Below are 56,865 nucleotides of genomic sequence, written 5' to 3'. Positions count from 1 at the left end.
GAATCAGCGGCTCATCGAGTTGATCGTGGCGGCCGAACAGGGCGACCAGCGTCGGTGGACCGGCGCCGAGCTGTTCGCGCAACTGCGGGCGGCGATCGCACAGGCCAACGGCTGAAGGGTCGCTGAATGCGGCCGGTAGGAGGAGTTCACCCAGTTCGGGGTCCGGTAGCATCTGAACTATCAGGTGTGATGGGACGTGTCTTCGGCATGTCCGTCGCCGGTGCGGAAACGGTCGCACAACACAGTCTTTGGAGGTAGATCATGGGCAGTCTGAGCATCTGGCACTGGCTGATCATCGCGGCGGTCTTCGTACTGTTCTTCGGTGCGAAGCGGATGCCCGACGCGGCCCGCAGCCTGGGTAAGTCGTTGCGGATCTTCAAGAGCGAGGTCACCCAGATGCAGTCGGAGAGCACCGCTCCGGCCGCCGCGGCGCCCACTCAGCAACCGCAGCAGGAGCTGCCCGTCGCGCAGCCCGAGCAGCCGACGCTGACCAAGCCGCAGAGTGAGCCGAAGACGGTCTGACCGCACATAGTTTCACCCCGGGGCGAGCCATTCGCTTCGGACAATGCGTCGGCGCGGCTCACTGAAGCAGGGGCAACCACACCATCATGCGAATCCCGTTCGATCCCCGGCGCAGCAAGCGCAGGTTGAATCCCGACGGCACCATGTCGTTGGTCGAGCACCTGCAGGAGCTGCGCTATCGGCTGCTGGTCTCGATCGCGGCGATCGTGGTCACCACGATCGTCGGCTTTCTCTGGTACAAGTACTCGATCTTCGGCCTGGAGAGTCTGGGAGATATCCTGACCGGACCCTACTGCGCGCTGCCCTCGTCCTCGCGTGCACAGCTGAGTCCGGATCCCAACGCCTGTCAGCTGTTGGCGACCGCGCCGTTCGAGCAGTTCAGCCTGCGTCTCAAGGTCGGCATGACGGCGGGCATCGTCCTTGCCGCACCGATCTGGCTTTATCAGCTGTGGGCGTTCATCACACCCGGCCTGTACGCCAAGGAGCGCAAGTACGCCGTCGGCTTCGTGTCCTCGGGCACGGTGCTCTTCGTCACCGGCGCGGTGCTGGCCTACGTCGTTGTGGCGCACGCGTTGTCGTTCCTGCTGACGATCGGCAACAATGTCCAGATCACCGCGCTGAGCGGCTCGCAGTACTTCAGCTTCATCATCAAACTGCTCGTCATCTTCGGCGTGAGCTTCGAGACTCCGCTGCTGATCGTCGGTTTGAATCTGATCGGCGTGCTCAGCTACGAGAAGCTGAAGAAGTGGCGGCGGGGAATCACGTTCGGGCTCTTCGTATTCGCCGCCATCGTGACACCGCAGGACCCGTTCTCCATGCTGGCGCTGGCCTTCGCGCTGACGGTGCTGTTCGAGGTCGCCATCCAGTTCTCCCGGATCAACGACAGGCGCCGGGCTCGGCGGCAGCAGGCCGAGGACTGGGCGGCGCTGTCCGATGACCAGGCCTCCGAGATCGCCGCGCCGGAACCGATCCGGCCCGCCGAATCGATCATGGATCCCACGGAGAAATCCGCACGACCGGTGTCGGACTACTCCGATACCCTCTGACGGTGACAGATCAACGGTCGCAGCTCGCCGCCTTCTCCGCTGAGCTGAGGTTCACCCTCGACCCCTTCCAGCACACCGCCTGCAAGGCGTTGGAAGGCGGGCACAGCGTGCTCGTCTGCGCGCCGACCGGTGCGGGTAAGACGGTCGTCGGCGAATTCGCGGTGCATCTAGCGCTGGCCGCGGGCGGAAAATGCTTCTACACCACGCCGATCAAGGCGCTGTCCAACCAGAAATTCGCCGACCTCACCGAGCGGCACGGCCGCGACAGCGTCGGCCTGCTCACCGGCGACCAGTCGATCAACCCGGACGCGCCGGTGGTCGTGATGACCACCGAGGTGCTGCGCAATATGCTCTACGCGTCCTCGGACGCGTTGCGCGGGCTGTCGTATGTGGTGATGGACGAGGTGCACTACCTGGCCGACCGGTTCCGCGGCGCGGTGTGGGAGGAGGTCATCCTGCATCTGCCGCCGGACGTGCGGCTGGTCAGCCTGTCCGCGACGGTCAGCAATGCCGAAGAGTTCGGCGCCTGGATGGAAACCGTGCGCGGCGACACCGCGGTGGTGGTCGACGAGACCAGGCCGGTGCCGCTGTGGCAGCACGTGATGGTCGGCAGACGCATGTTCGACCTGTTCGATTCGAAATCCTCCGAACAGAAGGTGCTGGTCGACGAGGATCTGGTGCGGTTCATCCGGCACCGCGAACAGGCCGACCGGGCGAACGGCTGGGGTGGTCCGCGCCGCGGCGGCGGCCCGCGCCGGGATTTCCGGCCGCTGCCGCGCCCCGAGGTGTTGGCCAAGCTGGACGAGGAGGGGCTGCTGCCCGCCATCACCTTCATCTTCAGCCGGGCGGGCTGCGACGGCGCCCTGGCCCAGTGCCTGCGTTCGCGGCTGGACCTGAGCAGGCCCGATGAGGCCGACGCGATCGACGCCATCATCGAGAAACACACCGGTGATCTGCCGAAGGCGGATCTGGAGGTGCTCGGCTACTGGGAGTGGCGCGAGGCGCTGCACCGCGGGCTCGCCGCACATCACGCGGGTATGCTGCCCGCCTTCCGGCACACCGTCGAGGAACTGTTCGTCAACGGGCTGGTGCGGGCCGTATTCGCCACGGAGACATTGGCTTTGGGCATCAACATGCCGGCCCGCACGGTGGTGCTGGAACGGCTGGTGAAATTCAACGGCGAAACGCACGCGGAGCTGACCCCGGGCGAATACACACAGCTCACCGGGCGGGCGGGGCGCCGCGGCATCGATGTCGAGGGTCATGCGGTGGTGCTCTGGCAGCCCGAGGTCGACACCAGCGCGGTCGCCGGTCTGGCCTCCACCCGCACCTACCCGCTGCGCAGTTCGTTCCGGCCGGGCTACAACATGTCGATCAACCTGATCGATCGGATGGGCGCCGACGAATCGCGGGCCCTGCTGGAACGGTCCTTCGCCCAGTTCCAGGCGGACCGTTCGGTGGTCGGGCTGGTGCGCGGCATCGAGCGCAACGAGGGTCAGCTGCGTAAGCTGCGCGATCAGCTCGGCGGTTCGGAAAGCGGCTTCCTGGAATATATTTCGTTGCGCGAACGGATCAAGCAGCGGGAACGTCAACTGGCGCAGCAGAGCCGGACGGATCGGCGCGGCGCCGCCGTGGACGCGCTCACCGCGCTGCGCCGCGGCGATGTGGTCGCCATCCCGTCCGGGCGGCGGGCCGGGCTCGCGGTGATCCTGGAACCCGATGCGACACCGGGTGATCCACGTCCACTGGTGCTCACCGAGGACAAGTGGGCGGGCCGGGTGTCGGTGGCCGATTTCCCGACGCCCGCGCAGCCGCTCGGCCATATGCGGCTGCCGCGCCGGGTCGATCACCGCACCGCGCGGACCCGCAGCGATCTGGCTTCGGCGCTGCGCAGCACCGGAATATCCGCGCCGGGCAGGCAGCGGCGCGGTAAGCGCTCCGTCGCCGCCGACGATCGGGAACTGGCGACGCTGCGGCGCAGCCTGCGCTCGCATCCGGCGCACACCAGGCCGGACCGGGAGCAGATGAGCCGCGTCGGCGAGCGGTACAACCGGCTGCTGCGGGAGACCGAAACCATGCGGCAAAAGGTTGCGGCGACGACGAATTCGCTGGCCCGCACCTTCGACCGGATTCTCGCGCTGCTCGACGAGCGCGGCTTCGTGCACGAGGGCGAGGTCACCGCCGACGGCCGCAGGCTCGCCAGGATCTACGCGGAAAGCGATCTGGTGATCGCCGAATGCCTGCGCCAGGGACTGTGGCGCGGGCTCGGCCCGGCCGAATTGGCCGGTGTCGCGTCGATCCTGGTTTACGAATCCCGCCAGGAGAGCGGCTATTTGGGCGCCAGCGGGCCGACGCCGCCGATCCGGCGCGCGGTCGGCGCGACCATCGGGGTGTGGAGCGAACTGCGCACCGATGAGGCCAGACACAAGCTGCCGCCGACGCGGGAACCCGACCTCGGTTTCGTCGCAGGCGTCTACAAGTGGGCGCGTGGTGACGGACTCGCGGATTCGCTGCTGGCCAGCGGCGATCAGGGCGCGCCGCTGTCCGCGGGCGATTTCGTGCGCTGGTGCCGTCAGGTGATCGATCTGCTCGACCAGATCCACAACACCGCCGACGATCCGGAGATCGCGGGCACTGCGGCGAAGGCGGTTCGCGCGATCCGGCGGGGCGTCGTCGCGGTGGACGCGGCATGAGCTCGGGGGTTGGGCGACCACGCGGGGCCGCCAATGCGAACACAACGTATTCGATTGTGATTTGATTTCTTTCGCGTACCGACCGTGGTGTAGGAGTCGCTGAGCGAGCGAGGCGAGTGAATCATCAACACAGCGCGGCTCGCGCATGTTTCGGCGAAGGCATGTGCGACGAGTCGCACGCGGGGGGCTACCGTATGTGTAACTATGCGAGTGGAGGCGAGCAGGTGAGCGACTCATGAGCGGCCCGTTTGGACCGAACAACCCGGAGGGGCGCGACGATCCCACCCAACACTGGGGTCAGCAGGCGCCGGGCCAGGCCGGGCCCACCCAGCACTGGGGTGGTCAGCAGCCGCAGAATCCGTCCGCGGCGCAGCCCACTCAGCAATGGAACGATCCGAACGCGCAGCAGGCGCAGTGGGGCCAGCAGCCGCAGCAGCAGTGGGGTCAGCAGCAGCCGAGCCAGCAGCAGCCGCAGTGGGGGCAGTCGCAACCGCAGTGGCAGCAGGCGCAGCCGCAGGACTGGAACGCGCAGCAGCCGCCGCAACAGCAGTGGGGCCAGCAGCAGCCGCAGTGGGGGCAGCCACCCCTGACGGTGCAGAAGAAGCGCGGCAAGGGATTGTTCATCGCGCTCGCCGCCATCGGGGTGCTGGTCATCGGCGGTGTCGTCGCGCTGGTCCTGATCCTGACCTCCAAGGACAAGCTGGACCAGTCCGCCGTCCAGGACGGTGTGAAGAAGGTGCTGTCCGATTCGTACGGCATCCAGGACGTCAGCGATGTCTCCTGCCCGTCCGGCCAGGAGGTCAAGGTGGACCAGACCTTCACCTGCGACCTCAAGGTCAGCGGTGAGCAGAAGAAGGTGACCATCAAGATCACCAAGTCCGATGGGACGTACGAGGTCGGTCGGCCGAGCTAGTTCGTTCGGCGATCCGGTTGAGGCGATTCGGCGGTCGTAGTGGCGCGACCGCTGGCATGGCAGATCACTCGGCATCGGCGTAATTCGGTTGCACCGAATGAGATATGAGCGTCAAGCTCCTGGCGTGGGCGTGTTGGACAGTGTGGCGGCCCGGGTCGCATCGGGAGAGACGGTGCGATTCCGTCCGACAGGGTCATCGATGGTGCCGCTGATCCGCAGTCGGCAATTGGTGACGGTCGCGCCGGTCGATCCCGCGCGCGTCGAGGTCGGCGATATCCTGCTCGCCAAGGTTGCCGGGACGGTTTACCTGCACTTGGCGACGGCCATCGACGGAAAGCGGATCCAGATCGGAAACAATCGCGGCCGCATCAACGGATGGACCGGCCACGAACGGGTTTTCGGCCTGTGCGTCGCCGTGGACGGGGTGCCGCGCGGCAATATCGACGGCAAACTCCGGTCCGTCGACTCCTCATCGAGCTGAATCTCGTTCCCCCGGAACAGATTCCTAACGCGGTGTGGTGAGGGCCGCGGTGAGCCGGGTGATGGGGCTGTCGGCGTTATAGCGGACGGCCAGCTCGTGGAGGCGAGCCGGGTCGGCCGGTCCGGCGGGGAGGGTGTCGGGGCGCGAGAGGGCGACCTCGGCATCGCGAACGACCCGGACCACCGGGGCGGCCGCCTTCAAATAGCCTTCTGCCGCACGGAGTTTCGCGCGGACGCCCTGGGCGAGGTCGGCGTCCGGATCGTCGACGGCGGCGCGCAGCGCGTCCAGTGAACCGAAACGGGTAATCAGGGTGGCGGCGGATTTGTCGCCGATGCCGGGCACGCCGGGCAGACCGTCCGACGCGTCGCCGCGCAGGGTGGCCATATCCGCGTAGGCAGGGCCCGCGTTCTCTTGCGGCACACCGTATTTCGCGGAAACCTCGGCGGGGCCGAAGAGTTCCGCCTTGGCCAGGCCGCGGCCCGCGTACAGCACCCGCACCGGCGGCCCCGGTTCGTCGCGGACCAACTGCAGCAGGTCGCGGTCGCCGCTCACCACGATCACCGGATCGGTGCGTTCGCGGGTGGCGAGGGTGCCGAGCACATCGTCGGCCTCGAGGCCCGCCGCGCCGCCGGTGGCGATACCGGCCGCGTCCAGGACCTCCAGGATCATGTCGACCTGCGGGGTGAGGGTGTCCGGCACCTCCTCGGCGCCGGGTGCGGCATCGGCGGCGGTGTCCAGGCGGTGCGCCTTGTACGACGGCACCAGCTCCACCCGGTAGGCGGGCCGCCAATCCAGGTCGAGGGCGACCACCAGCCTGCTCGGCCGGTGCTTGACGATCAGCGCGGCGACCATATCGGTGAAGCCGCGCAGTGCGTTCACCGGACGACCATCGGGTGCGGTGATCTTCTCCGGGATGGCGTGAAAGGCGCGGAACCACAGGCTCGCACCGTCCAACAGCAGCAGGGGTCCGGCGGACGCAGTCACGAACCAAGAGGCTACCCGTACGATCCGACAACCGGTCGGATCGGCGCTTGCGTACCGGGTAACGTCGGCAGGTATGAGTTCGCACACGGAGTCGAGGTTCGCGGCGGAGGTCTACGGCGAGCGGCTGGAGCGGGCGGTGCAGCAGATGCGCACCGCACACCTGGACGCGCTGTTGATCACGCCGGGACCGGATCTGCGGTACCTGATCGGATCCGCCGCGGAAACTTTCGAACGGCTGACCTGCCTGGTGATCCCGGCTGATGGGTCGACGCCGTCGGTGGTGGTCCCGAAGATGGAGTTGGCGGCGCTGGAGAGTTCGGCGGCCGGGGAGCTGGGTTTGCAGGTGCTCGACTGGGTGGACGGTGTCGACCCCTACCAACTGGTGAAGTCGGCGTTGCATGTCGGTTCCCGGGTGGCGGTCACCGAGGTGATGCCCGCGCTGCACCTGCTGCCGCTGGCGGAATCCTTTACCGGACTTCCGGTTTCGGCCACCCCGGTACTGCGCGCGCTGCGCATGAAGAAGGATGCCGCCGAGGTCGACGCGCTGCGCCGGGCCGGTGCGGCCATCGACCGGGTGCACGCCAGGATGGGTGAATTCCTGCGGGCGGGGCGCACCGAGGCCGAGATCGGCGCGGATATCGCCGACGCCATCGTCGCGGAGGGGCATACCGCTGCGGCGTTCGTCATCGTCGGCAGCGGCCCGCACGGCGCGGATCCGCATCACGGGGTGTCGGAGCGGCGGGTCGAGCAGGGGGATGTCGTGGTCATCGATATCGGCGGCCCGGTCGAACCCGGCTACTACTCGGACTCCACCCGCACCTATGCCATCGGCGAGCCGGATGCCGAGGTCGCCGCGAAGTTCGCCGCGCTGGAGCGCGCGCAGGCCGCGGCGGTGGCCGCGGCACGGCCGGGCGTCACCGCCGAGTCGGTGGACGCCGCGGCGCGGAATGTGCTGGCGGAGGCCGGATTCGGTGAGGCGTTCGTGCATCGCACCGGTCACGGCATCGGCCTGTCGGTGCACGAGGAGCCGTACATCGTGGCGGGCAACGATCTGGTGCTGGAGCCGGGCATGGCGTTCAGCATCGAACCCGGCATCTATTTCCGCGGCGAGTGGGGCGCCCGCATCGAAGACATCGTCGTCGTCACCGCGGACGGCTGCGAGTCGATGAATCAGCGCCCGCACGGTCTGACCGTGCTGTAGCGGTTGTCGCGTGGTGGCGGGCGGGTCCCGTCACCACGCGCCGCTCACGACATTCCGTTGAGGGTGCTGCTGGACAGGATCCGCCGCACCTCGATCGCGATCACCACCCGGGTCGGATTCTCCCGAGGCGTCCGGTAACGGGCCGCGTATCGTGCCACGGCGTCGGCGACCTCGGCCGGATCGTCCAGCACCCGCGCCGGTCCCTCCAAGGTGAGCCAGCGCGCCCCGTCCACCTGGCTCACGGCCGCATATCCCGAGCGCCGCACATTGCGCACCTTCACCGAACCGTCGTTCGTGATGATCCTGGCGATCCCGGCCTCCGCATCCCAGGTGAACCCCACCGCCACCACATGCGGAGTCCCGTTGGCGCGCAACGTGGACAGCGTCGCGAGATGACGTTCGGTGACGAACTCGAGTGCGGTCGGCGATAGCGCGGTGCTGGTGGTCGGCATACTCCGACGTTAGCGACGCGATACGGGGGTGACGCCGTCAGGGCAGTCGAATCGGCTCAGCGTGTCGTGAACCGATGGGAAACCGGAGTTGCCCGGCGGTCGGGGTGGTGATGGCAGGTGACAGACTTGGCGGCATGGGAGTGCGTGGGATCGCGGATGGGCCGGTGCTGCTGCTCGGTGGGCGCAGCGAGATGGGTCTCGAGGTGGCGCAGCGATTGGCGGCGGGGCGGGTGGTGATATTGGCCGCGCGGCGCAGTGCCGAGTTGACGCAGGAGAGTGCGCGGCTGGTGGCGGCCGGTGCGACGGCGGTGCACACCGTCGAATTCGACGCCGACGATACGGCGAGTCATCAGGCGCTGCTGGAGAAGATCGCGGCCGAGCACGGGCGGCTCGGGGTGACGGTGCTGGCGTTCGGCATTCTCGGCGATCAGGAGCGGGCGGAACGCGATCCGGCGCACGCGATCTCGGTGGTACATACCGACTACGTCGCGCAGCTGAGCATTCTGACGGTCCTCGCGAATCTGCTTCGCGCACAGGGTGATGGGCAGATCGTGGTGTTCGGTTCGGTGGCGGGGGTGCGGGTGCGGCGCGCCAACTACGTATACGGATCGGCCAAGGCGGGTCTGGACGGATTCGTCTCCGGTCTCACGGATGCCTTGCACGGCAGCGGAATTCATCTGCTGCTGGTGCGTCCGGGTTTCGTCATCGGCCGGATGACCGAGGGGATGAGCCCGGCTCCGTTCTCCAGCACTCCCGGCCAAGTGGCCGATGCCGTCGTCCGCGGCCTGCGTAAGCGCGCTCGCGCGATTTGGGTGCCCGGCATTCTCGGGCCCGTATTCTTCGCCATGCGCTTTGTGCCACAAGCGATCTGGCGGCGGTTGCCGCGGTGAGCGCGCTTCCGGCGGATCGGCGGTGGGCCGCGGCGGCGCATTCCGGTGGGTCGGCGATCGGCCCGGGTGCCGCCGGTATCGCTGCGGCGCAGCGGAGTCGGCAGTGGGCCGTGCCAGCGCATTCCGGTGAGTCGGTGATCGACCCGGGAGCCGCCGGTATCGGTGCGGCGCAGCGGAGTTTGGCCGTCGACCCTGCTGCGGGCGATCCCGTCGATCGCGCCACGGACGATGCCACCGCGCGGCGGGAATTTTCGGCAGCGCCCGAGTTGTCCCGGGACGCGCTTGCCGGTGCCGGGAATCTCGGAGGCGAGGCGCACGTAGCTGGATCCGGTGTGGACGCCGGAGGCGGTCCGTCGGCGCCGGGCCGCACCGAATGGCACGGCCCGCGAATCGCGGTGGTCGGCATCGGCGCGGACGGCTGGGATGGTCTGAGTCGCGCGGCGCGGGAGGCGGTCGCGAAGTGCGCGGTGCTGTTCGGATCCCGGCGGCAGCTGGCGCTCGTGCCGGACGGATCGGCGGAGCGGGTGGTCTGGCCGTCACCGCTGCTGCCCGCACTGCCCGAATTGTTCACACCGCACGCCGGACGACCCATCGCGGTGCTGGCCAGCGGTGACCCGATGTTCTACGGTATCGGGGTGACGCTGGCCCGGCTGCTGGGTTCCGGTGCGCTGCAAGTATTTCCGCAACCATCATCGGCATCGCTCGCGTGTGCGCGGCTGGGTTGGGGAGTGGGGGAGACGCCGGTGGTGAGTGTGGTCGGGCGGCGAGTGGAAACGCTGCTGCCCGAATTGACGGACGGGCGGCGGATTCTGGTACTCGCCGCGGACCAGCACTCCCCGGCGAAAATCGCGGAATTGTTGCGACACAATGGATTCGGCCGTTCCGAGCTGACCGTGCTGGAGCAACTGGGCGGACCGCTGGAGCGGATAACCAGCGGATGTGCCGACACCTGGGACCTGCCGCCCGGCGATCCGTTGAACGTCATCGCGATCGAGGCGGCGGCCGATCCGAAACGCCTGCGGGCGACCCGATTACCCGGACTGCCCGACGAATTCTTCGGCGGCGACGGACAACTCACCAAGGCCGAGATGCGCGCGCTGACGCTGGCGGCGCTCGCGCCCGCGCCGGGCGAACTGCTGTGGGATATCGGCGGTGGCTCCGGCAGCATCGCCATCGAATGGTGCCGCACCCATCCCGCCTGCCGGGCCGTCACCTTCGAACGAATGGCGAAGCGCCGCACGCAGATCGCGGAAAACGCGGCCGCACTCGGCGTTCCGCATATCGTGGTGCGCGGCGAGGCCGGTGCCGAACTGAGCGAACCGCCCCTCGACATCCCCGACGCGGTATTCCTCGGCGGCGGGCTCACCCAGGATGGCCTGTTCGAGACCTGCTGGACACATTTGCGCCACGGCGGCCGGCTGGTCGCCAACGCGGTCACCGCGGAATCCGAAGCGCTGCTGCTGCGTTGGGCCGCCGCGCACGGCGGCGAACTGCGAAAGTTCCAAATCTATCGCGCCGAACCGCTCGGCGGATTCACCGCGTGGCGTCCGCAGCTGCCGGTCACCCAGTGGTCCGTGCGCAAAGCGGCCAGGTGAACTCGCATTCGGCCAGGTATCGCCACCCGGTAGGGTCGGCCCGGAGTTCCGGTCGAAGGCCGGAAATCCGTTCTTGATTGGGAGATAGATGAAGTACAAGAAGTTCGCCGCGACGGCGCTGCTGGCCGTCGCCGCCACCACCGTCGCCGCGGGTACCTCCGTCGCCGAACCCGCGCCCGCCCCGGTCACGCAGGATCAGCCCGCCGCCGCGCCCACCGTCAAGGGTGCGGACAAGGGGGTCGACTATGTGCTGCAGCTGGCGGACGCGGGTAAGTCGGTGGTCACCACGGTCACCGGCGGCGCGTTCGGACTCACCGCCGACAAGAAGTCGGTGCAGTTGAAGAACGCCGCGGGCGAGGTGGTCACCGAGATTCCGCTGTCGGCCACCGCACAGGGCAAACCGGTCGAGATCGCCGCCGCCATCGACGGCGACGCCACCCGGTTGACGCTCACCCCGCAAATCACCCCGACCGCGTCGGCGCCCGCGACCGCCGAGGTGATCTCCGCGCAGGAGTGGTTCTTCGCCGAACTGCAGCGTTCCTCGCTCGGCGCGCTGGTCGGCGGCGTGCTCGGCGCGGCGATCGGCTTCCTGTTCTTCATCGGCGGCGCGATTCCGGGCGCGGTGATCGGCGCGCTCATCGGCCTCGCGGTGGCCGGCGGCCCGTCGCTGCTCAACGCGGGCATCGCCTACTTCAGCGGGCAGCCCTGAAAATCCTGATCCTGGGCGGGACCCGGGAGGCCCGTGAACTCGCCCGAATCGCTTCCGGCGAGCGTGGATTCGACGTCGTCTCCGCGCTCGCCGGACGCGTCCGCGATCCGCAGCTTCCGGTCGGGCAGGTGCGGGTCGGCGGCTTCGGCGGCCCGGAGGGGCTGCGGGAATGGTTGGCGGCCAACGCGATCGGAGCCGTTGTCGACGCCACCCATCCGTTCGCGGGCACGATCAGCGCCAATGCCGCGGCGGCCACCGCTGCCACCGGCGTTCCGCTGCTGCACCTGCGGCGGCCCGGCTGGTCGGAAAGCCTGGGCGACAAGTGGATTCGCGTGCCCGATCGCGAGTCGGCGGCCGCGGCCCTGAAGACGTTGGGGGAGCGGGTTTTTCTTACCATCGGCAGGCAGGGCGTATCCGCCTTCGCCGGGCTCGCCGAGCACTGGTTCCTGATCCGCGCCATCGATCCGCCCGCTGGCGCGCTGCCGCCGCGGCACGAATTATTGCTGGCCCGTGGGCCTTTCGCCGTCGAGGCAGAATCCGCGCTGCTCGCCGGGCATCGGATCGACGTCCTGGTCACCAAGGACAGCGGCGGCTCGCTCACCGATGCCAAACTGACCGCGGCCCGTGCGGCCGGGATACCTGTGGTCATGATCGATCGTCCGGCGCCGCCGGAGGGCGCGACCATCGTCGACACTGTGCCCGATGCCTGGAAGTGGTTGCGCGTCTTGGCTTTCCGTGGATAGGACCTGTCCTCGAGGTCTTCGGCAAAGGGTCTAAATGCTGAGCGTGGCGCGTAGTCGCGCATCGAGCGAATCCGCCTCCACATCGGTGAGTTCGCCGGACTGTTCGGTGAGCCACTCCCGGTATACGCGATGCAACTCCAGTGCGTCGGCCCAACCGTGGCTGGTCTCGACGGCGAGCACATGGCCGGGATCGGCGTCGACCAGCGGCACCGCGTGCAACCACCGATAGGGCGAGGTGATCACCGCCGGATCGGATACCAGCACGACGATGCTCTGCCGCGGTGAGGGGGTGCCGTCGGGCAGTGCGGGGGAGTAGTGCCACACCTGTCCGCGTTTCATACCGATACCCCGCGGGCCGTGGCGCCGGTTCGGCTCATGCGGCGCCGCGCGGGTGTCGGCGGTCGTCCTCCTCCGCGGCGGCCATCGCGCGCAGCTCGGCGTAGGCGGCGGCGCGCTCGGCATCCTCATCGATCACCAGCCGGGCCAGGCTGTCCTGTACCAGCGCGGTCCGGACGGCGGCGTTCACCAGCGCGGACAGGCTGCGGTTCTGCCGCTGCGCCGCCTGCCGCGCCCATTCGGCGACCTGGGGATCGAGCGTCACCGTCACGCGCGCCGCCTTACTCATACGGAAATGGATACCACGACACCACGCCTTACGGGAGGTGTGCGGCGATTCGGTCAGTTCCGCCGCGACCGCGGCCGGTTCAATGTCTCGGGCAGCCGGTCGAACCAGTCGAGTACGGTGCGTTCGTAGCCGATGCCGAACTCGAGGGTGGCGCGCTGGTGCGCGGACATCGCGGCGGCGTCCTCGGACAGGTAGCGGTCGAGGCGGCGCTGGTGGATATCGCGATTGGCGGCGATGATCTGGTCCAGATGTGCCGGGGCGAGATGTTCGCCGAAATGCAGGGTCAAAAGCAGTGGCACCCGGATGGTTTCGCCGCCTGGATCGCGGGCGATCCACTCGCGGAACGCCTCCCGGCCCGCTTCGGTGATCCGGTACGGGGTGCGTTCGCGCGCCCCGGTCTCACCCTTCTCGACCAGGCCCGCCGCGTCCATGGCCGCGAGTTCCCGATACACCTGGCTCTGGGTGATGGTCCAGAAATCGCCGATCCGGTCCTGCGCTTGGGCGACGAGGTCCCAGCCGGACATCGGGCCGTCGTGCAGAAATCCGAGCAGCGATGCCGCCGTGGAGTTCAGCTGCTTGGGTTTGGTTCCGTTCCTGGTCAACCGACAGCTCCCTTCGCGCTCGACAGTCCATCCAATATCCCACAATGGAACGTTGATCGGACATGCGGGTCGCTAGGTGTCGCCGACCAGCCGATCCGCGATGCCGACCTCGGATAGTGTCGCGGCCACGATCCCCTCCGTTCATCGGTGCGTCACGCGATCTTACGCGTCATGACGGGTCCAGTCGCCATGGCGCGCTACGGCGTTAGGGGTGCCGCGCCGGTGCGCCGCGATGGCGGCGAGCGGTGAACACCCTGGTGCCGTGGGGTGTTTCGAATGCGGTGGTGGACGACGCGCCGATGATCAGCAGCGTGCGCATGTCGACCTCGGCCGGGTCCAGCGCGGCCAGCGTGGTGACCCGCACCGATTCGGCCGGTCCGCCGACGTCGCGGCCGAGCACCACCGGGGTGTCCGGCGCGCGGTGCTCCAGCAGCAGCTCGCGCATCGCGCCGACCTGCCAGGTGCGCTGCGTGGACGCCGGATTGTAGATCGCGATCGCCATATCGGCCGCGGCGACGGCCGAAAGACGTTGCGCCACAACCTCCCACGGCTTGAGCCGATCCGAGAGCGAGATGGTCGCGTAATCGTGGCCGAGCGGCGCGCCCACCCGGCCAGCGACGGCATTGGCCGCGGTCATCCCGGGCAGCACCCGGACCGGGACGCCGGACCACTGCGGGTCGGCCGATTCCTCCAGCACCGCCGCCGCCATGGCGAAGACGCCGGGATCGCCCGAGGAGACCACCGCGACCTTCGCGCCGTGCTTGGCGAGATCCAGTGCCATGGCGGCGCGTTCGGACTCCACCCGGTTGTCGCTGGCGTGCCTGCGCTGTCCGGGCCGGACGGGGACGCGGTCGATATAGGTGGTGTACCCGACGAGATCCGTTGCCTCGCAGAGGGCTCGGCGGACCTCGGGGGTGGTCCACTCCGGCGCGCCCGGTCCGAGGCCGACGACAACCACCTCTCCGACGGAAGTGACCGTGCCCGTTGCGGATTCGGTCGATACCGCCGAACCATCCAGCGGCAGTGGGGTATTCGGTGTCGGACCCGGCACCAGGGTGATCGAGAAGTACGGCACCTGCGCCTCGTCCACATCGGCCGCGCGCAGCACCCGCTGCCGATCGGTGCTCGCACGCTCGACGTAGTAGGCGTCGGCCAGCCGCCCGGAATCCGAAAGTGCCCGGCGCACACCCGGATACGTGCGGCCCAGCTTCATGATCGCGGCGGCCTCGGTCTCGCGCAGCCGGGCGGTGAGCTCCTCGGCGGGCATCGTTCCCGGCAGCACGGTGAGCACCTGGTCGCCCTCCACCAGCGGGGTGCCCAGGGCCGCCGCGGCGGCGCTCACCGAGGTGATTCCGGGCACGATCTCCGTCTCGAACTGGTCCGCGAGGCGACGGTGCATATGCATGTAGGAGCTGTAGAACAGCGGATCGCCTGCGGCGAGTAGCGCGACCGAGCGGCCCGCGGACAGGTGCGCCGCGAGTCGTTTCGCCGCCTGCTCGTAGAACTCGTCGATGGCGCCCTGATAGCCGCCGGGGTGGTCGGTGGTTTCGGTGGTCACCGGGTAGACGAGATGTTCCTCCAACTGGCCGGGCCGCATATACGGCGCGGCGATGCCGCGGGAGATGCTGCGGCCGTGCCGGGCGCTGTGGAAGGCGATCACCTCGACCTCGCCGATGATCCTGGCCGCCTTCACCGTCACCAGTTCCGGATCGCCCGGCCCGAGTCCGATACCCCAGAGCTTGCCGGTCATTCCTGTTCGCTCGCAATCGCATTCAGCGCCGACGCGGTGATCGCGCTGCCGCCGCGCCTGCCGCGCACGGTCAGATATTCGACGCCGCCGTATCCGATCAGCGCCTCCTTGGATTCGGCGGCGCCGACGAATCCGACCGGGATGCCGAGGATCGCGGCGGGGCGCGGCGCGCCGGCGTCGAGCAGATCGAGCAGGTGGAACAGCGCGGTCGGGGCATTGCCGATGGCGACGACGGCGCCGCCGAGCCGGTCGCGCCACAGCTGCAGCGCCGCGGCCGAGCGTGTATTGCCAAGGGATGCGGCCAATTCCGGCACCCGCGGATCGGCGAGCGCGCAGATCACCTCGTTGTCCGCGGGCAGCCGTTTGCGGGTGACGCCCGCGGCGACCATGGTCGCATCGCACAGGATCGGCGCACCGGCGCGCAGCGCGGCGCGGGCCGCGGCCACCACGCCGGGTGAAAACGCAACGTCCCCAGCGAGATCCACCTGTCCGCTACCGTGGATCATCCGCACCACCACCTGCGCGACATCCGGTGGGAAACCGCTCAGATCGGCCTCGGCGCGGATCATCGCGAACGAGCGCCGATAGATCTCGGCGCCGTCGGTGAGGTAGCTGGTGCGCACGTCGGACATGCCGTTCACCCTAGAAGGTGGGCGCGGCAGCGGTTCGGGTCGGGTGACGCACCGGGTTCTAGGTGCGTGGCCGTTCGAGCAGCCGCGACATGACGATCGAGCTGCGGGTGCGGCCGACCCGCGCGTTCTCCCTGATCCGTTCGACGGTGGATTCGATCTCGGCCATATCGGTGGCCATCACGTGCACCAGTGCGTCCGCCTCGCCCGCGATCGTCCACACGCCGACCACCTGTGGGATCGGTTCCAATCCGCGCCGCAGTTCGGCGGGTGAGATGTTGTCACGGTAGTAGACCTCGACATATGCCTCGGTGCGCCAGCCGAGCGCGGCGGGGTTGACCTGTGCGGTGAATCCGGTGATCTGGCCGCTGGCCACCATCTTGTCGACCCGGCGCTTCACCGCGGGCGCGGAGAGCCCGACCGCGCTGCCGATCTCCTGGAAGGAGGCGCGCGCCTCGCGCAGCAGATGGGCCAGGATGCGCCGGTCGATGTCGTCCATGCCACAATTCTGCCGTCTCGCGCAATGAATCGATGTTTTTTAGGGGATTTGCGCAACGAATCCATATTTCTGACGCAATAGTGCGCGAATTACCTTCGTGTCAGTCGCTAGCTCGCGCCTACACCCGGGAGATCCCCTTGACCTCTGTAGCCACCCGCCCCGAACCCGCCGCCGTACGCCGATCCGTGCCGCGGCGGTTCGTCATGTGCCGTCCGGACCACTTCGACGTCTTCTACTCGATCAACCCGTGGATGGATCCGAATCTGGCGGTCGACCGCGAACTCGCGCTGTCCCAGTGGGAGACGCTGCGCGCGACATTCGAGCAGTACGGCCACCACATCGATGTCGTCCCCGGCGAACCCGGGCTGCCCGATATGGTTTTCGCCGCGAACAGCGGCCTGATCGTCGGCGACCGGGTGATGTCGGCCCGATTCACGCACGCCGAGCGCGCGGCGGAGGGGCCCGCGTACCACCGGTGGTTCGCCGAGCGCGGATATTCGGAAGTCGTTGCCGCCGAGGAGATCAACGAGGGCGAGGGCGATTTCGTGCTGATCGGCGACCGCTTCCTGGCGGCCACCGGATTCCGCAGTTCCCTTGCGGCGCACAAGGAGGTGGAGCGGTACTTCGGCATTCCGGTGGTATCGCTGGAGCTGGTCGATCCGCGCTTCTACCACCTCGACACCGTGCTGATGGTGCTCGGCGAGGACGAAATCGCCTACTACCCGGCGGCTTTCAGCGCCGACAGCCAGGACGTGCTCGCCGGGCTGTTCCCCGACGCGGTGCTGGCCACCGACGCCGATGCCGAGGTGCTCGGACTCAACGGCGTCTCCGACGGGTACAACGTCTTCCTCAGCCGTCGGGCGACGGATCTGGCCGCGGCGCTGAGCGCCAGGGGCTTCAACCCGATCGGAATGGATCTCTCGGAACTGCTGAAGGCGGGCGGCGGCGTCAAATGCTGCACGCTGGAGGTGCACTGAACTGTCGATCGGCGGGCCTCGCACCGGATTCGTCCGGTGCGAGGCCCGTTGTCAGAGCGGCAATTTCACCCGCCACGCGCTGACCTCCGGACGGGCCAGCGGATGCGATTCGGCGAGAAATTTGAACAGCAGCAGCGCACCGCCGATCTGCAGCAGCGCGAGCGGGAGTTCCGCGCCGAACGCGATGGCCAGCGATACCCAGACATCGCGGGAGTCGGCGGTCGTGATGTCGAACCAGGCGTCGACGAGCAGCAGCATGCCGGTGCCGAAGGCGGGGAGCAGTACGAGTGGTCGGCGCTGCCAGCCGAGGAAAGCCGTCGTCGCCATCATGATGACGAGCAGGATGTCGAAGCCCACCCAGGTTAGGGTCCAGTTCCGGGCGGTGTAGTCGTCGGGCAGGGTGAATCCGAGGTAGGTGATCCACGGGATCAGCGCGATCGTGCCGCCCGTCATCAGGGTGAGCCGGATGCGGCGGTGCAGCCGGATGACCGAGGGCCGCGGCAGCACCTGCGGTGTTTGCAGGCGCCGGATCAGCTCCCGGCGCTCCTCGGGTGACATCGCCGCGATCTCGTCATCGCCGAGTCCGATCATCATGCGTCACACCCCTTCTCGTGCGGATCCTCCGTCTACCCGATAGCCGGACTCGGTGGCGACCACATCGGTCACCGTGCCGCGCGGGCGCCCGCACCGGCGATCGCAGCCCGACCAGTGCTGGCGCCCGGCCACTTCCACCTCATCGGCCGTGAATACACCAGCCGCCGTGCGCTTTTCACTCAGCGGCAGCACCCGGCCGGATTCGACGGCCGCGGCGGCGTCGGCGCGCACATCGGTCCGCGATTTCGCGCAACCCGGTTGTCCGGCGCAGGCACTCACCAGCAGCCAGGGCGAATTCGCGTCGAAGATCAGTCCCATCGGGGCGAGCACCCGAACGACCTGCTCGGCGGGCGACTCCTCGAGATCGGCGAGAACCAGGCTGCGCCAAGGGGTTACGAAAAGCGGGCGTTCCACGGCGGCGAGGAATTCGGCGACCCGGGCCGGCAGCGAACCGAGCCGGACCCCCGCGCCCAGTGCGACCAAGCCGTTGTCCTGTTCCAGCCAGCCGATCGGAATATCGTGCGCGGCGCCGAATTCCAGCCGCTGCGGCACCGGCGCCAGCCCCAGCCGGTCCACGATCCGGTCCGCGCCGCCGTCGACCTCGTGCAGCCGCCACTGCCCGGAGCTCACGTCGAGGAAGCCGTCCGCGGCCGCGAGCATGACCTCGACCGCGTCGGCCGCCGAGACCCGGATACCGGAATCCCGGCCGGCCAGCAGTATCGCGAATTCGTCCGAACCCGTGGCGTGTACGCCGATATCCCCGCCGAGCCCGCTGATATCTCCGCGCCCGTCGTCCAAGGTGAACAGCACCCGCCCCGGCAATTCCGCGAGCCGCGGCCGCGCGCGCAGCCCGGCGTCGAGCGAGCTCGCCAGCCCGTGCACGTCGGTCCATCCGCCGACCCGGCCCGAGAGCGGCGACGCGACGATATTGCGCACCCGCTCGTGCGTCCGGCTCGGCAGCAGTCCGGCCGCCTCCAGTCGCGTCGTCAGCTCACCCGCGTCCCGCACCCGGCGCAGCTGGATATTGCCGCGCGAGGTCAGCTCGATGGCGTCGTCCGCGAGATCCCGCGCGGCCTCGGCCAGCGCCTGTAGCTGTGCGGGCGCCAACCGGCCACCGGGCAGCCGGATCCGCGCCAGCGGCCCGTCGGCGGCGTCGTGCAGCCGCAGCACGCCGGGACACGAATCGGAGGAGGTACGAGTCATAACGAAACCAGACTAATCGCGCTGTCGGCGTGGCCGTCCGCAGCCTGCGTACGGCCGGAGTACAGGCGGAGGTATGCCAAATGGGCGCTGTCGGCGCAGCCCGCACGGCCGGAGGTACGCCTGATTGCGCGGTCGGCACGCTGGCCGCGGCGGCGCGATGCCCGGAAAACTCGGTCGCCGACCGGCGAATCCGCTCGCTAATGTCACCGGAATGAGTGAGATCTCTGATGTCGCGGACCGGCTCGCGATCATCGAAACGATTACCAAGATGTTCGTGTACTGCGATCAGAAGCGCTGGGACGACCTGCTCGGCGTATTCACCGAGAAGGTGGATTTCGACGGGGGATTCGGCGGGGCGGCGGCGGTGCGCGATGCCACCGATATCGTCGGCGACTGGCGGATCGGCCTCGGCGATCTGGACGCGCTCCAGCATCAGTCCGGAAACCATCTGATCGAGTTGCAAGGTGATACCGCGAAGGTGCACGCGGATTCCATTGCGGTGCATGTGAAGAACGACGCGGTGCACGGTAAGACCCGCACCTTCGTCGGCAGCTACGACCTGGCCGTCGAGCGGGCAGGCGATGGTTGGCGGGTGAGCAAATTCCACTATCTGCTGAAGGTGATCGAGGGTAACGCGGACCTCACGTAGCACCGGATACCGGTGTCGGACGCGGCGGCGGGTAGGCTGCCCATGCTCGGCGGCTGACGAGGAAACCGGTGCAATTCCGGTGCGGTCGCGCCACTGTGTACAGCCAGACCCTCTCCGGCGAGCAGCACACCCCCGATGGGCGCGTCACCCGAGGAAGGCCGTCACCGTGATCCTGCTGCTGTCCACGTCCGACACCGATCTGCTCAGCGCGCGCGCCAGCGGCGCGGATTACCGCTGGGGCAATCCGGCCCGGCTGCTGCTCGACGATCTGCCCGCGCTGCTGGACGGCGCCGATCTGGTCGTGCTGCGCGTCCTGGGTGGTAAGCGGGCCTGGGAGGAGGGCCTGGAAGCGTTGCGGGCCAGCGGAGTTCCGCTGGTCGCCCTGGGCGGCGAGATCGCGCCCGACGCGGAGCTGATGGAATGTTCGACGGTGCCGGGCGGTGTCGCGGCCGACGCGCACAACTATCTGGCCGCGGGCGGTCCGGCGAATCTGCGTGAGCTGCACAACTTCCTGTCCGATACGGTGCTGCTCACCGGGCACGGCTTCGAACCGCCGGTGCAGCTGCCGAGCTGGGGTGAATTGCCGCGCACCGCGGCGGAATCCGATCCGGACGCGCCGACCGTCGCCGTGATCTATTACCGCGCGCAGCATCTCGCGGGAAACACCGCCTATGTCGACGCGCTGTGCACGGCGATCGAGGCTGCGGGCGCCCGCGCGCTGCCGCTTTACTGCGCCTCGCTGCGCACCGCGGAACCGGAGCTGCTCGCCGCGCTGCGCCAGGCCGACGCCCTGGTGGTGACGGTGCTGGCCGCCGGCGGTACGAAACCGGCCGCGGCATCGGCGGGCGGCGAGGACGAGGCCTGGGATGTCGGCGCGCTCGCCGACCTGGATGTGCCCATCCTGCAAGGACTTTGCCTGACCACCGGCCGGGACCAGTGGGCGGCGAACGACGACGGCCTCTCGCCGCTGGATGTGGCCACCCAGGTGGCGGTGCCGGAATTCGACGGCCGCATCATCACGGTCCCGTTCTCGTTCAAGGAGTTCGACGCCGACGGCCTGTCGACCTACGTGCCGGACGCCGAGCGCGCCGCCCGGGTGGCGGGCATCGCCGTCCGGCACGCCCGGCTGCGCCGGATTCCCAACGCGCGCAAGCGGATCGCGATCATGCTCTCGGCCTATCCGACCAAGCACGCCAGGATCGGCAATGCGGTGGGCCTGGACACCCCGGCCAGTGCCATCCGGTTGCTCACCGAGATGCGGTCGGCCGGTTACGATCTCGGCGCGCCGGGTGAGGTGCCCGGCCTGGACGAGCGGGACGGCGACGCGCTGATCCACGCGCTGATCGCGGCGGGCGGCCAGGATCCGGACTGGCTCACCGCGGAACAGTTGGAGGGCAACCCGATTCGCATCGGCGCCGATACCTACGCCGCGTGGTTCGCCACCCTCCCCGAAGAGCTGCGGGCGGCCGTCGTCGAGGCGTGGGGTCCGCCGCCGGGTGAGCTTTACGTCGACCGGTCCGCCGATCCGAAGGGTGAAATCGTCATCGCCGCATTGCGTTTCGGCAATGTGGTGCTGATGGTGCAGCCGCCGCGCGGTTTCGGCGAGAATCCGGTGGCCATCTACCACGATCCGGATCTGCCGCCGAGCCATCACTATCTGGCCGCCTACCGCTGGCTGTCCGCGCCGGAGGGTTTCGCCGCCGCCGCCATGGTGCATCTCGGCAAGCACGGCAACCTGGAATGGCTGCCGGGCAAAACCCTCGGCATGTCCGCCGCCTGCGGCACCGATGCCGCGCTCGGCGAGCTGCCGCTGATCTATCCGTTCCTGGTCAACGATCCCGGCGAGGGCACCCAGGCCAAGCGGCGCGCGCACGCCACCCTGGTGGACCACCTCATCCCGCCGATGGCGCGCGCCGAAAGTTACGGCGACATCTCGCGTTTGGAGCAGTTGCTGGACGAGCACGCGAATATCTCCACCCTCGACCCGGCCAAACTGCCCGCGATCCGCCAGCAGATCTGGACGCTGATGCGGGCCGCGAAGATGGACCACGATCTGGGGCTGGCCGAGCGCCCGGACGAGGAATCCTTCGACGATATGCTGCTGCACGTCGACGGCTGGCTGTGTGAGATCAAGGATGTGCAGATCCGCGACGGCCTGCACGTGCTCGGCCAGGCGCCCGCCGGTGACGGCGAACTCGACCTGGTGCTCGCCATGTTGCGGGCCCGCCAGCTCTGGGGCGGCGAGCGCAACGTGCCCGGTCTGCGAGAGGCGTTGGGGCTGGACGAATCCGGTGCGGAATCCCGGGAGCGGGTGGACGCGGCCGAGGCGCGGGCACGCGAGCTGGTGGGCGCGCTGCAGGCGGCGGACTGGTCGGTCGACGCGGTGGCCGGGCTCACCGAATCCGAGCCGGTGCGCGCCGTACTGCGTTTCGCCGCAACGGAAGTGGTGCCGCGCCTGCGGCAGACCGGCGTCGAGATCGAGCGGGTGCTGCACGCGCTGAACGGCGGTTTCATCCCGGCCGGCCCGAGCGGTTCGCCGCTGCGCGGCCTGATCAACGTGCTGCCGACCGGACGCAACTTCTACTCCGTCGATCCGAAGGCGGTGCCATCGCGCCTGGCCTGGGAAACCGGGCAGGCCATGGCGGATTCGCTGGTCGAGCGCTATCTGACCGATCACGGCGAATACCCGCGCTCGGTCGGGCTCTCGGTGTGGGGCACCTCGGCCATGCGCACCTCCGGCGACGATATCGCCGAGGTGCTCGCCCTGCTCGGTGTGCGCCCGGTGTGGGACGAGGCAAGCCGCCGGGTGACCACGCTCGAGGTGATCCCGCAGGCCGAACTCGGCCGCCCGCGCATCGATGTCACGGTGCGCATCAGCGGATTCTTCCGCGACGCCTTCCCGCATGTGCTCGCCCTGCTCGACGACGCGGTCCGGCTGGTCGCCGCGCTCGACGAGCCGGACGAGCTGAATTACGTTCGCGCCCATACCCGCTCGGATCTGGCCGAACACGGCGACGAGCGCCGCGCCACCACCCGCATCTTCGGTTCCAAGCCGGGCACCTACGGCGCGGGGCTGCTACAGCTGATCGATTCGAAGAGCTGGCGCACCGATGACGATTTGGCGCAGGTGTACACCACCTGGGGCGGCTACGCCTACGGTCGCGATCTGGACGGTGCGCCCGCCGCGGCCGATATGCGCTCGGCGTATCGCCGAATCACGGTGGCGGCCAAGAACACCGACACCCGCGAGCACGATATCGCCGATTCCGACGACTACTTCCAGTTCCACGGCGGCATGGTGGCGACGGTGCGCGCCCTGACGGGGCGAAATCCGCAGGCCTATATCGGCGACAGCACCCGGCCGGACGCGGTGCGCACCCGCACCCTCTCCGAGGAGACGTCCCGGGTATTCCGTGCCCGGGTGGTGAATCCGCGCTGGCTGGAGGCCATGCGCAGGCATGGGTACAAGGGCGCGTTCGAGATGGCGGCCACGGTGGACTACCTGTTCGGCTACGACGCCACCACGAATGTGGTCGCCGACTGGATGTACGAAAAACTCGCGGAGAGCTACGTTTTCGACGAGGTGAACCGCAAGTTCATGGATCGGTCGAATCCGTGGGCGCTGCACGGTATCGCCGAACGGTTGCTGGAGGCAGCCGAGCGCCGATTGTGGGAGCGGCCGGAGCCGCAGACCCTGGATCGGCTGCGACAGGTGTATCTGGAGACCGAGGGCGAACTCGAGTAGAACGGCGTTGCGGCCTGCCAGATTCATCCGTCGAAAATCTATGCCCAACAGGCCCTCGTGGCGGAGCGCGTAGCGGGCGGAAAATCAATCCCCGATTTCTTCGGTGCGACCTGTATTACATGATCTTGCAGGATAATTCGGGTTGGGGATTCTATCGACAACGTATGTCGTTGGGGCGCATGATGAACTATGTCCCATCGCCGTATCTTTCGGGGATCGTCATTGAAATCGGCTGGATGATTGGAAAATGCAATGAAGATAAGAAAATTGGTGGCTACCGCCATTTTGACCATTGCGGCCACTGGCATCACCGCCGCGACCGCGTACGGTCAGGCCGAGGTCGCGGGGCCCACCACGATAAACGGGGTGGACGGCCAGGTCGGCTACACGACCACGGTGGCGCAGGACCGCTCCAGCGCGACTGTCAAGCTGACCTCGGGGAAGTTCACGCTGGTACCGGGCGCGGTAGCGGTGGCGGCGTCGGACGGCTCGGTGGTCGGCTCCATTCCCACCGAGCTCCGGACCGCGGCCGGACAGATTTTCGATGTCACTCCCGCGTTGGACGCCACGGCCACCACCTTGACGCTGACCCCGGTCGGCGGGCCGGTTCCCGGAGTGGCCAACTCGCCGGAAGCTGTTGCGTTGCAACAGATCGGTAACGCGGGTACCACCATCGCCGGCGTCGCCATCGGCTGTGCGGTCGGCATCGTCATCGGCATCTTCTTCTTCTTTGTCGGTGCGATCATCGGGTGTGTCGTCGGCGCGGTCATCGGCGGAATCATCGGTGCGAATCAGCCGTAGCGCAATCGCGCAGCGACACCTGTTGCGCGACAATCAGAGTCGTCGCCTGCGGTGATACCCGCAGGCGGCGCCTATATGAAATATCCGCAATTTAATTCAGTATTGTGAGTCCGCCGCTTTTCGGAATCGTTCGGCGATCACGCGCAGCTGCGCGGCGAGTTCCGTTGCGTCCGAGAGCTCGAAATCCGCGTCCAGCAGGGCGAGATAGTGGGCGAGCATGATCGGTGAATCCGAGCCCACCCGAATCACACAGTGATCAGGTCCGTCCTCGGTCACCGGAATCGTGCCGGGCAGCCGGGTCCGGATGGTCTCGGCGGGCGCGTGCACCCGGACGGTGGCTCGGTAGCGCCATGTCGCGGTCCCGATGCGGCGTTGTACGTACCGGGCCGGGTCGGCGTCCGGGACGGTCCGCGGCGTGAAACGCGGGCCGTTCGGGGTTTTGGGGACCATCCGGTCCACCCGGAAGGTGCGCCAATCCACGCGCCCGACATCCCAGGCCACCAGATACCAGATGCCCGACCAGTGCACCAGCCGGTGCGGTTCCGTGTCGCGGTACGACGGTGCGCCGGAATGGGATTCGTAGTCGAAGCGCAGTCGTTCGCCATCCCGGATCGCGGTCGCGATCGCGGTGAGCACCGCTGCGTTCACGGTCGGGTGGCCCGCGCGCGGCACATGCACCATGGCCGCGGTGAGCGCCCGCACCCGGTGCTGCAGCCGCGACGGCAATACCTGCAGCAGTTTCGCCAGCGCGCGCACCGAGGTCTCCTCGATGCCCGCGACGGCGCCGCTCGCGGCGGTGGCCAGACCTACCGCGACGGCCACCGCCTCGTCGTCGTCCAAAAGCAGTGGGGGCAGCGCGGATCCGGCGCCGAGCCGGTATCCACCCGCGACGCCCGGCGTCGCGTGCACCGGGTAGCCGAGGACGCGCAGGCGTTCGATATCGGTGCGGATGGTGCGGGTGCTCACCCCGAGCCGTTCGGCGAGCGCGGGGCCGGTCCAATCCCGGTGCAGCTGCAGCAGTGACAGCAGCCGGAGCAATCGTGCGGAGGTTTCCAACATCGGTGCGAGCTTTCCGGCAATCGCGGAAGCAAGTCTTCCGCAATAGGTTCGAGAGTAGCTCCCATGACCAACACCGCGGATATCCGCCCCTTCCGTATCGACATCCCGCAGGCCGAGCTGGACGACCTGCACCGCAGGCTGGCCGCGACCCGCGTCCCGAATCCGGTGCCGGGCACCGAATCGGATTGGCGGCGCGGTATCGCGCCGGACCTCCTCGCCGAACTGGCCGAATATTGGCGCACCGGTTTCGATTGGCGGGCGCAGGAGGCGCGGTTGAACGCCTTCGATCAGTTCGTCACCGAAATCGACGGCCAGACCATACATTTCCTGCACGTCCGTTCGCCGGAACCGGATGCGGTGCCGCTGCTGATGACGCACGGCTATCCGAGTTCGGTGGTCGAATTCCTCGAGGTGATAGGCCCGCTGACCGATCCGCGGGCGCACGGCGGCTCGCCCGCCGATGCCTTCCACCTGGTGATCCCGTCGCTGCCCGGCTTCGGATTCTCCACCCCGCTGGCCGCGACCGGATGGGAATTGGCCCGTACCACAGCGGCTTTCGCCGAACTCATGACGCGGCTGGGCTATCGGCGGTTCGCGGCGCAGGGCGGCGATATCGGCGCCGGCGTCACCGGCAGGCTGGCCGCGCTGTATCCGGGTCGGGTGATCGCGACCCACGTCAACAGCGATCAGGGCTCGCTGGGGCTGGCCGGGGAGCAATTCCCGATCCCGGATGGTCTCTCATCCGATGAGATGTCGGTAATCCATGCGGCGCAGGAACGTTGGGCGCAGCAGAAGGGCTACCTGGTGTTGCAGACCACGCAGCCGAACGCGCTGGCCGCGGCGTTGACCGATTCGCCGATCGCTCAATTGGCCTGGATCGCCGAGAAGTTCGTGGTGTGGGGTGGTACGCGGCGCACCGCGGTCGACCGGGATCTGCTGCTGGCGAATATCAGCATCTACTGGTTCACCCGCAGCGGTGCCTCCGCTGCGCAATTCCTTTGGGAAACAGCGCATTCCGGGCTCGACTGGATGGCGCCATCGCTTGTCCCGCAGGGCTGGGCGGTATTCGACGCGAATCCGGTGCTGCGCCGGATCATGGATCCGGACAAGCAGATCGAGCACTACAGCGAGTACGCCGACGGCGGCCATTTCGCGGCGCTGCAGACGCCGGACCTGCTGGTCGACGACATCCGGAGGTTCTTCGGTAAGCATCGCGGATAAGTCGGCGCGGCGTGGGTGGACGCGGAATCAACCCACCCACATACGCCGCTGGTCGTAGCCGAAATGAGCCCGGGGTCCGATGCCGGGCCCGCGACGCGGCCATAGCGTGGCGGATATGAGTTGGCATGACCTCGCCGCGAGCAGGTACGCGCGGCTGACGACTTATAAGCGGGACGGCACCCCGGTTTCCACGGCGGTCTGGGTGGCCGCGGATGGTGAACGGATCGTCGTCTGGACCGGCCCGCGGACCGGGAAGGTGAAGCGGCTGCGCCGCAATCCGAAAGTGCTGCTACAGATTTCGGATAATCGCGGCCGCCCGAAAGAGGACTGCGTCTATCTCGGTCGCGCGGAGATCCTGGACGCGGAGGGCACCGAGCGGGTGCGCGCGCTGGTCGCCCGCAAGTACGGTGCGATCGGCTGGCTCGGTATCCGCGGGCATCGACTGTTGAAGGGCCCGGACGCGTCGGTCGGGCTCGCCATCACCCAGCAGGGCTGAAATTCGAACTCGCTCAGGCAGATTGACTCTCTCGTCCCAGGAGAGATTCGATTCGCCGAACAGCGGATACCGCCGTCGCCCAGGTGGTATCCGCTGTTCGGCATGCCCGAGATGACGCGCAAATGCCTCGGGAATCCTTTAGCCACAGTCTATTACACTGATAACACAAATACTCCGCCGCGCGATGCCGGAATCCGCCGACCTGCGGATTCGGTGCGCGGGTCCGGCTGGTGGACCGCTCGGTCCGTTCTGTGGAACGACACGCACCACCTCCGTCGATGCGGATGCAGGATGGGTTCGTCGAGCCGAGGTCGCGGGGGCGCCTCGGTCAAATCATCCAGCCGAAACATCGGAGGTACGCCCGTGGCCGGGTTGGTCGATACCGTCTTACTCCGCCTGGCGACAGCATCGGGCGTGCACGACCTCGTATTCCCGGCGAACGATACGGGTCATACGCGAATCCGCACCCTGTTCACCTCGGTCTACCAGCTGCCCTTCGCGGTAATCCACGACGTGACCGCAGTCGACGTGGCGGGCATCGTCTGCGCCCGGCCGCTCTATCCCGTGGTCCGCCGCACCGGAAACTGGACGCAGACCATGCCGGGCCATATCCGCACCGATGTCGATATCGTCGGCAGCGATGGCGTGGCGCCGCAGTGGGTCGACGTCGTCGCGGATCTCGCCGTCACCGTCGTGCTGGAGATCGATCCCGGCGAACTGGATTCGCTGCGCATCGGTGATCTCGGCGATTTCACCACGCTCGATCAATTCCGCGCCAAATTCCGCTATTTCGACTTCGACGCGTTCATGCGCGAGCACCGGTTGGCCACGGTGGATGATCTGAAGCGCGCCTTCCGCTACCTGCTCGCCGAGGTGAAGCTGAAGCCGGCGCCCGCATTCGACCCCGGGGCCGCGACGAATTCGCGCAGGCTGCCGCTGCGGGTCGGGATCCTGATCCGGGACAACGCCGATATCACCGCGGCCTTGCGCGATGTGCGCCAGATGATGGCCGGGTACGGCCCCGTCGTAGACGAGCACACCGACCGGGATTTCGCCGAAATAGCCGCACCCATCGCACCTTTGGTGATCTTCCCGGCGCAGAGCGTGCCCGACGGGCCGACACAGGTCCAGATCGCGACCTTCTTCGCGAGCCAGAACGTCCTCGCCGTCTTCGCCTGAGCCGAAGGCGCACAGCAAAAGGAGAAACCTTGCCGGACAACGAGATCGAGCCCGAACCGGAGCAGACCGCTCCCGACCCGACACCACCGCGAATCACCTTGTCGCGCGAGGAGATCGAGGCATTGCGCGCCAAGCTGCGCGCCAAGTTCCACGAACCGTGACGGCGCGAATCCGCCGCCATCCCTTACCGACTCCCAGCTAGGAGAAGATCAGCATGCCACTTCACTACGTGCGGGTGAGCGCGCAACTCGACGCTTTCTCGCCGCTCATCCGGCCGACCGGAAATATGGTCGTGATCGGTGACGCGTCGGCGGGTGCCGCCGCGAACACCGCCTTCGAAATAACCTCACTTGCCGACGCCAGGTCCTTCAGCGCGGACCCGAACGCGTTGTCGCCCTTGTCCAAAGCGCTGATCGCCGCGACGCGGCAGACCCCGGGCCCGAGCCGGATCTGGGGCATCAGGACCGGCACCACCGCAACGGCCGTCGCGGACGCGCTCACCGTCGCCGAGGGCCTCAACGTGCAGTTCGTCGTGGTCGCGGGCGCGTCGCTGACGGCCGACGCCACCAAGCAGGCCCCGATCACCGCCCTGGTCAACCACGTCACCACCGTCTCCACCAGGGGTGACGGCAACGAGCGGATGGGTGTCGCGATGCTGGCGAAGGGCGCGACCGATACCACGGTGGCGGGCGGTACCTTCAGCAACGACCGCATGGTCTACGTCGCGCACCAGAGTGACGACGATGTCGCCGCCGCGGTGGCGGGCACCATCGCCGGATATCCGCCGCACATCTCGATGATCCTCAAACAGGTCGCGATCACCAACACCCCTTTCACCGCGGCGCAGATCGACACGATCAACGGCCTGGAGCCCGACACCTCGTCCAAGATCGGCGGGGCCGGGGTCATCTGGCTGGCCTCGCCGACGCTGATCCCGGGCACCGCCACCTACCTGGGTGAGGGTTACAACGGAAACCCCGGTGGCCAAGTGAGATTCATCGACGTGCAGCGCACGCTCGACGACATCACCTTCAAGATCAAGGCCCGATTGATCGGGACCATCGGCAACCTGCGGATCAGCCGGTCGGGGCTGCGTTCGCTCACCCTCGCGTTGGAGGGTGTGCTGAATCCCCTTGTGAGCGACGGTGTTCTGGAACGCTTCGCCATCGACATCCCGATCCTGCGGCTGCTCGACGCCGATCCGGCCACCCTCACCGACGACCAGCTGAGCAAGATCCACGACGCGGAGAACGGTCGCGTCGCTCAGGTGCTCGTCAGCGTCGAGTACGCGGGTGCGATCCACCGCATCAACGTCAACCTGAAATTCAACTAGCGCCCGAACCACGAATCCGAGGACACAGCGATGCCTAACTGGAACACCAGACTCGAAGTCCGACTGGGCAATACGGTGATCAGCCCGATCTCCCAGTTCACCCCCACGTTCAATGTGCCGCACACGGTGGTGCACAGCATCGAGGACGAGAACCTCGGCTACGTGCGCCAGCCGCAGACCTTCACCTTCACCATGACGGTGCAGGCATTCGCCACGGTGGTGGCCGACCTGACCCAACTGGCCGTGACGGGCAAGGAATTCGATATCGCCGTCGCCGAGAAGACCGGCACCGATTGGTCTTTCAAATCGCTCAAGTTCGGCCGGTGCGTCGTCACCTCCGCCAACCCGAGCAGTGTGGTGATCGACGGGGTGCCGCAGGCCACGTTCACCTGCATGTGCCTGCAGCCCGGAATCGAGTGAGCCGTGACCCCCGAGTGGCCATTTGCGGGTGATGACGCCTGGCCCGTAACGGAATCCGCGTCTGCCGACCCGAAAGACCAACTCACCTACCACTTTCCGGTGGAGGTCGAGGTCATCGGTGAGCTCGGCGAGGACCATCTGCGCCAGGTGGCCGCATACGTCTTCGACCAGCTGCACACCACGCTGCGCGGCCGCGGCTGAACGAAACCCGACAACTGTCCAGGTCCACGAGGAAAGGAGAACCGTCATGCCATCCGGAACACCCGCATCCGACGCTCGGCCGAAGCGCGGACTGCCGACAACCGCGCAGGTCGACATCAAGGTGCGGATCGTCGGGTCGCCCACCGCCGCGGACCTGGACAAGTTGACGACCGCGATCGCGAAGCGGGTGCGCAGGCAGCTCGACGCGGCGCATCGAGGGCTGCCCACCGGCGCGAAGGCGGCGAGCCGTGCGATTCCCGCACCGGAGTCCGTTGCCTCCGGAGTGCCGCACAGCGACTATGCCGATGCGAAGCGCGCGGATCTGGCGGCTGTCGCCCGGTCTACCCGTCAGGGTGACTACGCGGATGCCAAGCGGGCGGATCTCGAACTGCTGCAGCGGCAGCGCGAAGCCGGGCAGGCGGCCGCCCGGAAGGCGGAGGATAGGCGCGCGGCCAAGCGGCGTGAGATCGAAAACCTCATGGGCACTTCGTATCCCGCGCTCGTGCTGGCGTTGGGTTTGGGGCCGTCGGAGATCGATCCCTTCGAGTTGGAGCGTGTTCTCGCCGCGGCGGGGGTGTTGCGGCTCGGCCGCGATATCTCGACCGACGACCCGCACGTTGTCGGCCGGAAGACGGTGCTGGACGAGGTGCTCGAACCCGATCCGTACTCGGCGGAGCGGCTGTACACGACCGGGCGGGTCGGCACCGCGGCCGAGGTCGCCGCGGCGCAGGAGCACGGCCGGGCGGAGGCGCTCGGGATCATCAAGCGGGGTTTGTACGCGGCGGGACAGGCGCGGCCGGGTAGTGCGTCGGAAGGTCTGGTGTCGCCGCGATCCGGTACCAGGTATTACGGGAAAACGCCGACTTACGAGGTCCGGCCGGGGCCGATCAAGGATGACATTCCGCCGTACGCCGGATTGCTGCCGCCACCGCCGCTGCCGCCCGGAGAAGTGAATCAGAACCGTGGCTTCCAAAGAGAAATCGCGGTCGCACGGCTATGGGGTGGAACTCTCGCCTGGAGCCGGATTCGCAAGGACCTGAGATTGGAGGATTTGCCGGTTCGTTTCACCCGCCCGAATGGCCAGTCCGACGTCGTGCATGTCGATGTGATCGGACCGAATGGCGAACTGGCACTGGTGGGAGGCGCGGGGAAGGCGATCAATGTCGCCGACACGATCAAGGTGGTGGCGAAGCTGAAACTCGCCGCGGCAGAGCGTGGCGTCGCCGGTGTCGCCTTCTTCGCGCGCGACACGCCACAGGAGGTGCTGGACAAGGCGATCAAGCATCTGGGGCCGGACAACGTTCGGCTGTACGACGACCCCGAGTATCAGGAGCCGCCGCGATGAGCCCCAATTCGGCGAATCCGCAATCGGTTTCGATCACCTTCACCGGTTCGCAGGCCGCGGAGAATCTGCGCGGCCTGCAGGGGGCGATCCGGCGCGGAATCCAGCTGGCCGTAGCGGATTTCGAGCGCAGCCGACGCAAACACGTTGTCGTACAGGACCTGGGCAGGATCTACAGCGGACGGCTCCCGGTGACGCCGGTGCTCGCCCTCGGCCGGAGCCTGCCGTACTGGATCAAGGCCGGTGGCTATCTCCAGGTGGAGACCGACAACGCGGTGGCCGCGGTGACTTGGGGCCGGTTCCTGTTCGGCGAGCGGGGCTTCGTCGTATTCGCCAAACCGCACGAGCCGGGTCGTTTCATCGTCCGGGCGCTCATCGCGCCGTTGCACAAGAAGGATTTCGGTGATCCGTTTCCGGCCGTGAGCCACGAGCCCGGCCACGCCGGAACGGCGACAACGACCTACGGAGCCATCTTCGTCGCCGATTCCGATGCCATCCTGGTTTCGACCGCCGACGACTTCCGGTACTACCGCGATCATTTCGCGAGCGGGCCGACCGATTTGGCGGAGGAGAACATCGAACGCCTGCTCACCGATCCCGCCGCTTTCGGGGCGCCCACCGAGGCCGAGATGGGTGAGATCCTCAGTGCACAGACCGGCGAGCATGCCACGGATCTCGATATCGCGCATATCGTTGTGGCACTGGATCGTTCGGTGTTCGCGACGATCCCGATCGACGATCGCCGCCGCTATCTGCGCGCGCTGACCAAGGTCGCGGGCAAGGCGCTGAGCGGTGTCGACAGCGAGCAGCTGGCGGCGGCGCTGGTCGAGCTGATCGCATCCTGCGCGTCGAAGGTCGAGATGGAGGCGCTGCTGGCGCCGCTCGTCGCGGAAGGTCTGCTGCCGAAGTTGTTCGCGGAGTTCGACAAACCGGTACTGCGCCTGTTGCATGCCGTGGGATCGCACCTGCCGAGAACACCGCTGGAGCCGAGGAAGCTCTGGGACATCGTGGTCTACAACCTGAATCATCCACTGTCCGGGCTGAATCCGGCTGAGGCGGCCGGCACCGCCTACGACTGGGCCCGCAGCACCGCGAGCAGCCTCGGCGATCTGCCACTGCTGCCCGCCGAACTGATCTCGAGCGCGCCGGGACTGTACAGGTTGTTCAAAACACTGTCGAAAGCGCTTGGGGTACTTCCCATTCCGGTTCCCGGCGTACCACCGATCGTCTTTCCGCCCGACCCGGCGGCGCAGACCGAGATCCGTTTGCTGCTGTCGCGCACCGGTGAATCCGGGCAGATCGCGATGCTCGGACTGGAATATATCGAGGGGCTCACCGGTGCGGCGGGCGCGCTCTCCTCCGCCCTGATGCGCCGGGTGATGCGGGTGATCCTGCTGGAAATTCTGGCGGCATATCTGACCGGGTCGCCGGGCGCACGCGCCGCCGAGATAGCGAAAAGGGTTGCCGCGCAAGTACGTTTGGTCGAGGTGCTGGCGGGCGCGGCCAAGCTGGCCGATGTGGCCGAGGCGGGCAGGCTGATGTGGCTGCTGCCGGAGTCGATGGCAGGCGAGGTCGCCAGGCTAGCGGAGCTGATGGCGGCCGGATCCGAGAAGGCGCTCATCGCGAGCGCGGAGGCGGACCGGGTGGTGACCGGGCTGCGGATCGCCGAGGTGATCGAGACCAAGGCAGGCCGGGCCACCGAGCTGGCGGAAGACGTCGCGGCGGGCGCGAAACAGGTAATCGAGATCGTCGACCGGGCGCCGTCCTGGTCCGGCGACGCCGCCCACGCGCTACTGAAAGGTATGGCGGGAGAGGATGTTTCGGCCCTGCTGCGGATCGCGGGCCGGCTCACCCCGGCCCAGCTGGGCGAACTCGGTCCCGAATTGCTTGCACGAATGTCGGGCGCGAAGGGGGCGCTCGAATTCACGATCGACGCGGGACCCCGCGCGTTTGTGGTCACCGCGCGCGAATTCGGCACCAGCGCGGCGAGATACGAGCGGTTCCTGGCCAAGGTCGTGGAGGCGAAGAAAGGCCTCGGTCCGCAGGAGTATTACGAACTGGTACAGCGATTGTCCAAGGGTGATCTCGCCACATTCGCCGACGCAGAGTCGCTGGCCGGGGTCACGGCGCGCGCGAATCCCGCGGCCCCGGCCTCGGAATCGGTGATCCGCGAGGTCGAACAGGCCATCAGCGACCAGCCGACGAGCGGTTTCGGCCCCGGCAACGAGGCCGCGACCGTGCGGCGATTGCGGGAGGAGGGACAGGAAGCCGGGAACGTGAACAGGCTTCGCTCGAACTTCCCGCTGATCGATGTCGCGGCGTCGGGCGAAATCGCCTCGGTGAAGGCGGGTTCGATGCCCTATTACCTGTCCTCGATGCTCGACCTCATCGCGCGGGGCGGGGTGCGCAACCTGAAGGTGGAGCAGTCCGCGCGGGCGATCGCCACCTTCCGTCGCGAATTGCAGCAGCTCGGCTGGTGGCCGAGGGCGCTGCGCAAGAACGCGTCGGTGAAATCGATCGCCGAGTACATCAATGGGCAAACCGTGCTGCGGATTCCGAGCGATCACGTGCTGCCCTTCCAGGAATACCTGGCCGCGGCGGCGCGCCGGAATCCGGCGCGGTTCGGGCTGAACGAGGGTCCCGATCTGGAGGCGCGGATCGCCGAATTGCTCGGCCGGGTGCGGCCTTCGGCCGTCACAAGCCAGGAACTCTTCGGCGCCAACGAGCGCGTTCAGGAAGCGGCGCGGGCCGTCGCCACCTTACTCGACCCGGCCGACCTCGTCGGCCCGACCGAAATCACCGGCCCCACAGAGCTTGTCGAGTCGGCCGCGGGTGATCTCGAACAGGCCGCCGAATCCCTACCGAAACAGATCATCCCGAAGGAGCCGAAGCAATGACGGCGCAACCAGTACTGATCGGCACCGTCCCGCTGCTGTACGTACAGAGCATCTCGATGACCGAGGGATATCAGATCCAGCGAATAGTCGACAGCTCGTTCCAGCAGGCGATCGCGCCGACCCGCAAGGCCATCGCCATCGAGGCGATGCTGCTCGGGCCGGAGCGGCTACTGCTGAAGAAGGAATTGGAGGCGCTGGCCCTGACCTCCCGGCTACTGGTCGCGGCGACCGCCAAAGCCCTTGGGGTTACCGGTATTCCGGTGGTATGCGGGTTGACGATCAGCCTCGACATGCAGATCACCGATCTGCGTTTCACCCAGAGCGCGGGCAAACGGGACGCGATCGACGTTTCGATCAGCCTCGAACATGTGCCGCGCAGTTCGATATCCGCCATTATCGGCGAGGTCGCCGATCTCGCGCTCGCCGCGGGCAGCGCCATATTCGCCGGTCCGGCCGCGCCCGCCGCGGTACCGGCCACGCCATCGGTGCCGCTGTGAGACGGCCATGAACCACCTTGTGAGGCAACCAAAATGACTCAATTCTCGTATCTGCGGATCCCCATCGATGCCGATCAGGGCTTCCCACAGGCGGTGCGGATCTCGTTCGGCCGGCGCAGCTATGTGGTGTCCAGCCGGGTCAATGTGACCGAAGAGAGCCTGCTGCTCGGCCACGATCCGCTGCGGCTGCCGCAGCGGGGCGCGTTCCTGGTGGTGGAGGTGTCGGCCGAGGAAGCGACCGGATCCCGGATGCTGTTCCGCCGCAAGGTTGTTCCGAACTTGGAGTACCAGGCAGAAGAACTGGCGCTGCTGTTCACCGATCTGCGTGTGCATCCGCTCAACCTCAATTCGGCAGGGGCGCACGGCTCCTCGGTGGTGGGAGGGATTGCGTCGCGATGGGATTCATAATCTGGTACAAGCTGGAATTCCGAACCGATCCGGCGGATGCCGCGCCGCTGCTGCGACTGTCGAACGATGTGTTGCAGAGCGCGATTCTGCTCGACGCTGCGGTCACCACATCGGCCAAACTCGGCCCGAACGCGACGGAATTCGACATCACGCTGTGGGATCTGCCGCAGGACAGCGCCACCGGCCTCGCCGAACAATCGCGGCGAGCGGCCGGGTCGAAGAAGCCGTTGCTCGTGGATATCAGCCTCGGCTATTTCGACGAGCCGACCACCCAGCAGGCGCCCATGTTGCGCGGGGCGATCACGGAGGTTCGCACCGAGGTCGCCGCCGACGGCAGCCTGCTGACCAAGATCAGAGGTAGGGAGCTGGCAAGTTATCTGCTGTTGAGCCAACCCTTTTCCTTCGACCGAGCGGGCGAGGTCGATATCGAGGAGATCCTGCGGAAGATCACGAAGGACACCGGCGTCGAGATCGGGCACGAGGGCGTCGCCGGGACGGTGCGGGACCGCACGATCTCGAATGGCAAGGCGCTCACCGCACTCGGCGTTATCGCGGTGGATCGGAAAGTGCCGCTGGCCGTGCGGGCGCAGAAGGCGGTGCTCGGCACCGTCAGCGATCCGGCCCCGCCGGCGCGGTTCACGACGGCCGCGGCGAACGTGGTCAGCAAGCGGCGCTGGGACAGCGGATCGCCGGATCCGCAGGCCGGCCCCGGCAGCACGACGCGCTACGAACTGACGGTGCTCGGCGATCCGACCCTGCAGATCGGCGCGAAGGCCATCCTGGACGGACTCGAAACGCACGATCTGCGAATCGAATCCGTCAAGCATCTGTTCAGCATGCGCGGCGGATATACGTGCGAGGTCACCGTGCTGGAGGCCGAGGCGGCCGCGCGACCGGAGGCCGCCGACGGGCCGCAGGCGGTATTCGACGGGTTCGCGTCGTTCACTCGTGGCCTGCTGGCCGACCACCCCAGCGTCGATGTCGGCGATATCGCCGAATACCGGAAGTCGGGTGACGGGGACAACGGCGGGCACCGGGCCACGCTGCACTACGGACAGCAGCGGGCGGCATCGAGCGTGGACGATCCGGTGGACAACCGGCTGCTGTTGCACGAGAAGCCGATGTCGTCCGTATTCGCTTGGGATAAAACGGGATTGATGGTGCCGGTCTATCCGGGAATGCGAGCGGTGCTGGTGCACAACGGCGGCGAGGTGAACGATGCCGTCGCCGCCGGGTTCCTGTGGTCGCGCAACGCGAATCATCAACCGCCCAAGAACGAGGTGGGGGATTACTGGCTGTGCCTGCCGACCCAGGTCTCCGATGGCAAACCGGAGGGCAAGGGGGTCAACGACCTCACGGACGCGAGCGGGCACCGGGTGGTGCAGGCGGTCGGGCTCGGGATCGAGATCGGCAATGGTGTGCTGCCCGATGTCGGCGAGCGGCCGATGCCGCCGACGGGCGAGACGCTGACCATCAAGCACGGTAAGGGAACGACCATCACCATCGCCGAGGACGGGGCCGTCACCATTGCCACCGATGGCGCGAAGGCGTCGATCACGTTGCGCGGCAGCGAGATAACGATGAAGGCCGACAGCATCAAGCTGGATGCCACGGCTGTGCAGGTGGGCTCATGACGAAAGTGCTTGTCACCAGCGTGAAGATGAAGTGCCCGCACGGGGGGACGATCACCATCACGTCGGGATCCACGATGAAGATCGCCGGTAATCAGGTAGTGCTGGCGGCGGACAGCGGAAACGCGAAGATCACCTGCCCGTTGTTGGCGAAGGGGGATCCGAATGCCTGCGTGACACTGGACGACTTCGCGGATGTTTCGACCGTACTCGAAGTCGACGGTAAGTCCGTTGCGCTCGCCGTCGCCAAGCCTACGACGAATACCAGGAACGCCGCCAAGGCGTCGCTCGGCCCGATCACCATCTCCGCCCCCGGCCAACAAATCCTCGACGCGAAGTAAGGAGGTAACGATCATGACGACAGAAACCGGCATCCGGCTCGACCACGGCGATATCGTGCTGGAGCGCGGGCAGATCGCCCAGGTCACCGGACTCGCCAATCTGGCGCAGGCGCTGGAGATTCGCGTGCTGACGCCGCTGGGCACCGATCGCTACGACACCCGATACGGCCTGGACTACAAATCCATTTTCACCGGCCCGGCCAGCGCACCCGAAATGCGGGACCTGGTCCGGCTCAATCTCGTTCGCACGCTGAGCACGGATGCACGGGTGCGCGAAATCCGCGACATACAGGTTGTCGATCCGAATCTCGACCCGCACCACCGGGTTTGGACGGTCGACGTCTCGATCATCGCCGCCGACGGCACACCGGCCGTGCTGAGGACAACCATAGGAGGGGGAGCATGACCGAATTCGGAGTCACCAACGACGGATTCGTCATCAAAGGGTTCGCCGAAATCCTGAAATCCGCGCAGCAGCGCGCGATCGAGGCGTTCGGGCCCGATGTCGATCTCGGCGGCACCAGCGTGCTGACCAAAATCCTGCAGGCGACCTCCGATGAGGACGCCATGCTCTGGCAGCGGTTGGAGGATGTCTACTACAGTCAGTTCGCCTCCACCGCAACGGGAGAAGATCTGAACCTGCTCGGCACGGATGTCGGGCTGCCGCGCGAGTTCCTGTTCGCCGAGGGCGATGCGCAGCTGACGATCGTCGGTGCCGAACCAGGCCGCGACTATGTCCTGCCGGAAGGCACTGTGCTGCTCGACAAGTCGACGCCGCCCAACACCTTCTACACCACGGCCGCCGTGACGCTCAGCGCGAAGGTGACGTCGGCGACGGTGCACGCGCGTGCCTTCATCGGCGGCGGTGGGTCGAATATTCCCGCGCAGCAACTGGATCGCGCCGATCCTGACTATCTCGTCGCGCAGCTGAGGTTCCCGTCGACCGTCACGATCAAGGCGGTGAACCCGGTCAGGTTCAAGGGCGGTGAACTTCAGGAGGACGACACCTCTTACCGGGCAAGGCAACTCGGCTTTCCGCGCGATATGTGGACGCTGCAGAGCGTGCGTGCCGCGGTATTGCGGGTGCGCGGCGTCACCGATGTGCTGCTCTCCGACGCGCTCGGCGGTGTCGATGTCACGCAAAGCAGGTTCCAGACGTTCAGATTCGGTGAGCGGCCCTTCAGCGCCGAACGCAAATTCGGCGAACCCTATTTCTTCGATGTGGTGGTCGCGCACGAATTCGTCCGGCCGTGGCGGACCGTCGGCCAGGTCACGGGCATTTACGAGCAGGTCAAGGCGCAGGTGGATCTGGTGCGCCCAGTTGGCGTATATCCCAACATCATCGAGGCCGATCACATCGAGGTCGGGCTGCGCGCCACCGCCATCATCGAGCCCGGGCAGGATCCCAACTCGCTGCATGCGGCGCTGCTCGACCGCCTTTCGCAGAGCGTCGACGCGCTGCGGCTGGGCAGTGATGTGGTGTTCTCCCAGGTGATGCGGCTGCTGGTGGAACAGCCAGGCGTGCTCGACGTGCGCGACCTGCGGTTGCGCCGGTTCCCGCCCGCTTCCGACCCGCACGCGCTCGGGCCGGATTCGGCGCCGCCGCAGCCCATCGAGGTCGGCTTCGGGGAGAACCTGTCCCTCGGCCCCACCGAGATCGCCCAGTTCCGGCAGGACAGCGGTCTCATCGATCTGCAGGTGGTCGCGCGATGACGAATCTCGGATACCAGCCCGCGGTCGAGCGGATGGCGGGCACGCTCACCACCCCGTTCGCGGCAGGGGCGGATCTGTTCGAGCTGGTGCTCTCCGAGCGGGAACCGTTGCCGAACAATGATTTCGAGCCGTACGACTTCGCCGAGCATCGGGCGCGGTTCGGTACCGAACCGCGGATCCGGTACGTCGCGACGGCAATCGCGGACCTGCCGGTAGATGTCACGATGACGGTCGGCTACAAGGTGCCGGGTGACGAACGGGACGTCTCCCTGGTTTTCCCGGCAGGTACGCCCGCGGGTGCCTCCAGGCTGATCCCGCTCGGTGACGATACCGCAAAGGCGTTGCTGGACAACGTTGAACTGCGGGTACCACAGGGGGAGGCCAATGTCGGGGTGGTCGACCACTTCCGTTTCACGGCCCTGCTCGGCGATCTCGCCGCGCTGCTGTGGGTGCTCGGCGGAGACCGGGATATTCTCGCGGCCCAACTGACAAAGGTACGCAGCCAACGGTCGGTCGAGAATGCCACCGGGCTGTCACTGGATTTGATCGGCTCCGACCTCAGTATCCCCCGATTCCCGCCGCTGCCGTATGGTTTCGCCGCCGAAACGATCGCTCTATACCACTTGGACGATACGGCGGCCGGTTCCACCGTGCTCGACGCGATGACGATGTACACCGGTCCTGGCACCGGCCATCCCGGCACCAGGAACGCGAGCGTCGTCGCCGGTGCCGACGGCCGGTTCGGGTCGGGAATGGGTTTCGCCGCATTTTCCGAGATCGCGATCCCCGATCACACCGATTTCGCGCTGCCAGCCACGGCGGGTTTCACCGCCGAATGCTTCGTCCGGCCGGCGATGGGCGATTGGCACGGTGCGGTGCTGTCGAAGCATGTCGATACGGTCGATCAGACCAAACCGGGCTGGAGCCTGCACATCGGCAAGTTCGGTCGCGGGCTCGACCGCAATGTGCAGCTGCTGCTGTCGGACGGCACGAACAAGGTGGAACTGTACGCGGACGTCTCACTCATGACCGACCGGTTCCAGCACATCGCCGCGGTGCTCGACCGCGAGCGCGGGCTGGCCCGGCTGTATGTCAACGGTGTCGCGGTGGCGAGCAAACCGGCGAATATCGGTGTGCTGACCAATAATTCACCACTGCGGATCGGCTTCGGCGATCCGGGGGCGAATGGCTTCTACGGGTCGGTGGACGAGGTGCGGATCTCCCGCGGCGCGCTCAGCGGGTTCGCACCGGTGCTCGGTGAGGACGACGACAGCTACCGACGTCGGCTCACGCTGTTCCGGCGCTGGAATCTGCCGACGCCCGCGAATATCGCGAACGCGTTGAACGAGACCGTCGGTCCGATCAATGACGTCTTGCGCCCGATCACCGTGTCGGACGCATTCGTTCGGACACCGGTCGGGTCGCGTACCGTCAAGGTCTGGCCGACGGCGATCTCGCCGGGCGAGTCGGTCGACGCGCTGGGCAGATACAACACCACCGAAGCGGAGGTCTGCGGCAGGATCGCCGACGACCAGTTCGATCCGCGCTGGCTGGTCGATTACAGCGACGCCTTCGTCGACTTCGCCGGTAGCGAACGGCGGATCCGGTTGCCGCTGCAGCGTTATCTCGATGCGCTGGTCAAGCTGGTTTTCCCGCTCCAGTCTTTCGCGAGGTTGACGGTTTCGCCGTATGACCCGAATGCGACGGACCTGCGCGCCGTCGGTCGCGCGGTGGTACTGCGGCACGCCGAGATTCCGGCGGGAACACTCGCCGCCCTCGCGCTGCGGGCCGGATTCTCCTGGGTGCGACACCGTGCGGACACCGACGACGTGTACGCCTCGATCTCCGACAAGTCCTCCATCCAGTCGAGCTGGGCGCCCTACGAGGATGTACTCGAAATCGGCCTCGGGACAGCTCCGGTCAGTGTGCTGCCGCCGCCGCCAGCCGAGGCGACCGTGCGGTGGTCGATCCTGCAGGCCGGTCCTGGCCGGGCCGAATTGGTCGACGATGTGAACACCGGTCCACAGGTCACCGTCCAAGGTGTGCACACGGGCGTGGCCACGCTGGAAGTCGAGGTGCGGCTCGGCGGGAAGACGTACTCCGCGATCCAGCGGTTGAAAATGGGCCCGGCGGAATTTCCGCCGGATAGCATCGGCGTCGGTCAGTCGATCGGAGCGGACGGCACGCTCGGCGTCGACGAATCGGTAGCCGGAACCGCCGCCGACGGCGCCTACTCGCCGGATTACCTTGTCGCGGTTAATGATCCCTGGCTACAGATCACGGTGCCCGGCTCCAATCGGATGCAGGCGAATGTCGCGGCCTGTCTCGGACGAGTGCTCGACCAGACCAGCTTCGGGCCGCAACCGCTGCCACAGGTTCGGTTGGTCACAGGCTGGACGCCGAACGGCAGCGGCCTCGACGCGGTCGGCCGTGCCCTCACGCTGGCGCCGGCGGTGCCGGAACTGTCGCTGGCCAGACTGGCGAGGATCGCGCATGGTGCCGGCTTCGACTATGTCGAGAACACCGGAACTGTGATCCGGGTCGCGCAGCGCGCCGGTGAACATCTTGCGATCACCGGTCCGGCCGCGGTGGACGAGGGTGCCACCGCTTCGTTCGCGATGCCGCGTCACGACAACCCGGTCGGCGCCGTGCTGGCGGGGAAGGTCCTGTGCACTGTCGGGCAGGGGAGTTCGACGGTTTCGCTGCTCGACACCACCAGCGGTGCGCTGCTCGGGACCGTACCGGTGGGACAGTCGCCGGTTGGTATCGCCGTAAGTGCCGATCAGAAAACGGTTTTCACCGCGAGCGGCACCGATCACACCATCACCGCCTTCGGTATCGGCTCACCGGCCAAGGTGACGACCGGACCCGCGTTATCCGCGGCGCCGCTGGCCATTGTCGGACATCCGACCAAGCCGTTGCTGGTGGTACTGCTGCCGACTCAGGTCGTCACCGTCGACGCAGGCACGCTCGCCGTTGTCAACCAGTGGACAATTCCCGGTTCGACCGCCGGAAAGGCGTTGGCGCTCAATTCGACCGGCACAACAGCGTTTGTAGCCTGCGACGACAAAACGCTGCGCGCCGTCGATATCGATACGATGACCGCCGGTGCGGTATCGGCACTGCCCGCCGCTCCGATCGCCATCGCGGTGACCAGTACGAGGGCCTATGTCATCGTTGTCGTCCCGGCCAGTCCCGGCAGGGGTGTCGAGGTCGATATGGTGATAGTCGACCTGGCGAGCCGTGCGGTAGTGCGGACGGTTTTCATCAATGCCAACGAACCGCGGATCGGTGTCGACGAGTCCGCGGGGACTGTGTACATCGGCGATGGGGTCTATGACGCTGTTCCGACCTACAACCTCGACGGTGATTTCAGGGGCCCGATCTACGCGCTCGATATTCCTGGTAAGCCGGTGGCCATCATCCCATCCGGCACAAGGGTTTTCGTACTGTTGCGTGGTGAGATCGGACGTGGTCGATCCGACACGGTCATCGTCCTGACCCCCGGCCCCGCCCAGCGGGTGATCGCACGGTGGCCGGTGGCGCCCGCCGGCGGTAATCGGTTGGTCTGGTCGGTGCGTGGCGCCGATCCGGGCGCCGCCCATCTCGACGGCTCCACCGGTGAACTCGCCCAACTCACCGGCGATCACGCGGGCACAGTACAGATCCGGGCGCGCGCACCCATCGAGAACGGCAATCCGCCGTACACCGTCGTGATCGGGCTCGACCAGAAGCTGCTGGATGAGGAGAAGCCGGGTAAGCCCGTCGTCGTCCGTCGCGATCAATACGAGCGACTCATGAACGTGCTCAACGAATTACATCCGATCGGCGTGGAATTCAACACCAAGGCGATCCGCGACCACGTGGTGGAACTGCGCACGGGACAACTGGATTCGCTCCCGGCCTACACCTATCCGACGTACCGCCTGCGTGGTCAGCACCTCGCCCGGCCCATTCGAAAGGACTGATCGATGCCCTTCAACATCAGTTTCACCAGAACCTTCAAACACAAGCCGTGGGTGGACAAGGTCGATCGCGTCGACGCCGGCGGTGAGAACGGTTTCAATATCCGTTTCAAGGCATTGGAATTCGACCTCGATGTGCTGCACGACCGGTTCAACGACATCAGCACGGCATTGAATGTCGTCGCCGCGGGCGGGGGACCGGACCGGACGATCACCGTGCCGCCGCTGTTCATTTCGCTGGGTCCTACCTCCGGTGCGGCGTCCTGGGATCTCGGCGATTATCGCGGTGGCGCCCGGGGCGATGCACACAAGACCGGCAGCGCGCTGGTGACCGGTGTGGTGCCGGTTCAGCTGCCGCAGGTCGGCACGCTCACCTCGTTGACCGTGACGGGGACCAGCAATGGGTCGAGCAAGCTGCAGGTGGCGCTGTCCCGATTCGGCATGACGGGCCTGAACGCGATGCTCGCCGTGGCCGAGATCCCGGAACAGCATGGGGGCGTGCCCTATTCGGTCACCACGCCGGTCGCCGCCGGGTTCGGCGCCATCGATCCGGCCTGTTCGTACGCGATCATTGCCAGCGCGGAGGCGGGTTCGGATCCGACGGACTACGTCGACATCACGTCGTTGCAGATCGCCTACCAAGGTCACTGAAAAAGGAAGCGCGCCATGGCCTTCGACATCGAATTCACTCGCACGTTCCGACACCATCCGTGGGCCGATCAGAAAGACCTGGTGGTCGCCGACGGTACCGAAGGATTCAATATCAGATTCAAGGCATTGGAGGCCGACCTCGACACCCTGCGCGATCGTTTCGCGGATGTCGGGGTCGCACTCGATTCCGTGGTCGCGCCGAAAGCGGACCGAATACTAACCGTCACACCGTTTTTCGCGCCCGTCGACCAATTCCCTTGGTACCTCGGTCAGGTCGGCATCGCGAAGCGCGACCCGAGCAGCACCTCCGGCCCCGGCCAGGTCAACGGCGTGCTGCCGGTTTCAATGCCGCCTTCCGGGACGATCGCTTCGCTCCGGGTGGTCGGGAGCGGCGCGTCCAACGGGCCGGTCACCGTCCGGCTGCTGCGCTCGGATCCGCAGGGCCGCATAACCGAGGTCGCGAAGGTTCAGCCGCCGCCGACACCGAACGGCGACACCCCTTTCGACGTCACCTCCCCGGCCAACCCCGCCAACGCCACCATCGATCCACTGTCGGTCTATGTCATCACCGCCGAATTCGTCAGCCGCGTCAAGGATGAGCTCATGCAGATATCCGGCCTGCAACTGCTCATCAAACCAAGCTGATCCGCTGCTCGGCATCGGCTCTGGACCGCGCGATGTCTCGCCATCACCCAGCCGGGCTGAAAACCCGGCCCGGCCAGGAAAACTCAGCCCGCTCAGGCCGATTGGGCAAGCCCCGCGGAACACCAGATGTCGGCGAGATCATCCAGCGGAAGCCGCAGGACCTGGCTCAATGCCACCACCGTGCCGAAGGCGGGCGAGGGCAGCCTGCCGGTTTCGATCTTGCGCAGCGTTTCCGGGGAGATGTTGGCGGCGTGCGCGACCTCGGCGAGGTCCCGGTCGCCGCGGCCCGCGCGCAGTGCGGCGCCGAGGCGGCGGCCCGCCTCGACCTGGGCGGGGGTGAGCGGCAGACGAACCATGGCACACAGGCTACGGCTGGTATTTAAATACCGCAAGCGGCTATGCTGGTATTAAAATACCGAAGAGTGGAGTGGGCATGGTGGAGTTGAAGAGCCGCGACGAGATCGAGCGGATGCGGGTGACGGGGCAGTTCGTCGCCGAAGTGCTCGCGGAGCTGCGGGCCAAGGCGCGGGTCGGGGTCAACCTGCTCGATCTGGAGGCGCATGTGCGCAATAGGATCGCGCTGCGCGGCGCGGTGTCCTGCTATTGGGATTACGCGCCCTCGTTCGGGCGTGGCCCGTTCCGCAACACCGTCTGCCTGTCGGTGAACGACGCTGTGCTGCATGGGCTTCCGTTCGACTACGCGCTGCGCGACGGTGACGTGCTCACCATGGATCTCGCCGTCGCCATCGACGGCTGGGTGGCCGATTCGGCATCGACCGTTGTGGTCGGCACGGCCGCCGAGGCCGATCTGCGGCTGGTGCGGGCCACCGAGGAGGCGCTGGCCGCCGCCATCGCGGTCGCGGTGCCGGGCAACCGGATCGGCGATATCTCGGCCGCGATCGCCGCCGTCGCAAGCGATTACGGATATCCGGTGAACACCCAGTTCGGCGGGCATGGGCTGGGCCGGACGATGCACGAGGATCCGCACGTATCCAATGTCGGCAAGCCGGGACGCGGCTTCAAGCTGCGCTCCGGCCTGACCATCGCGATCGAACCGTGGTTCGCCGCGACCACCGACCAGATCTACACCGATCCGGACGGGTGGACCATCCGGTCCGCGGACGGGTCGCGGACCGCGCATTCCGAACATACGGTGGCCATTACCGAGGACGGGCCGCTGGTGCTCACCGCGGCCGCGTGAATCGGTTGTGGCTCAGCGTGATTCGTTGAGCCAGGCGGCGAGTTCACCGGCCGCGTCCAGTTCGTCGGCGACCGTCGCCCGCTCCGAGCCGGTGAGCTCGATTGCCGCCAGCCGTTCCCGATATTCCGCGGCGCGCTCGGAATCCTCTGCGGCCACGGCTAATTCGGTGAGCGCCGCGTAGGCGCGGGCCCGGTCCACCGCGCTCGCCTCCCCGCCGAAGCGGCCGAGCCCGACCTCCAGTGCTCGCGTGGCCGCCGCATCGTCGTTCTTGAAGTCGCGCAGGATCCGCGCGTTGTCGAGAACCCGTGGCAGGCCGCTCAATTCGCGGGAACCGCCGTATTCGACCTCCAATGGTTCGTCGCGCTGAACGTAGATCAGATAGTTGCCCGCCGGGTCGGTGAGGGTGAATCTGCTTTGGCCGTCCCGGAATCGGGTGATTCGGGGTATGCCTTTGGTGGGCACTTTGCCGTAGTGGGCGCGTAGAGCCGCCGTGAATTCGCGGTGTCTCGCCGCGATGTCGTCGACGAAGACGACGCAGCCGGTCAGCTCCGGCGGGGGTGGCTGGTTCTTGTGTCTGTCGGCGAAATGAAGTGCGCCGCCGTTGGCTTCGGCGATGGCATACACATAGGGCCGGGTCTGTTCGTAGACCGTTCGGTAGCCCAGCGCCCGGTAGAAGGCGAGTGTCGCGGCGAGTTCGCCGCTGTAGAGGATCGGAGCGGTGGTGTCACCCATGCGTCTCCCACTGTAATCAAATTTGACTAGATGAAGGTAGGCGGCCGACCGGCGGAAGTCAAGTTTGAGTAGTATGGCCGGATCACTGTCGACGAAGGAGTGCGATGCCCGCCGTCCGGCTGCTCGTCCTCGGCGTGCTGCGGCTGCGCCAACCCGCCCACGGCTATGCGGTGCGGCGCGAACTGCTGACCTGGCGCGCCGAGACCTGGACCAATGTGAAACCCGGCTCGATCTACCACGCGCTCAAACAGCTGACGCAAGAAGGGAATCTGAGCTCCCTCGGCCCGCGGGACAGCGATCGCGGACCCGCGCACACTTTATTCGCGGTGACCGAGGCGGGTGAGGCGGAATTCCGCAGGCTGATGGATGAGGCGCTGGTGAGCGTCGATATGGAGGAGCTCGGCGCGGCGATCGCCTTCATGGACGCGCTGCCGCGGGCGCACGTCATCGCGAAACTGCGCGAACAGCAAAGGCGCAGTAGGGAAGTCCGCGACGACCTACTGGCCATGGTGCCGAACTTTCCCGGCCGTGACTCGGCCCCGCACACCACGGATCTACTGGAGCTGTGGAGCGGGGTCTTCGACAATCTCACGAATTGGACCGCCGGGGTGATCGCCCGCCTGGAGTCGGGCGAATACCACATGGCCGAATGACGCGTGCGGCCCGGCCGATATCCTGCCCTGATGACCTCTGCGCTCGGACCGCTCGGCTCGGCCGACTACGTGCTGTTCACCACCTATCGCAAGGATGGAACGCCGGTCGCCACCCCGGTGTGGGCGGTGGCCGACGACGGCAAACTGTACATCTGGACGGTCACCGACAGCTGGAAGGTGAAGCGGTTGCGCCGCAATCCCGCGGTGACCGTGCAGCCGTGCAATGTCGCGGGCAAGCCGCGCGGCCCGATCGTCGCGGGCACGGGGCGGGTGCTGGACGCCGCGGGGACGGCGCGCGTGCGAAAGCTGCTGATGCGCAAGTACTTCATCCTCGGACCGGTCACGATCCTCGGCAGCTTCGTGCGGCGCGGCCGGTCGGGCACCGTCGGCATCGAGATAACGCCGCAGTAGCGCCTAGGTCGCCTGACTCACCGATGACATGTGGAAGTCCGGAATCCGCAACGGCGGCATGGCCGTTCGGGTGAACCAGTCCTTCCATTCGCGCGGCAGGGCCGGTTCGGTGGCGCCCGCCTCGGTGGTGCGCCGCAGCAGGTCGATCGGGCTCTCGTTGAACCGGAAGTTGTTGACCGCGGCCGTAACCGCGCCGTTCTCGACCAGATAGACGCCGTCCCTGGTGAGTCCGGTCAACAGCAGCGTCGCCGGATCCACCTCGCGGATGTACCACAGCGTGGTGAGCAGCAGACCGCGCTCGGTGCGCGCGATCATCTCGTCGAGCGTGGCCGCCGAGCCGCCGGTGAGCAGCAGGTTCTCCCCGGGAACCGTTGTGCTGGCGCCGAATTCGGCGGCCGTCGCGCGCGGGTACACCAGCGCGTCGATCACGCCGTCGCGCACCCAGTCGACGCGCTGCGTCGCGAGGCCGTTGTCGAATACCGAAAGCGATTCCGACGACGCGTCGACGGCGACGAACGGCCGGTACTCCAGCCCCGGCGCGGTGGGATCGCTGTAGAGGGTGAGCGGAATATCGGTGAGCCGCTCACCGATTCGGGTGCCGCCCGCCTTGGCGAAGGCGTTGTGGCCCTCCTGCGCGCCGCGGCCCTCCATCGTCCACATCATGTAGATCATCAGATCCGCGACGGCCGAAGGGGGCAGCAGGGTTTCGTATCGGCCCGCGGGCAGGTCCACCCGGGTCTTCGACCAGTCGAGGCGGCGGGACAGCTCGGCCAGCATGGCGGGCACGTCGATGCCGGTGAAGTTCGGCGTGTTGACCCCGACCCAGGCGCTGGCGAGATCGCTTCCCGCACCGCGCTTTCCGTTGATCTCCACCGAACCCGTCGGCTGCGCGAACCGGCGGCGGACGCCGGTGGAGGTGCCGAGCCAGGTGGTGTGCACCTGATGGTGGGCGAATCCGTAGAGCCGATCGGCCCCGTCGAAGCCCTGGGCCAGATCGCCCGCCAGGCCGGAGAATACTTCGATGCCGGTGCGGCCGGGTTCGGCGGCCCAGTCCGCGTCCGGTGCGCCGTCCGGATCCAGCAGCGGCATCGCGTCTTTCGCCGGTTCGGCGGTGCGTCCGGCCGTCTCGCTGGCCCGCACCACGGCCTCGATATCCGCCGGATCGACGCTGGTGGACCGAATGCTGCCCACCCGTGCGGAATTCGGGCCGTCGCGGAAGACCGAGATCGCGGTCCACTCGCGCGAGACGGCGGAACCGTTGGTGGTCATGGAATTTCCGGCCCAACGCAGCGAGGCGTCGTATTTGTCGGTGACGAGCACGATCGCCTCGTCGGCCCGCGACAGCTTCAGCGCGCGCTCGACGACCTCGCCTGCCGGGATCACTGGCCCGCCTCCGTCCTGGTGTTGAGAATGTTGATGCCGCGCACCAGGATCGACGGGCAGCCGTGGCTGACCGCGGCGACCTGGCCCGGTTGCGCCTTACCGCAGTTGAACGCGCCGCCCAGCTGCCAGGTGGAGGCGCCGCCCACCGCCTCCATTGCGCCCCAGAAATCCGTTGTGGTGGCCTGATACGCGACGTCGCGCAGCTGACCGTCCAAGCGGCCGTTGCGGATACGGAAGAACCGCTGGCCGGTGAACTGGAAGTTGTAGCGCTGCATATCGATCGACCACGACCGGTCGCCGACGATGTAGATGCCGTCGTCCACCCGGGAGATGAGCTCCTCGGTGCTGGTGTCGCGCACCGGATCCGGTTGCAGCGAGACGTTCGCCATCCGCTGGATCGGCACGTGATGCGGGGAGTCCGCGTACGAGCAGCCGTTCGAGCGGGGCAGGCCCAGCCGCGGCGCGAAAACCCGGTCCAGCTGGTAGCCGACGAGGATGCCGTCGCGCACCAGATCCCACTGCTGTCCGGCGACGCCCTCGTCGTCGTAGCCGACGGTGGCCAGCCCGTGCCCGACCGTCCGATCCCCGGTGACATGCATGATCGGCGTGCCGTACTTCAGCGTCCCGAGTTGGTCGGGGGTGGCGAAGGAGGTTCCGGCATAGGCGGATTCGTAGCCGATGGCGCGGTCGTATTCGGTGGCGTGGCCGATGGACTCGTGGATGGTGAGCCACAGGTTCGTCGGATCGATCACCAGATCGGTGGGGCCCGCGATCACGCTGGGCGCCTTCACCTTTTCCGCGAGCCAGGCCGGGATCTGCGCCAGTTCGCCGCCCCAGTCCCAGGTTTCGTCCGCGCCCGTGACGTACTCCCAGCCGCGACCTGCGGGCGGGGCCAGCGTGCGCATGGTCTCGAACGCGCCCGCCGCGGGATCCACGGTGACGGCCTCGAATTGGGGGTGCAGGCGCACCCGCTGCTGGGTGATCCGTGACCCGGCGGTGTCGGCGTAGAAGGTCTGCTCCTTGACCTGCAGCACCGATCCGGTGACGTGGTCCACGCCGTCGGCCGCGGACAGCCGTCCCGAATAGTCCTGCAGCAGTGCGACCTTGTCGGCGGTCGGCACGTCGAACGGGTCGACGGCGTAGTCGGAGACCCAGGTGGTGTCGTATGTGGGTTCGGCGGCCAGCGCGACGCGCTCCCGGTTCAGCGCGCGCAACGTCTTCGCGACGGTCACCGCCCGCGTCGCCACCTCGGCGGCGGTATCGGGGGTGAGTGCGGCATGCGAGGCGAAACCCCAGGTGCCGTCTACGATCACTCGTACGGCGAAACCGAGGTCGGTGGCGTTGGTGATCGACTCGACCCGCCCGTCGCGCAATCGGATCGACTGGGTGACGAGCCGGTGCACCCGCAGGTCGGCATGTTCGGCGCCGGCGACGCGGGCGGTCGAGAGCGCGGCGTCGGCGAGCAAGCTCAGTGGCAGCGCAAGGAAATCGGCGTCCACATCCCTGGAAGTCGCGGTGGTCACCGTGAATACGCTAGTCGCCCCGCCGGCGACGGTGCGCCGCGGTCTCCGAATACACGCCGTGCGACTTTGCACCGCGTGCAACTATGCATGAAATGCGCAGTGGCACAGCGTGCTAACGCGGGCCGTTCGGCCGGGTGCAGCGGCGCGCGCGAAACTCCGCCTACCGCAACTGCGTTGCCGAATGCCGTAGGGTGCCCGCGTGCCGCCATCCGCCCTCCGTGACCGAAAAAAGGACCGTACCCGCCGCGCCCTGCTCGAGGCAGCCGTCGAGCTGTTCGAAACCAGAGGCTATGAGGCGACGACGGTGGCCGATATCGCCGCCGCCGCCGAGGTCGGCACCCGCACCTTCTTCAACTACTTCGCCAGCAAGGAAGAACTGCTCTTCCCGGAGCCGGACGAACGGGTGCGGGCCGCGGTCGCCGCCATCGCGAGCCGCCGCTCCGACGAGCGGCCGGTGGAGGTGCTGTTGCGTGCGCTACGCGCGGCGGGCGACAACCCGGGCGACCATCTGGTCGACGATCTCGGCGCGCGCATCGCCGGTGTGCGGGCGCAGGTTTCGCGTACGGTGCCCGCGGTGAGCGGCCGCGCGGCGCACGCGCAGCTGGTCGCCCAGCGCGAGATCGCCAGGCAGCTGCACGCCGCGTTCCCGCAGGAGTTGGACGAGGTCGGCGCCGCCGCACTGGTCGGCGCGGTGGTCGGCGCCGTATCCGGCGCGCTGACCGTGCTGTTCCAGGGGCCGCACGCGGGCGCGGAGGACGGGGAGCGGCTGCACCGCCGCATCCACGAGACCACCTCCCGGGTGCTGCAACCCTGGTTGTCCACCACGTGCACGCACGGTGAGCACTCCCGGTCCACGCCCATGTAGCGGCGATGCTCGCGCGCTACGCAGCAACAGCGGAGCGAGTCTTACGAGCGACGTTCGCGGCCCGTCTCGTGTTCCAGCGGTCGAAGTGCATGCGCCGCAGGCGCTAGTCTCGACCGCTGGAACACGAGACTCCCCAGGGCCGCGAACAGCCGCGCGGAGCGCGGCAAATCAGGCACTGTATTGCTGCCAGCCCAGTTTGACCACCATCACCACCACCACGATGAGCAGCACGGCGCGAATGAACTTCGCGCCGTTGCGCATCGCCATATGCGAGCCGACGATCGATCCGGCGATATTCATCGCCGCCATGGTCAGGCCGAGCGCGAACATGATGTGCCCGGTCGCGCCGAAGTAGATCAGCGCGCCGATATTCGAGCCGCAGTTGATCACCTTCGCCATCGCGGCGGCGCGCACGAATTCGGTGCCGAGCATGGTGGCGAAGGTGATGATCAGGAAGGTGCCGGTGCCCGGCCCGAGCAGGCCGTCGTATCCGCCGATGAGCCCGGCGGCAAGTCCGATCACCAGCAGCGTCTTGCGCCGGGTCGGGGGATGGGTCGCCATGGTGACGCCGATGGACGGCCGCAGCGTCACGAAGACGGCGACGCCGGCCAGCACCACCATCACGATCGGGATGAACAGGCTCTTATCGATCAGTGAGACCGCCGCCGCGCCGACGGCCGCCGTGAGCGCGGCGATTCCGGCCGCGGGCAGCATGATTCGCCACTGGATCGGCACCTTTCTGGCGAAGGTGAGTACGGCGGCGCCGGTGCCCATCACGGACGAGAGCTTGTTGGTGCCGAGCGCGGTCTGCGGCGCTATGCCGGGCATCACCAATAGCAATGTCGGCAAGACGATCAACCCGCCACCGCCGACCACCGCGTCGACCCATCCCGCCCCCGCCGTCGCCACCAACAAGACTGCCCAGTCCGTAACACTCACGCGGCAAGACAATCAGACCTGGGACGACCACCCCAGAACCAGGGCGCGGCAGCATCGGTGTCATCTGCGCATTTAGGCTTGTCACGTGCGCCGTTTCAGCCTGTGGCTTCGCGAGAAGCCCATGATCACCGATGCCTTGCTGGCGCTCGTCGTATTCCTGTTCGACCTGGTCGCCATGGGCGACAGCAAACAGAAGGCGGTCTATCTCGTCACCGGGCTGATGCTGGTGGTTCCGCTGGTATTCCGTCGCACCTACCCCCGCGCGACGGCGATCGCGCTGCTCGCGCTGTCCATGGTCGTGGCCTGCGTCGGCTACCTGTTCGATATCCGCGGCGTACAGCATCCGGCGCTCATCGCGCTCGGCATCGCGCTGTATACGCTGGTCGCGTATGTCGGCAGGCGCGAAGGACTGTGGTATCTGCTCGGGCTGATCCTCGCCTACGTCGCGGCGTACGGATTGGTCTCGGTGCCCGACGGTGGCATGGATATCTTCGTCACCGCACTCCTTTACGCGCTGTGCTGGACGCTCGCCGAATTCGTCGGCGCCCGGCACGCGTACGACGCCGAGGTCGCGGCCCGGCTCGCGGTGGCCGATTACGACCGGGAGCGTCGGGCGCACGACGCCGTCGCCGCCGAACGCACCCGCATCGCCAGGGAACTGCACGATGTGGTCGCGCACGCGGTGAGCGTGATCATCGTGCAGGCCGACGGCGCGCGGTACGCGCTGCGCCAGAACCCGGACGCGGCCGAACAGGCGCTGGCCACCATCGCGGGCACCGGCCGGGAGGCGCTGCGCGAGCTGCGCCGCACCGTCGCGCTGCTGCGCACCGAACACGCGCCGGATCAGCTGCCGCAGCACGGCACCGCCGGACTGGCCAAGGTCGTCGAGATGATGCGCGGCACCGGGCTCGCGGTGGAACTCGAGATGACCGGCCAACTCGACGAAATACCGCCCGAGGTGAGCCTCGGCGTGCACCGCATCGTGCAGGAATCGCTGACGAATACGCTGCGCCACGCGGGCGACCATCCGATGGCGTGGGTGCGAGTGTGGCGGCGCGACAACGAGGTTCGAATCGAGGTCGTCGATTCCGGCGGGGTGCCGATGCGCGCGCTGGCCAACGGCGACCGGATCCAGGGCAGCGGGCTGGGACTGGTCGGCATGCGGGAACGGATCGCGGTACTCGGCGGAAATATGGAGGCAGGCCGCTGCCCGGACGGTGCGTGGAAGGTCACCGCGACCATTCCGCTCGCGCCGGAGAACCGCGAATAACCCGATAGATTGGGTGCCGTGCCGATCACCGTACTCGTAGTCGACGACCAGGAACTCATGCGCATGGGGCTGAAAATGGTGCTCGGCGCGCACCCCGACCTGGAGGTGATCGGCGAGGCCGCCAACGGTGCGGAGGCCGTCGCCCGCGCCGCCGAACTGCGGCCCGACGTGGTGCTGATGGATGTGCGCATGCCGGTGGTGGACGGGGTGACCGCCACCGGCCGCATCATCGAGGCGGGTGACGGCGTCCGGGTGCTGGTGATGACCACCTTCGACCTCGACGAGCACGCGCTCGGCGCGCTGCGCGCGGGGGCCAGCGGATTCCTGCTGAAAGATACGCCGCCCGAGGATCTGGTCTCCGCGATCCGCAGCGTCGCCGCCGGGGACGCCGTCGTCTCGCCGAAGGTGACCAAGCGGCTGCTGGACAGGTTGATCGCCGAGGATCCGGGCCGCACCCGGGATCCCGGCGTACTCGACGTGCTGACCGCGCGGGAACGCGAGGTGCTGGAACAGATCGCGGCCGGGCGATCCAATGCGGAGATCGCCGAACAGCTGTTCCTCTCCGAGGCGACGGTGAAGACGCACGTCGGCCGGGTGCTGACGAAACTCGGTCTGCGCGACCGAGTTCAGGCCGTCGTGCTCGCGTACGAGACCGGGCTGGTGCGGCCCGGCGGGTGACCCGCTCAGCGAGTTATCAGGTGAATCCGGGAGAAAAATCGCGGCGCGCGACGTTGGAACGGGTAGATCGTCCGAAAGGATCGCCATGCCCGCCCTGCTGTTCGTCCTCTACGTGGTCGTCGAACTCGCCGCGCTGTTCGCCGTCGGCGCCTGGCTCGGCGTCGTACCCGCCATCCTGCTGCTGATCGCCGGATCGGCCACGGGCATGCTGCTGATCGGCTCGCAGGGCAGGCGGGTGTTCGAACAGTTCCGCCGCGCGGGCCGCGGCGAGATCCCGCCGGGCACCGCGGTCGCCGACGGCGCGCTGGTGGCGGCGGGCGGATTCCTGATGTTCGTGCCCGGCCTGGTCACCTCGGTGGCCGGACTGCTGTTGCTGCTGCCGCCCACCCGATTCCTGGTGCGGCCGCTCGTCACCGCATTCGCCGCACGCCGGTTCGGCCGGTTGGTGACGGCGAGCGTCCCGTACCGCGGCGTGGTGATCGACGGCGACGAGATCGTCGACGCCACCGTGGTGCGCGAGTACTACGACGACGGCCAGGGCAACGCGCACCGCGCCATCGGCCCCGCCTGAGAAAAAACCGGACACCTCGGACAACCGCGAGTTGCGCTCTCGCTTATGCCATCCGGCGGGACTATCGTTCCTGCGTGGCCACCACACAACTCACCATCACCGTGGACGAGGAGCTGGCCGCAACCGTCAGGCGCGCGGCCGAAACCTCTGGACAATCGATCTCCGGATTCGCCGCCGCTGCCCTGCGATTGCGACTCATCGCGATGGACACCGGCACCACGCCGGTAGCCGCTCATACCCGCAGCTGTGATTCGTTGGCGTACAACGACGTTGTGGCGCTGCTGGCGCTGCCCTGTGACGAGAGCACCGGGTGAGGTAGGTCCTGCGAGGCGGCGAGATCGTCCGGCCGCGTCGGGTTGGTCGGATCGCCCCAGATCGGCTCGAGGTGCGTCGGCCCGGCCGGATGGTGTGGCTCACGTCGAGGACTACCGCATGCCGCCTGTGAACCCGGGCGCTGGCAGACTGATCCATCGTGAGTACCCAGTTGCTGGTCGGCGGTCGGATCTACAGTTCGAGTTCACCGGATGCGACGGCGATGGCCGTCACCGACGGAACCGTGGTGTGGCTCGGCGCGGATCAGCCGGGACGGGCACTGCACCCCGACGCCGAGATCATCGAGCTCGGCGGGGCGTTCGTCGCACCCGCGTTCGTCGATCCGCATGTGCACGTCACCGCGCTCGGCTTGGAGCTGACCGGGCTCGACCTGTCGGCGGCGCGCTCGCTCGCGCACTGTCTGGAACTGCTGCGCGACTACGCGACCGCGCATCCGGACGGCACCGTTCTGGGTGACGGCTGGGACGAAACCACCTGGCCGGAGGGCAGGCCGCCGACGCTCGACGAGATCGACGCCGCGGTCGGCGCGCGGCACGCCTACCTGTCGCGGATCGACGCGCATTCGGCGGTGGTGTCCACCGCGTTGCTCGATGCGGTGCCCGGCGTCGCCTCGGCCGCCGGATTCACCCGCGGCGAGCCGCTGCGGGCCGAGGCACACCACCTGGTGCGCGCCGCCGCGCTCGCGGAAACGACTCGCGCGCAACGGGATCGGGCCCGCCTGGCCGCCCTGGATCAGGCCGCCGCGCAGGGCGTCGTCGCGGTGCACGAATGCGGCGGGCCGGAAATCGCCGGGCGCGAAGACATCCGGGAACTGCTCGCATTCCAGCACGGTGTGCAGGTGCGCGCCTACTGGGGCGAGGCCGTCCGCACCGCCGACGAGGCGAAGTCGCTGGTCGCCGAGCTCGGGGTGCACGCGCTGGGCGGCGATCTGTTCGTCGACGGTTCGCTCGGCTCGCGCACCGCCTGGCTACGCGACCCGTACACCGACGGGACTGGTTCCGGCACAAGCTATCTCGATGTCGACACGATCACCGCACATGTGCGCGCCTGCACCGAGGCCGGAATCCAGGCGGGTTTCCACGTGATCGGCGACGCGGCGATGGACGCGGTGGTCACCGGCTTCGAACGGGTGGTCGCCGAATTCGGCGGCCCGGCCGTCGCCGCCCGCGGCCACCGCGTGGAACACGCCGAAATGCTGGATGCCGAACAGATCGCGAAACTCGCCTCCTGGGGTGTAATCGCCAGTGTGCAACCGGGTTTCGACGCCGCTTGGGGTGGCACGGACGGTATGTACGCCGCCCGCCTCGGCACCGAGCGCGCCGCCGCGCTAAACCCGTTCGCCGCCATGGCCGCCGCGGGTATCGCGCTCGCGATCGGATCCGACGCCCCCGTCACCCCGCTGCATCCGTGGGCGGCGGTGCGCGCCGCCGTGAACCACCACAACCCGGCCCACGTGCTCTCCCCGCGCGCCGCCTTCGCCGCCGCCACCCGCGGCGCCTGGCGCGCGGGCGGCGTCCGCGACGGCATCGCGGGCACCCTCGTCCCCGGCGCCCCCGCCTCGTACGCGATCTGGTCTGCCGACGAACTCGTCGTCGCGGCCGCCGCCGACTCCGTCCAACGCTGGTCCACCGACCCCCGCTCCCGCGTCCCCGGCCTACCCCGCCTCGACCCGGAAGCCGCGCTGCCCAACTGCCTGCGCACCGTCCACCGCGGCGTCACGATCTACCAGGCGTAGCGGTTTCGCATCCGGCCTGAGCGGACAAAATCAGACGACTTCTGCGAGATTTCCGCCTTTCCCTGCTGATTTTGTCCGCCCAGGCCGATCGCATCGCTAGGGACGCGATTCCGCTTGCCAACGCACCGCGCGTCTAGGGCGTGTTTCGAAGTAGGTGATGGGGTGGCACCCCGGTAGCGGTGCCCCCCCCAAAATTTGTTGGGGGGAAGCTGTTTGCCGCGGTGGCATATGGGGGAGGTGTCCGGGGTTTGGGGGTATCGACCCAGCCA

The 56,865-nt window shown here is 67.6% G+C and carries 58 protein-coding genes and 1 riboswitch (1 of these 59 only partly in view); of the genes, 42 read left to right on the top strand and 16 right to left on the bottom strand.

Going from position 1 to position 56,865, the window contains the following annotated elements; translation table 11 throughout:
• The 6 genes from LGY53_RS39500 to LGY53_RS39475 all read left to right on the top strand — a co-directional run.
• On the top strand, nt 1-115 hold the 3' portion of the coding sequence (locus LGY53_RS39500; protein ID WP_225731795.1) for a 2-dehydropantoate 2-reductase. Its footprint begins 914 nt before the window's first position; the window shows 115 of its 1,029 coding nt (coding positions 915-1,029); its start codon lies beyond the left edge, outside the window; the stop codon is at nt 113-115.
• A 146-nt stretch (nt 116-261) separates the two neighbouring features.
• Complete coding sequence (gene tatA, locus LGY53_RS39495) at nt 262-522, top strand: Sec-independent protein translocase subunit TatA (protein WP_225731794.1); 261 nt, start codon at nt 262-264, stop codon at nt 520-522.
• Nucleotides 523-608: 86 nt separating this feature from the next.
• On the top strand, nt 609-1,568 hold the full coding sequence (gene tatC, locus LGY53_RS39490; RefSeq protein WP_225731793.1) for a twin-arginine translocase subunit TatC: 960 nt from the start codon (nt 609-611) through the stop codon (nt 1,566-1,568).
• A gap of 2 nt (nt 1,569-1,570) precedes the next feature.
• A complete protein-coding gene (locus LGY53_RS39485) occupies nt 1,571-4,261 on the top strand; it encodes a DEAD/DEAH box helicase (protein WP_374111308.1) in 2,691 nt (896 codons plus the stop codon).
• 235 nt (nt 4,262-4,496) lie between these two features.
• Entirely contained in the window at nt 4,497-5,174 is a 678-nt protein-coding gene (locus LGY53_RS39480) for a DUF4333 domain-containing protein (RefSeq protein WP_225731792.1), read from the top strand.
• 199 nt (nt 5,175-5,373) lie between these two features.
• Nucleotides 5,374-5,655, top strand: coding sequence for a S26 family signal peptidase (locus LGY53_RS39475; RefSeq protein WP_225731791.1), 282 nt, complete (start codon nt 5,374-5,376; stop codon nt 5,653-5,655).
• Nucleotides 5,656-5,679: 24 nt separating this feature from the next.
• On the opposite strand, the gene LGY53_RS39470 is transcribed toward LGY53_RS39475, so the two are convergent.
• Nucleotides 5,680-6,639 (bottom strand): 5'-3' exonuclease, encoded by a 960-nt coding sequence (locus LGY53_RS39470; RefSeq protein ID WP_225731790.1) that lies wholly within the window; start codon nt 6,637-6,639, stop codon nt 5,680-5,682.
• Between the two features lie 73 nt (nt 6,640-6,712).
• Between LGY53_RS39470 and LGY53_RS39465 the strand changes: the two genes are divergently transcribed.
• Complete coding sequence (locus LGY53_RS39465; RefSeq protein WP_225731789.1) at nt 6,713-7,840, top strand: Xaa-Pro peptidase family protein; 1,128 nt, start codon at nt 6,713-6,715, stop codon at nt 7,838-7,840.
• A 44-nt stretch (nt 7,841-7,884) separates the two neighbouring features.
• Here LGY53_RS39465 and LGY53_RS39460 read toward each other — a convergent pair whose 3' ends face one another.
• Nucleotides 7,885-8,292: a PPOX class F420-dependent oxidoreductase gene (locus tag LGY53_RS39460; RefSeq protein WP_225731788.1), complete on the bottom strand. Its 408-nt coding sequence runs from the start codon at nt 8,290-8,292 to the stop codon at nt 7,885-7,887.
• A 134-nt stretch (nt 8,293-8,426) separates the two neighbouring features.
• Between LGY53_RS39460 and LGY53_RS39455 the strand changes: the two genes are divergently transcribed.
• The 4 genes from LGY53_RS39455 (at nt 8,427) to LGY53_RS39440 (ending at nt 12,229) form a co-directional block, all read left to right on the top strand.
• Nucleotides 8,427-9,182 (top strand): SDR family NAD(P)-dependent oxidoreductase, encoded by a 756-nt coding sequence (locus LGY53_RS39455; RefSeq protein WP_225731787.1) that lies wholly within the window; start codon nt 8,427-8,429, stop codon nt 9,180-9,182.
• Between the two features lie 332 nt (nt 9,183-9,514).
• Nucleotides 9,515-10,777 carry a precorrin-6y C5,15-methyltransferase (decarboxylating) subunit CbiE gene (cbiE, locus tag LGY53_RS39450; protein WP_225731838.1) on the top strand — a complete coding sequence of 421 codons (1,263 nt, stop codon included), beginning with the start codon at nt 9,515-9,517 and terminating at the stop codon, nt 10,775-10,777.
• An 88-nt stretch (nt 10,778-10,865) separates the two neighbouring features.
• Nucleotides 10,866-11,486 carry a hypothetical protein gene (locus tag LGY53_RS39445; RefSeq protein ID WP_167475699.1) on the top strand — a complete coding sequence of 207 codons (621 nt, stop codon included), beginning with the start codon at nt 10,866-10,868 and terminating at the stop codon, nt 11,484-11,486.
• Nucleotides 11,483-12,229 (top strand): cobalt-precorrin-6A reductase, encoded by a 747-nt coding sequence (locus tag LGY53_RS39440; RefSeq protein WP_225731837.1) that lies wholly within the window; start codon nt 11,483-11,485, stop codon nt 12,227-12,229. Before LGY53_RS39445 ends, LGY53_RS39440 begins: the two co-directional genes overlap by 4 nt.
• Nucleotides 12,230-12,259: 30 nt before the next feature.
• Here LGY53_RS39440 and LGY53_RS39435 read toward each other — a convergent pair whose 3' ends face one another.
• The 6 genes from LGY53_RS39435 to LGY53_RS39410 all read right to left on the bottom strand — a co-directional run bounded on the left by LGY53_RS39435 (nt 12,260) and on the right by LGY53_RS39410 (nt 16,334).
• Nucleotides 12,260-12,568 carry a hypothetical protein gene (locus tag LGY53_RS39435; protein WP_225731786.1) on the bottom strand — a complete coding sequence of 103 codons (309 nt, stop codon included), beginning with the start codon at nt 12,566-12,568 and terminating at the stop codon, nt 12,260-12,262.
• A 34-nt stretch (nt 12,569-12,602) separates the two neighbouring features.
• Entirely contained in the window at nt 12,603-12,854 is a 252-nt protein-coding gene (locus LGY53_RS39430) for a hypothetical protein (RefSeq protein ID WP_225731785.1), read from the bottom strand.
• 53 nt (nt 12,855-12,907) lie between these two features.
• Complete coding sequence (locus tag LGY53_RS39425) at nt 12,908-13,456, bottom strand: PadR family transcriptional regulator (RefSeq protein WP_167475696.1); 549 nt, start codon at nt 13,454-13,456, stop codon at nt 12,908-12,910.
• 205 nt (nt 13,457-13,661) lie between these two features.
• Complete coding sequence (locus LGY53_RS39420; protein WP_225731784.1) at nt 13,662-15,206, bottom strand: precorrin-2 C(20)-methyltransferase; 1,545 nt, start codon at nt 15,204-15,206, stop codon at nt 13,662-13,664.
• Nucleotides 15,203-15,838 carry a precorrin-8X methylmutase gene (locus LGY53_RS39415; protein WP_225731783.1) on the bottom strand — a complete coding sequence of 212 codons (636 nt, stop codon included), beginning with the start codon at nt 15,836-15,838 and terminating at the stop codon, nt 15,203-15,205. The genes LGY53_RS39420 and LGY53_RS39415 overlap by 4 nt, the downstream gene beginning before the upstream one ends.
• Nucleotides 15,839-15,896: 58 nt before the next feature.
• Nucleotides 15,897-16,334, bottom strand: a complete 438-nt coding sequence (locus LGY53_RS39410; protein ID WP_167475693.1) for an Lrp/AsnC family transcriptional regulator — start codon at nt 16,332-16,334, stop codon at nt 15,897-15,899.
• Between the two features lie 137 nt (nt 16,335-16,471).
• On the opposite strand from LGY53_RS39410, the gene ddaH reads away from it, so the two are divergent.
• Entirely contained in the window at nt 16,472-17,311 is an 840-nt protein-coding gene (gene ddaH / locus LGY53_RS39405) for a dimethylargininase (protein ID WP_225731782.1), read from the top strand.
• A 51-nt stretch (nt 17,312-17,362) separates the two neighbouring features.
• Here ddaH and LGY53_RS39400 read toward each other — a convergent pair whose 3' ends face one another.
• Entirely contained in the window at nt 17,363-17,905 is a 543-nt protein-coding gene (locus LGY53_RS39400) for a hypothetical protein (RefSeq protein ID WP_225731781.1), read from the bottom strand.
• A 3-nt stretch (nt 17,906-17,908) separates the two neighbouring features.
• Nucleotides 17,909-19,108, bottom strand: a complete 1,200-nt coding sequence (gene cobG, locus LGY53_RS39395) for a precorrin-3B synthase (RefSeq protein WP_225731780.1) — start codon at nt 19,106-19,108, stop codon at nt 17,909-17,911.
• 211 nt (nt 19,109-19,319) lie between these two features.
• On the opposite strand from cobG, the gene LGY53_RS39390 reads away from it, so the two are divergent.
• The 3 genes from LGY53_RS39390 to LGY53_RS39380 all read left to right on the top strand — a co-directional run bounded on the left by LGY53_RS39390 (nt 19,320) and on the right by LGY53_RS39380 (nt 24,303).
• Nucleotides 19,320-19,757 carry a nuclear transport factor 2 family protein gene (locus LGY53_RS39390; RefSeq protein ID WP_225731779.1) on the top strand — a complete coding sequence of 146 codons (438 nt, stop codon included), beginning with the start codon at nt 19,320-19,322 and terminating at the stop codon, nt 19,755-19,757.
• Nucleotides 19,757-19,891, top strand: a riboswitch (cobalamin riboswitch). (Overlaps the previous gene by 1 nt.)
• 32 nt (nt 19,892-19,923) lie before the next feature.
• Nucleotides 19,924-23,502, top strand: coding sequence for a cobaltochelatase subunit CobN (gene cobN, locus LGY53_RS39385; RefSeq protein WP_225731778.1), 3,579 nt, complete (start codon nt 19,924-19,926; stop codon nt 23,500-23,502).
• A 270-nt stretch (nt 23,503-23,772) separates the two neighbouring features.
• Nucleotides 23,773-24,303, top strand: a complete 531-nt coding sequence (locus LGY53_RS39380) for a hypothetical protein (RefSeq protein ID WP_225731777.1) — start codon at nt 23,773-23,775, stop codon at nt 24,301-24,303.
• A 96-nt stretch (nt 24,304-24,399) separates the two neighbouring features.
• On the opposite strand, the gene LGY53_RS39375 is transcribed toward LGY53_RS39380, so the two are convergent.
• On the bottom strand, nt 24,400-25,362 hold the full coding sequence (locus LGY53_RS39375) for a YafY family protein (protein WP_225731776.1): 963 nt from the start codon (nt 25,360-25,362) through the stop codon (nt 24,400-24,402).
• Between the two features lie 63 nt (nt 25,363-25,425).
• Between LGY53_RS39375 and LGY53_RS39370 the strand changes: the two genes are divergently transcribed.
• The 18 genes from LGY53_RS39370 (at nt 25,426) to LGY53_RS39290 (ending at nt 44,302) form a co-directional block, all read left to right on the top strand.
• Nucleotides 25,426-26,583, top strand: coding sequence for an epoxide hydrolase family protein (locus tag LGY53_RS39370; RefSeq protein ID WP_225731775.1), 1,158 nt, complete (start codon nt 25,426-25,428; stop codon nt 26,581-26,583).
• Between the two features lie 115 nt (nt 26,584-26,698).
• Nucleotides 26,699-27,079 carry a PPOX class F420-dependent oxidoreductase gene (locus LGY53_RS39365; protein ID WP_225731774.1) on the top strand — a complete coding sequence of 127 codons (381 nt, stop codon included), beginning with the start codon at nt 26,699-26,701 and terminating at the stop codon, nt 27,077-27,079.
• 363 nt (nt 27,080-27,442) lie between these two features.
• Nucleotides 27,443-28,258 (top strand): hypothetical protein, encoded by an 816-nt coding sequence (locus LGY53_RS39360; protein ID WP_225731773.1) that lies wholly within the window; start codon nt 27,443-27,445, stop codon nt 28,256-28,258.
• Between the two features lie 29 nt (nt 28,259-28,287).
• Nucleotides 28,288-28,419: a hypothetical protein gene (locus LGY53_RS43875; RefSeq protein WP_255664862.1), complete on the top strand. Its 132-nt coding sequence runs from the start codon at nt 28,288-28,290 to the stop codon at nt 28,417-28,419.
• A gap of 53 nt (nt 28,420-28,472) precedes the next feature.
• Complete coding sequence (locus LGY53_RS39355) at nt 28,473-29,591, top strand: hypothetical protein (RefSeq protein ID WP_225731772.1); 1,119 nt, start codon at nt 28,473-28,475, stop codon at nt 29,589-29,591.
• Between the two features lie 30 nt (nt 29,592-29,621).
• A complete protein-coding gene (locus LGY53_RS39350; RefSeq protein ID WP_225731771.1) occupies nt 29,622-30,011 on the top strand; it encodes a hypothetical protein in 390 nt (129 codons plus the stop codon).
• Nucleotides 30,012-30,014: 3 nt separating this feature from the next.
• Nucleotides 30,015-30,212 carry a hypothetical protein gene (locus LGY53_RS39345; protein WP_225731770.1) on the top strand — a complete coding sequence of 66 codons (198 nt, stop codon included), beginning with the start codon at nt 30,015-30,017 and terminating at the stop codon, nt 30,210-30,212.
• A 46-nt stretch (nt 30,213-30,258) separates the two neighbouring features.
• Nucleotides 30,259-31,557, top strand: a complete 1,299-nt coding sequence (locus LGY53_RS39340; protein ID WP_225731769.1) for a hypothetical protein — start codon at nt 30,259-30,261, stop codon at nt 31,555-31,557.
• Nucleotides 31,554-34,451, top strand: coding sequence for a hypothetical protein (locus LGY53_RS39335; RefSeq protein WP_225731768.1), 2,898 nt, complete (start codon nt 31,554-31,556; stop codon nt 34,449-34,451). The genes LGY53_RS39340 and LGY53_RS39335 overlap by 4 nt, the downstream gene beginning before the upstream one ends.
• Nucleotides 34,448-34,948, top strand: a complete 501-nt coding sequence (locus LGY53_RS39330; RefSeq protein ID WP_225731767.1) for a hypothetical protein — start codon at nt 34,448-34,450, stop codon at nt 34,946-34,948. Before LGY53_RS39335 ends, LGY53_RS39330 begins: the two co-directional genes overlap by 4 nt.
• A gap of 33 nt (nt 34,949-34,981) precedes the next feature.
• Nucleotides 34,982-35,356 (top strand): hypothetical protein, encoded by a 375-nt coding sequence (locus LGY53_RS39325; RefSeq protein ID WP_225731766.1) that lies wholly within the window; start codon nt 34,982-34,984, stop codon nt 35,354-35,356.
• Entirely contained in the window at nt 35,344-36,990 is a 1,647-nt protein-coding gene (locus tag LGY53_RS39320) for a hypothetical protein (RefSeq protein WP_225731765.1), read from the top strand. Before LGY53_RS39325 ends, LGY53_RS39320 begins: the two co-directional genes overlap by 13 nt.
• A complete protein-coding gene (locus tag LGY53_RS39315; protein ID WP_225731764.1) occupies nt 36,987-37,328 on the top strand; it encodes a hypothetical protein in 342 nt (113 codons plus the stop codon). The genes LGY53_RS39320 and LGY53_RS39315 overlap by 4 nt, the downstream gene beginning before the upstream one ends.
• Before the next feature lie 13 nt (nt 37,329-37,341).
• A complete protein-coding gene (locus LGY53_RS39310; protein ID WP_225731763.1) occupies nt 37,342-37,734 on the top strand; it encodes a hypothetical protein in 393 nt (130 codons plus the stop codon).
• Nucleotides 37,731-39,041, top strand: coding sequence for a baseplate J/gp47 family protein (locus LGY53_RS39305; RefSeq protein ID WP_225731762.1), 1,311 nt, complete (start codon nt 37,731-37,733; stop codon nt 39,039-39,041). The genes LGY53_RS39310 and LGY53_RS39305 overlap by 4 nt, the downstream gene beginning before the upstream one ends.
• Nucleotides 39,038-43,009, top strand: coding sequence for a LamG-like jellyroll fold domain-containing protein (locus LGY53_RS39300; RefSeq protein WP_225731761.1), 3,972 nt, complete (start codon nt 39,038-39,040; stop codon nt 43,007-43,009). Before LGY53_RS39305 ends, LGY53_RS39300 begins: the two co-directional genes overlap by 4 nt.
• 3 nt (nt 43,010-43,012) lie before the next feature.
• Nucleotides 43,013-43,657: a hypothetical protein gene (locus LGY53_RS39295; RefSeq protein WP_225731760.1), complete on the top strand. Its 645-nt coding sequence runs from the start codon at nt 43,013-43,015 to the stop codon at nt 43,655-43,657.
• Nucleotides 43,658-43,672: 15 nt separating this feature from the next.
• The gene (locus LGY53_RS39290) at nt 43,673-44,302 is read left to right on the top strand and encodes a hypothetical protein (RefSeq protein WP_225731759.1); all 630 of its coding nucleotides are present in this window, start codon (nt 43,673-43,675) and stop codon (nt 44,300-44,302) included.
• A gap of 92 nt (nt 44,303-44,394) precedes the next feature.
• Here LGY53_RS39290 and LGY53_RS39285 read toward each other — a convergent pair whose 3' ends face one another.
• Complete coding sequence (locus LGY53_RS39285) at nt 44,395-44,658, bottom strand: helix-turn-helix transcriptional regulator (protein ID WP_225731758.1); 264 nt, start codon at nt 44,656-44,658, stop codon at nt 44,395-44,397.
• A gap of 77 nt (nt 44,659-44,735) precedes the next feature.
• Here LGY53_RS39285 and map point away from each other — a divergent pair, with 77 nt between their 5' ends.
• A complete protein-coding gene (map, locus tag LGY53_RS39280) occupies nt 44,736-45,503 on the top strand; it encodes a type I methionyl aminopeptidase (protein ID WP_225731757.1) in 768 nt (255 codons plus the stop codon).
• Nucleotides 45,504-45,515: 12 nt separating this feature from the next.
• On the opposite strand, the gene LGY53_RS39275 is transcribed toward map, so the two are convergent.
• Entirely contained in the window at nt 45,516-46,235 is a 720-nt protein-coding gene (locus tag LGY53_RS39275) for a glyoxalase (RefSeq protein ID WP_225731756.1), read from the bottom strand.
• Nucleotides 46,236-46,339: 104 nt separating this feature from the next.
• Here LGY53_RS39275 and LGY53_RS39270 point away from each other — a divergent pair, with 104 nt between their 5' ends.
• Both LGY53_RS39270 and LGY53_RS39265 read left to right on the top strand, forming a co-directional pair.
• Complete coding sequence (locus LGY53_RS39270; protein WP_225731755.1) at nt 46,340-46,888, top strand: PadR family transcriptional regulator; 549 nt, start codon at nt 46,340-46,342, stop codon at nt 46,886-46,888.
• Nucleotides 46,889-46,918: 30 nt separating this feature from the next.
• Nucleotides 46,919-47,299 carry a PPOX class F420-dependent oxidoreductase gene (locus LGY53_RS39265; protein ID WP_225731754.1) on the top strand — a complete coding sequence of 127 codons (381 nt, stop codon included), beginning with the start codon at nt 46,919-46,921 and terminating at the stop codon, nt 47,297-47,299.
• A 3-nt stretch (nt 47,300-47,302) separates the two neighbouring features.
• On the opposite strand, the gene LGY53_RS39260 is transcribed toward LGY53_RS39265, so the two are convergent.
• Both LGY53_RS39260 and LGY53_RS39255 read right to left on the bottom strand, forming a co-directional pair.
• Complete coding sequence (locus LGY53_RS39260; RefSeq protein ID WP_225731753.1) at nt 47,303-48,682, bottom strand: metallopeptidase TldD-related protein; 1,380 nt, start codon at nt 48,680-48,682, stop codon at nt 47,303-47,305.
• Entirely contained in the window at nt 48,679-50,205 is a 1,527-nt protein-coding gene (locus tag LGY53_RS39255; protein ID WP_225731752.1) for a TldD/PmbA family protein, read from the bottom strand. The genes LGY53_RS39260 and LGY53_RS39255 overlap by 4 nt, the downstream gene beginning before the upstream one ends.
• A 199-nt stretch (nt 50,206-50,404) precedes the next feature.
• On the opposite strand from LGY53_RS39255, the gene LGY53_RS39250 reads away from it, so the two are divergent.
• Nucleotides 50,405-51,070 carry a TetR/AcrR family transcriptional regulator gene (locus LGY53_RS39250; RefSeq protein WP_225731751.1) on the top strand — a complete coding sequence of 222 codons (666 nt, stop codon included), beginning with the start codon at nt 50,405-50,407 and terminating at the stop codon, nt 51,068-51,070.
• 168 nt (nt 51,071-51,238) lie between these two features.
• On the opposite strand, the gene LGY53_RS39245 is transcribed toward LGY53_RS39250, so the two are convergent.
• Nucleotides 51,239-52,009, bottom strand: coding sequence for a TSUP family transporter (locus LGY53_RS39245; RefSeq protein ID WP_225731750.1), 771 nt, complete (start codon nt 52,007-52,009; stop codon nt 51,239-51,241).
• Between the two features lie 85 nt (nt 52,010-52,094).
• Between LGY53_RS39245 and LGY53_RS39240 the strand changes: the two genes are divergently transcribed.
• From LGY53_RS39240 to LGY53_RS39220, 5 genes are all read left to right on the top strand, one after another.
• Complete coding sequence (locus LGY53_RS39240) at nt 52,095-53,279, top strand: histidine kinase (RefSeq protein WP_225731749.1); 1,185 nt, start codon at nt 52,095-52,097, stop codon at nt 53,277-53,279.
• A gap of 18 nt (nt 53,280-53,297) precedes the next feature.
• On the top strand, nt 53,298-53,957 hold the full coding sequence (locus LGY53_RS39235; RefSeq protein WP_225731748.1) for a response regulator transcription factor: 660 nt from the start codon (nt 53,298-53,300) through the stop codon (nt 53,955-53,957).
• Between the two features lie 85 nt (nt 53,958-54,042).
• Entirely contained in the window at nt 54,043-54,528 is a 486-nt protein-coding gene (locus LGY53_RS39230; RefSeq protein WP_225731747.1) for an FxsA family protein, read from the top strand.
• Between the two features lie 74 nt (nt 54,529-54,602).
• On the top strand, nt 54,603-54,842 hold the full coding sequence (locus LGY53_RS39225; protein WP_167475673.1) for a ribbon-helix-helix domain-containing protein: 240 nt from the start codon (nt 54,603-54,605) through the stop codon (nt 54,840-54,842).
• Nucleotides 54,843-55,000: 158 nt separating this feature from the next.
• Complete coding sequence (locus LGY53_RS39220) at nt 55,001-56,596, top strand: amidohydrolase (protein WP_225731746.1); 1,596 nt, start codon at nt 55,001-55,003, stop codon at nt 56,594-56,596.
• The last annotated feature ends 269 nt before the right edge of the window (nt 56,597-56,865 follow it).

Source organism: Nocardia sp. JCM 34519.1 (assembly GCF_020361265.1).
GTDB classification, from domain to species: Bacteria; Actinomycetota; Actinomycetes; order Mycobacteriales; family Mycobacteriaceae; genus Nocardia; species Nocardia arthritidis_A.
This window is presented reverse-complemented; position numbering and strand designations above follow the sequence as displayed.

Coding starts and splice junctions, on each gene's coding strand:
- LGY53_RS39355 (WP_225731772.1), top strand. CDS start 28,473: ATGCCACTTCACTACGTGCGGGTGAGCGCGCAACTCGACGCTTTCTCG.
- LGY53_RS39350 (WP_225731771.1), top strand. CDS start 29,622: ATGCCTAACTGGAACACCAGACTCGAAGTCCGACTGGGCAATACGGTG.
- LGY53_RS39335 (WP_225731768.1), top strand. CDS start 31,554: ATGAGCCCCAATTCGGCGAATCCGCAATCGGTTTCGATCACCTTCACC.
- LGY53_RS39460 (WP_225731788.1), bottom strand. CDS start 8,292: ATGCCGACCACCAGCACCGCGCTATCGCCGACCGCACTCGAGTTCGTC.
- tatC (WP_225731793.1), top strand. CDS start 609: ATGCGAATCCCGTTCGATCCCCGGCGCAGCAAGCGCAGGTTGAATCCC.
- LGY53_RS39445 (WP_167475699.1), top strand. CDS start 10,866: ATGAAGTACAAGAAGTTCGCCGCGACGGCGCTGCTGGCCGTCGCCGCC.
- map (WP_225731757.1), top strand. CDS start 44,736: ATGGTGGAGTTGAAGAGCCGCGACGAGATCGAGCGGATGCGGGTGACG.
- tatA (WP_225731794.1), top strand. CDS start 262: ATGGGCAGTCTGAGCATCTGGCACTGGCTGATCATCGCGGCGGTCTTC.
- LGY53_RS39230 (WP_225731747.1), top strand. CDS start 54,043: ATGCCCGCCCTGCTGTTCGTCCTCTACGTGGTCGTCGAACTCGCCGCG.
- LGY53_RS39420 (WP_225731784.1), bottom strand. CDS start 15,206: ATGACCGGCAAGCTCTGGGGTATCGGACTCGGGCCGGGCGATCCGGAA.
- LGY53_RS39310 (WP_225731763.1), top strand. CDS start 37,342: ATGACGACAGAAACCGGCATCCGGCTCGACCACGGCGATATCGTGCTG.
- LGY53_RS39330 (WP_225731767.1), top strand. CDS start 34,448: ATGACGGCGCAACCAGTACTGATCGGCACCGTCCCGCTGCTGTACGTA.
- LGY53_RS39295 (WP_225731760.1), top strand. CDS start 43,013: ATGCCCTTCAACATCAGTTTCACCAGAACCTTCAAACACAAGCCGTGG.
- LGY53_RS39430 (WP_225731785.1), bottom strand. CDS start 12,854: ATGAGTAAGGCGGCGCGCGTGACGGTGACGCTCGATCCCCAGGTCGCC.
- LGY53_RS39480 (WP_225731792.1), top strand. CDS start 4,497: ATGAGCGGCCCGTTTGGACCGAACAACCCGGAGGGGCGCGACGATCCC.
- LGY53_RS39290 (WP_225731759.1), top strand. CDS start 43,673: ATGGCCTTCGACATCGAATTCACTCGCACGTTCCGACACCATCCGTGG.
- LGY53_RS39270 (WP_225731755.1), top strand. CDS start 46,340: ATGCCCGCCGTCCGGCTGCTCGTCCTCGGCGTGCTGCGGCTGCGCCAA.
- LGY53_RS39375 (WP_225731776.1), bottom strand. CDS start 25,362: ATGTTGGAAACCTCCGCACGATTGCTCCGGCTGCTGTCACTGCTGCAG.
- LGY53_RS39320 (WP_225731765.1), top strand. CDS start 35,344: ATGGGATTCATAATCTGGTACAAGCTGGAATTCCGAACCGATCCGGCG.
- LGY53_RS39370 (WP_225731775.1), top strand. CDS start 25,426: ATGACCAACACCGCGGATATCCGCCCCTTCCGTATCGACATCCCGCAG.
- LGY53_RS39465 (WP_225731789.1), top strand. CDS start 6,713: ATGAGTTCGCACACGGAGTCGAGGTTCGCGGCGGAGGTCTACGGCGAG.
- LGY53_RS39275 (WP_225731756.1), bottom strand. CDS start 46,235: ATGGGTGACACCACCGCTCCGATCCTCTACAGCGGCGAACTCGCCGCG.
- LGY53_RS39455 (WP_225731787.1), top strand. CDS start 8,427: ATGGGAGTGCGTGGGATCGCGGATGGGCCGGTGCTGCTGCTCGGTGGG.
- LGY53_RS39390 (WP_225731779.1), top strand. CDS start 19,320: ATGAGTGAGATCTCTGATGTCGCGGACCGGCTCGCGATCATCGAAACG.
- LGY53_RS39365 (WP_225731774.1), top strand. CDS start 26,699: ATGAGTTGGCATGACCTCGCCGCGAGCAGGTACGCGCGGCTGACGACT.
- LGY53_RS39305 (WP_225731762.1), top strand. CDS start 37,731: ATGACCGAATTCGGAGTCACCAACGACGGATTCGTCATCAAAGGGTTC.
- LGY53_RS39315 (WP_225731764.1), top strand. CDS start 36,987: ATGACGAAAGTGCTTGTCACCAGCGTGAAGATGAAGTGCCCGCACGGG.
- LGY53_RS39340 (WP_225731769.1), top strand. CDS start 30,259: ATGCCATCCGGAACACCCGCATCCGACGCTCGGCCGAAGCGCGGACTG.
- LGY53_RS39415 (WP_225731783.1), bottom strand. CDS start 15,838: ATGTCCGACGTGCGCACCAGCTACCTCACCGACGGCGCCGAGATCTAT.
- LGY53_RS39325 (WP_225731766.1), top strand. CDS start 34,982: ATGACTCAATTCTCGTATCTGCGGATCCCCATCGATGCCGATCAGGGC.
- cobG (WP_225731780.1), bottom strand. CDS start 19,108: ATGACTCGTACCTCCTCCGATTCGTGTCCCGGCGTGCTGCGGCTGCAC.
- LGY53_RS39265 (WP_225731754.1), top strand. CDS start 46,919: ATGACCTCTGCGCTCGGACCGCTCGGCTCGGCCGACTACGTGCTGTTC.
- LGY53_RS39475 (WP_225731791.1), top strand. CDS start 5,374: ATGGTGCCGCTGATCCGCAGTCGGCAATTGGTGACGGTCGCGCCGGTC.
- LGY53_RS39300 (WP_225731761.1), top strand. CDS start 39,038: ATGACGAATCTCGGATACCAGCCCGCGGTCGAGCGGATGGCGGGCACG.
- LGY53_RS39285 (WP_225731758.1), bottom strand. CDS start 44,658: ATGGTTCGTCTGCCGCTCACCCCCGCCCAGGTCGAGGCGGGCCGCCGC.
- LGY53_RS39400 (WP_225731781.1), bottom strand. CDS start 17,905: ATGATGATCGGACTCGGCGATGACGAGATCGCGGCGATGTCACCCGAG.
- LGY53_RS39410 (WP_167475693.1), bottom strand. CDS start 16,334: ATGGACGACATCGACCGGCGCATCCTGGCCCATCTGCTGCGCGAGGCG.
- LGY53_RS39435 (WP_225731786.1), bottom strand. CDS start 12,568: ATGAAACGCGGACAGGTGTGGCACTACTCCCCCGCACTGCCCGACGGC.